The 57,671-nt window shown below is 51.7% G+C and carries 56 protein-coding genes (1 of these 56 running past the window's edge); 30 read left to right on the top strand and 26 right to left on the bottom strand.

Going from position 1 to position 57,671, the window contains the following annotated elements; genetic code table 11:
* From F4Y39_11380 to F4Y39_11350, 7 genes are all read left to right on the top strand, one after another.
* On the top strand, positions 1-68 hold the final stretch of the coding sequence (locus F4Y39_11380; GenBank protein MYC14318.1) for a hypothetical protein. Its footprint begins 211 nt before the window's first position; the window shows 68 of its 279 coding nt (coding positions 212-279); the start codon falls outside the window, past its left edge; it ends in the stop codon at positions 66-68.
* A gap of 65 nt (positions 69-133) precedes the next feature.
* Positions 134-1,195 (top strand): phosphotransferase, encoded by a 1,062-nt coding sequence (locus F4Y39_11375; GenBank protein MYC14317.1) that lies wholly within the window; start codon positions 134-136, stop codon positions 1,193-1,195.
* Between the two features lie 128 nt (positions 1,196-1,323).
* Positions 1,324-2,025, top strand: coding sequence for an SDR family oxidoreductase (locus F4Y39_11370; protein ID MYC14316.1), 702 nt, complete (start codon positions 1,324-1,326; stop codon positions 2,023-2,025).
* A 14-nt stretch (positions 2,026-2,039) separates the two neighbouring features.
* On the top strand, positions 2,040-3,149 hold the full coding sequence (locus F4Y39_11365) for an S-adenosylmethionine:tRNA ribosyltransferase-isomerase (protein MYC14315.1): 1,110 nt from the start codon (positions 2,040-2,042) through the stop codon (positions 3,147-3,149).
* 55 nt (positions 3,150-3,204) lie between these two features.
* Positions 3,205-4,293 carry a VCBS repeat-containing protein gene (locus tag F4Y39_11360; GenBank protein ID MYC14314.1) on the top strand — a complete coding sequence of 363 codons (1,089 nt, stop codon included), beginning with the start codon at positions 3,205-3,207 and terminating at the stop codon, positions 4,291-4,293.
* A 36-nt stretch (positions 4,294-4,329) separates the two neighbouring features.
* Complete coding sequence (locus tag F4Y39_11355; GenBank protein ID MYC14313.1) at positions 4,330-4,650, top strand: NIPSNAP family containing protein; 321 nt, start codon at positions 4,330-4,332, stop codon at positions 4,648-4,650.
* Positions 4,651-5,214, top strand: a complete 564-nt coding sequence (locus tag F4Y39_11350; GenBank protein ID MYC14312.1) for a GNAT family N-acetyltransferase — start codon at positions 4,651-4,653, stop codon at positions 5,212-5,214.
* Between the two features lie 122 nt (positions 5,215-5,336).
* Here F4Y39_11350 and F4Y39_11345 read toward each other — a convergent pair whose 3' ends face one another.
* On the bottom strand, positions 5,337-7,118 hold the full coding sequence (locus F4Y39_11345) for an AAA domain-containing protein (GenBank protein ID MYC14311.1): 1,782 nt from the start codon (positions 7,116-7,118) through the stop codon (positions 5,337-5,339).
* Between the two features lie 253 nt (positions 7,119-7,371).
* On the opposite strand from F4Y39_11345, the gene F4Y39_11340 reads away from it, so the two are divergent.
* From F4Y39_11340 to F4Y39_11280, 13 genes are all read left to right on the top strand, one after another.
* Entirely contained in the window at positions 7,372-7,497 is a 126-nt protein-coding gene (locus F4Y39_11340) for a hypothetical protein (protein ID MYC14310.1), read from the top strand.
* A 305-nt stretch (positions 7,498-7,802) separates the two neighbouring features.
* Complete coding sequence (locus F4Y39_11335; protein MYC14309.1) at positions 7,803-8,129, top strand: hypothetical protein; 327 nt, start codon at positions 7,803-7,805, stop codon at positions 8,127-8,129.
* A gap of 70 nt (positions 8,130-8,199) precedes the next feature.
* Positions 8,200-8,526 (top strand): hypothetical protein, encoded by a 327-nt coding sequence (locus tag F4Y39_11330; protein ID MYC14308.1) that lies wholly within the window; start codon positions 8,200-8,202, stop codon positions 8,524-8,526.
* Positions 8,527-8,634: 108 nt separating this feature from the next.
* Positions 8,635-9,000: a hypothetical protein gene (locus F4Y39_11325; protein MYC14307.1), complete on the top strand. Its 366-nt coding sequence runs from the start codon at positions 8,635-8,637 to the stop codon at positions 8,998-9,000.
* 88 nt (positions 9,001-9,088) lie between these two features.
* Complete coding sequence (locus F4Y39_11320; GenBank protein ID MYC14306.1) at positions 9,089-9,622, top strand: hypothetical protein; 534 nt, start codon at positions 9,089-9,091, stop codon at positions 9,620-9,622.
* 83 nt (positions 9,623-9,705) lie between these two features.
* Positions 9,706-10,422 carry an outer membrane beta-barrel protein gene (locus tag F4Y39_11315; protein MYC14305.1) on the top strand — a complete coding sequence of 239 codons (717 nt, stop codon included), beginning with the start codon at positions 9,706-9,708 and terminating at the stop codon, positions 10,420-10,422.
* A gap of 14 nt (positions 10,423-10,436) precedes the next feature.
* A complete protein-coding gene (locus F4Y39_11310; protein MYC14304.1) occupies positions 10,437-13,658 on the top strand; it encodes a TonB-dependent receptor in 3,222 nt (1,073 codons plus the stop codon).
* Between the two features lie 24 nt (positions 13,659-13,682).
* Positions 13,683-15,992 (top strand): hypothetical protein, encoded by a 2,310-nt coding sequence (locus F4Y39_11305; protein MYC14303.1) that lies wholly within the window; start codon positions 13,683-13,685, stop codon positions 15,990-15,992.
* A 16-nt stretch (positions 15,993-16,008) separates the two neighbouring features.
* On the top strand, positions 16,009-16,950 hold the full coding sequence (locus F4Y39_11300; protein MYC14302.1) for a PorV/PorQ family protein: 942 nt from the start codon (positions 16,009-16,011) through the stop codon (positions 16,948-16,950).
* Between the two features lie 8 nt (positions 16,951-16,958).
* Complete coding sequence (locus F4Y39_11295) at positions 16,959-18,329, top strand: GWxTD domain-containing protein (GenBank protein MYC14301.1); 1,371 nt, start codon at positions 16,959-16,961, stop codon at positions 18,327-18,329.
* Positions 18,330-20,132: 1,803 nt separating this feature from the next.
* Entirely contained in the window at positions 20,133-21,584 is a 1,452-nt protein-coding gene (locus F4Y39_11290) for a hypothetical protein (GenBank protein ID MYC14300.1), read from the top strand.
* A 6-nt stretch (positions 21,585-21,590) separates the two neighbouring features.
* On the top strand, positions 21,591-22,349 hold the full coding sequence (locus tag F4Y39_11285; GenBank protein MYC14299.1) for a cysteine hydrolase: 759 nt from the start codon (positions 21,591-21,593) through the stop codon (positions 22,347-22,349).
* The gene (locus F4Y39_11280; protein ID MYC14298.1) at positions 22,199-23,365 is read left to right on the top strand and encodes a polysaccharide deacetylase family protein; all 1,167 of its coding nucleotides are present in this window, start codon (positions 22,199-22,201) and stop codon (positions 23,363-23,365) included. The genes F4Y39_11285 and F4Y39_11280 overlap by 151 nt, the downstream gene beginning before the upstream one ends.
* 6 nt (positions 23,366-23,371) lie before the next feature.
* Here the strand turns inward: F4Y39_11280 and F4Y39_11275 are convergent, their stop codons facing one another.
* The 3 genes from F4Y39_11275 to F4Y39_11265 all read right to left on the bottom strand — a co-directional run bounded on the left by F4Y39_11275 (position 23,372) and on the right by F4Y39_11265 (position 27,049).
* A complete protein-coding gene (locus tag F4Y39_11275) occupies positions 23,372-24,232 on the bottom strand; it encodes a leucine-rich repeat domain-containing protein (protein ID MYC14297.1) in 861 nt (286 codons plus the stop codon).
* 15 nt (positions 24,233-24,247) lie between these two features.
* The gene (locus F4Y39_11270) at positions 24,248-25,108 is read right to left on the bottom strand and encodes a leucine-rich repeat domain-containing protein (GenBank protein ID MYC14296.1); all 861 of its coding nucleotides are present in this window, start codon (positions 25,106-25,108) and stop codon (positions 24,248-24,250) included.
* A gap of 111 nt (positions 25,109-25,219) precedes the next feature.
* A complete protein-coding gene (locus F4Y39_11265; GenBank protein ID MYC14295.1) occupies positions 25,220-27,049 on the bottom strand; it encodes a UbiD family decarboxylase in 1,830 nt (609 codons plus the stop codon).
* 96 nt (positions 27,050-27,145) lie between these two features.
* On the opposite strand from F4Y39_11265, the gene F4Y39_11260 reads away from it, so the two are divergent.
* The gene (locus F4Y39_11260; GenBank protein ID MYC14294.1) at positions 27,146-28,138 is read left to right on the top strand and encodes a YhdH/YhfP family quinone oxidoreductase; all 993 of its coding nucleotides are present in this window, start codon (positions 27,146-27,148) and stop codon (positions 28,136-28,138) included.
* On the opposite strand, the gene F4Y39_11255 is transcribed toward F4Y39_11260, so the two are convergent.
* The 14 genes from F4Y39_11255 to F4Y39_11190 form a co-directional block, all read right to left on the bottom strand.
* The gene (locus F4Y39_11255) at positions 28,133-28,882 is read right to left on the bottom strand and encodes a sugar phosphate isomerase/epimerase (protein MYC14293.1); all 750 of its coding nucleotides are present in this window, start codon (positions 28,880-28,882) and stop codon (positions 28,133-28,135) included. The genes F4Y39_11260 and F4Y39_11255 overlap by 6 nt on opposite strands.
* A gap of 87 nt (positions 28,883-28,969) precedes the next feature.
* A complete protein-coding gene (locus F4Y39_11250; protein MYC14292.1) occupies positions 28,970-29,350 on the bottom strand; it encodes a hypothetical protein in 381 nt (126 codons plus the stop codon).
* A complete protein-coding gene (locus tag F4Y39_11245) occupies positions 29,347-29,865 on the bottom strand; it encodes a hypothetical protein (GenBank protein MYC14291.1) in 519 nt (172 codons plus the stop codon). Before F4Y39_11245 ends, F4Y39_11250 begins: the two co-directional genes overlap by 4 nt.
* Positions 29,866-30,163: 298 nt before the next feature.
* Positions 30,164-30,874 carry a GNAT family N-acetyltransferase gene (locus F4Y39_11240; GenBank protein MYC14290.1) on the bottom strand — a complete coding sequence of 237 codons (711 nt, stop codon included), beginning with the start codon at positions 30,872-30,874 and terminating at the stop codon, positions 30,164-30,166.
* A 139-nt stretch (positions 30,875-31,013) separates the two neighbouring features.
* Positions 31,014-32,291 (bottom strand): adenylosuccinate synthase, encoded by a 1,278-nt coding sequence (locus tag F4Y39_11235; GenBank protein ID MYC14289.1) that lies wholly within the window; start codon positions 32,289-32,291, stop codon positions 31,014-31,016.
* 15 nt (positions 32,292-32,306) lie between these two features.
* A complete protein-coding gene (locus tag F4Y39_11230; protein MYC14288.1) occupies positions 32,307-33,887 on the bottom strand; it encodes a phosphoglycerate dehydrogenase in 1,581 nt (526 codons plus the stop codon).
* A gap of 6 nt (positions 33,888-33,893) precedes the next feature.
* Positions 33,894-34,994 (bottom strand): D-TA family PLP-dependent enzyme, encoded by a 1,101-nt coding sequence (locus F4Y39_11225; GenBank protein MYC14287.1) that lies wholly within the window; start codon positions 34,992-34,994, stop codon positions 33,894-33,896.
* Positions 34,987-35,574, bottom strand: coding sequence for a YihA family ribosome biogenesis GTP-binding protein (locus F4Y39_11220; protein ID MYC14286.1), 588 nt, complete (start codon positions 35,572-35,574; stop codon positions 34,987-34,989). The genes F4Y39_11225 and F4Y39_11220 overlap by 8 nt, the downstream gene beginning before the upstream one ends.
* Positions 35,575-35,650: 76 nt before the next feature.
* Positions 35,651-36,898: an ATP-dependent Clp protease ATP-binding subunit ClpX gene (gene clpX / locus F4Y39_11215; GenBank protein ID MYC14285.1), complete on the bottom strand. Its 1,248-nt coding sequence runs from the start codon at positions 36,896-36,898 to the stop codon at positions 35,651-35,653.
* 14 nt (positions 36,899-36,912) lie between these two features.
* Positions 36,913-37,527 carry an ATP-dependent Clp protease proteolytic subunit gene (locus tag F4Y39_11210; protein MYC14284.1) on the bottom strand — a complete coding sequence of 205 codons (615 nt, stop codon included), beginning with the start codon at positions 37,525-37,527 and terminating at the stop codon, positions 36,913-36,915.
* 75 nt (positions 37,528-37,602) lie between these two features.
* Complete coding sequence (gene tig, locus F4Y39_11205) at positions 37,603-38,934, bottom strand: trigger factor (protein MYC14283.1); 1,332 nt, start codon at positions 38,932-38,934, stop codon at positions 37,603-37,605.
* Between the two features lie 115 nt (positions 38,935-39,049).
* Complete coding sequence (locus F4Y39_11200; protein ID MYC14282.1) at positions 39,050-39,772, bottom strand: pyridoxine 5'-phosphate synthase; 723 nt, start codon at positions 39,770-39,772, stop codon at positions 39,050-39,052.
* Between the two features lie 12 nt (positions 39,773-39,784).
* Positions 39,785-40,366 (bottom strand): pyridoxamine 5'-phosphate oxidase, encoded by a 582-nt coding sequence (gene pdxH, locus F4Y39_11195; GenBank protein MYC14281.1) that lies wholly within the window; start codon positions 40,364-40,366, stop codon positions 39,785-39,787.
* Positions 40,338-40,871: a GNAT family N-acetyltransferase gene (locus F4Y39_11190; protein ID MYC14280.1), complete on the bottom strand. Its 534-nt coding sequence runs from the start codon at positions 40,869-40,871 to the stop codon at positions 40,338-40,340. The genes pdxH and F4Y39_11190 overlap by 29 nt, the downstream gene beginning before the upstream one ends.
* 31 nt (positions 40,872-40,902) lie before the next feature.
* On the opposite strand from F4Y39_11190, the gene F4Y39_11185 reads away from it, so the two are divergent.
* Positions 40,903-41,541, top strand: a complete 639-nt coding sequence (locus tag F4Y39_11185; protein ID MYC14279.1) for a histidine phosphatase family protein — start codon at positions 40,903-40,905, stop codon at positions 41,539-41,541.
* Between the two features lie 165 nt (positions 41,542-41,706).
* Here F4Y39_11185 and F4Y39_11180 read toward each other — a convergent pair whose 3' ends face one another.
* Together F4Y39_11180 and F4Y39_11175 are read right to left on the bottom strand one after the other, a co-directional pair.
* On the bottom strand, positions 41,707-41,991 hold the full coding sequence (locus F4Y39_11180) for a hypothetical protein (protein ID MYC14278.1): 285 nt from the start codon (positions 41,989-41,991) through the stop codon (positions 41,707-41,709).
* A 177-nt stretch (positions 41,992-42,168) separates the two neighbouring features.
* On the bottom strand, positions 42,169-42,987 hold the full coding sequence (locus tag F4Y39_11175) for a nucleotidyltransferase domain-containing protein (GenBank protein MYC14277.1): 819 nt from the start codon (positions 42,985-42,987) through the stop codon (positions 42,169-42,171).
* A 392-nt stretch (positions 42,988-43,379) separates the two neighbouring features.
* Between F4Y39_11175 and F4Y39_11170 the strand changes: the two genes are divergently transcribed.
* From F4Y39_11170 to F4Y39_11145, 6 genes are all read left to right on the top strand, one after another.
* Positions 43,380-43,718, top strand: a complete 339-nt coding sequence (locus tag F4Y39_11170) for a nucleotidyltransferase domain-containing protein (GenBank protein MYC14276.1) — start codon at positions 43,380-43,382, stop codon at positions 43,716-43,718.
* A gap of 11 nt (positions 43,719-43,729) precedes the next feature.
* On the top strand, positions 43,730-46,318 hold the full coding sequence (locus F4Y39_11165; protein ID MYC14275.1) for a hypothetical protein: 2,589 nt from the start codon (positions 43,730-43,732) through the stop codon (positions 46,316-46,318).
* Positions 46,319-46,405: 87 nt separating this feature from the next.
* Entirely contained in the window at positions 46,406-46,753 is a 348-nt protein-coding gene (locus F4Y39_11160; protein ID MYC14274.1) for a hypothetical protein, read from the top strand.
* Between the two features lie 19 nt (positions 46,754-46,772).
* A complete protein-coding gene (locus tag F4Y39_11155; GenBank protein MYC14273.1) occupies positions 46,773-47,693 on the top strand; it encodes a hypothetical protein in 921 nt (306 codons plus the stop codon).
* Positions 47,694-48,059: 366 nt separating this feature from the next.
* The gene (locus tag F4Y39_11150) at positions 48,060-48,839 is read left to right on the top strand and encodes an RNA polymerase sigma factor (protein MYC14272.1); all 780 of its coding nucleotides are present in this window, start codon (positions 48,060-48,062) and stop codon (positions 48,837-48,839) included.
* A 37-nt stretch (positions 48,840-48,876) separates the two neighbouring features.
* Complete coding sequence (locus tag F4Y39_11145; GenBank protein ID MYC14271.1) at positions 48,877-49,269, top strand: cupin domain-containing protein; 393 nt, start codon at positions 48,877-48,879, stop codon at positions 49,267-49,269.
* A gap of 101 nt (positions 49,270-49,370) precedes the next feature.
* On the opposite strand, the gene F4Y39_11140 is transcribed toward F4Y39_11145, so the two are convergent.
* The 6 genes from F4Y39_11140 to F4Y39_11115 form a co-directional block, all read right to left on the bottom strand.
* Positions 49,371-51,137, bottom strand: coding sequence for a Rieske (2Fe-2S) protein (locus F4Y39_11140; protein ID MYC14270.1), 1,767 nt, complete (start codon positions 51,135-51,137; stop codon positions 49,371-49,373).
* Positions 51,138-51,251: 114 nt separating this feature from the next.
* Positions 51,252-51,683, bottom strand: a complete 432-nt coding sequence (fucU, locus tag F4Y39_11135; GenBank protein ID MYC14269.1) for an L-fucose mutarotase — start codon at positions 51,681-51,683, stop codon at positions 51,252-51,254.
* A gap of 19 nt (positions 51,684-51,702) precedes the next feature.
* Positions 51,703-52,440, bottom strand: a complete 738-nt coding sequence (locus tag F4Y39_11130; protein ID MYC14268.1) for a phytanoyl-CoA dioxygenase family protein — start codon at positions 52,438-52,440, stop codon at positions 51,703-51,705.
* Positions 52,441-52,449: 9 nt separating this feature from the next.
* Positions 52,450-53,637 (bottom strand): mandelate racemase/muconate lactonizing enzyme family protein, encoded by a 1,188-nt coding sequence (locus F4Y39_11125; GenBank protein MYC14267.1) that lies wholly within the window; start codon positions 53,635-53,637, stop codon positions 52,450-52,452.
* Positions 53,638-53,652: 15 nt separating this feature from the next.
* Positions 53,653-54,396: a hypothetical protein gene (locus F4Y39_11120; GenBank protein ID MYC14266.1), complete on the bottom strand. Its 744-nt coding sequence runs from the start codon at positions 54,394-54,396 to the stop codon at positions 53,653-53,655.
* Between the two features lie 15 nt (positions 54,397-54,411).
* Entirely contained in the window at positions 54,412-55,572 is a 1,161-nt protein-coding gene (locus F4Y39_11115; protein MYC14265.1) for a hypothetical protein, read from the bottom strand.
* A 196-nt stretch (positions 55,573-55,768) separates the two neighbouring features.
* Between F4Y39_11115 and F4Y39_11110 the strand changes: the two genes are divergently transcribed.
* Positions 55,769-56,095 (top strand): hypothetical protein, encoded by a 327-nt coding sequence (locus F4Y39_11110; protein ID MYC14264.1) that lies wholly within the window; start codon positions 55,769-55,771, stop codon positions 56,093-56,095.
* Positions 56,096-56,098: 3 nt separating this feature from the next.
* Positions 56,099-57,268: an MFS transporter gene (locus F4Y39_11105; protein ID MYC14263.1), complete on the top strand. Its 1,170-nt coding sequence runs from the start codon at positions 56,099-56,101 to the stop codon at positions 57,266-57,268.
* Positions 57,269-57,671: the final 403 nt, after the last annotated feature.

Here is a 57,671-nt window from a genome sequence, read left to right as displayed (position 1 = left end):
CTAAGGGATGGCATGCAGCATTTGATTTCCAAATCATGCAGGTTCGCATGGAACGCATTATAGCATGATCTCTTGATGAATACAAAATAATCTCTCTTCCTTCAATACGTCCTTATTCCCAGGAAAAGAGCTAATGAAATTATCAGAACCCATCACCGATGTCGAGCAACTGACACCTGCGCTACTAACGGATCGATTTGGTCGCAACGGATTCCTGAAATCGGGTTCGGTCACATCCATAGAAAAGACGGACTCGTTCGGATCATCGTGCGCGGAGTGGGATAGGCTATCGCTGACATTCAGCGATGACTACATGGGTGATGTTCCAAATGCAATTGTGTTAAAGATATATCGAAAGGGATGGTTCGGAGGCGGCGTCATCGAATGGACATTTTACGAGGAACTCGCGCCAAAAACGCCTGATGCGTCTGTCTGTCCCGTTTTTGACTGTGGATTCGATCACAATGAGAAAAACTGTCACTATTTCATGCCAGACCTGTCGGTGACACATAAAGATGGGCCAAAGGAGGCCACCAAACAACTTCACAAAGCCGTAATTGAAGAACTACTCAAATATCACATCCAATGGTGGAATGATCCACGTTTGGACGAGTGGCCATTCATGATGCAAGCCGGTGGCCCACTTAGAATGGCTCAGGCGATATCGGAAGAAGACGTGCGCGATAGCTGCGCCAGCTTTGAAAAAGCCCTGAAGCCGCTGGCACGAGAACTGGGAGACGACCTCAATCCCTCTCACATCGAAATAATGGAGCGCGTGATTCAGGGATATCCCGATATATTCCTGGCGCGTGTCGCAAACGGAAAAAATATCACAATGCTACACGGCGACGCGCATCTGTGGAACCTCTTTTACCCGAAGGATCCATCAAAGGACCGGATCATTCTCTTCGACTGGGAAACCTATAAACGAGGACTTGGAGCTTACGATCTCGCCTACATGCTGATCCACGGGACATCCGAGCGCAAAGCACTCGAACGTCCTCTCATGGATTTCTATTATAGAAAGCTCATAGCTGGTGGCATCAAAAATTACAGCCGAGACCAATTCGAATACGATTATCGGCTATCCGTGCTATCGTGTGTCTTCTGCCCGATCTTATGGAAGCGCGCGTTCTCGGTTCGGAATGCGATGAAAGCGTATAAGGATTGGGATTGCGGTGCGCTGCTCAGATAGACAGGCACTCTCCTGTCCTAAAGAACGGGTATCAAACACGCCCTCTGTGCGATGCAGAGGGCTTTTTTTTGTGATAAATTTTGACCACAACAAACAGATAATCTCTCACCCTTACAGGAGGATTTAACATGTCCACACAAACAGCTCTCATCACTGGCGCATCTCGCGGACTGGGCCTGTCTCTCGCACGCGAACTCGCACAGCAAAACTGGCGACTAATCATCAACGCAAGAGGTGCAGAAGCACTCGAACACGCGCGCAAAGAATTGGCCAAATGGACCGAAGTCATCGCCATTGCCGGAGACGTAACAGACGCCGAACACCGGAAAGCACTGGCGCACGCAGCAAAAGAAATAGGGGGCCTGGACGCCGTAATCAACAACGCGGGCATATTGGGACCGAGTCCCCAGCCCGAACTACTCGATTACCCACTCGATATATTGGCAGACGTCTATCGCGCCAACGCAATCGCGCCCCTGGGTGTGCTCCAGGCAGTTCAACACACATTAAAACCAGACGCCCGCGTAATCAACATCACCAGCGATGCCGCTCGCGAGCCGTATCCCGGCTGGGGCGGATACGGCTCTTCTAAAGCCGCACTTGAACAACTCTCACACGTACTCGCAGCAGAACGTCCCGACTGGCACATCTACTGGGTAGATCCCGGCGACATGCGAACGCAAATGCACCGAGAAGCATTCCCCTTTGAAGACATCAGCGACCGCCCCTTGCCGGAAACGAGTGTACCGGGATTTATCGAACTCCTGAAAGGCAATTACCCCAGTGGACGTTACGCCGCACGTGAGCTACTCACCACCCTCGCAAAATAGAAAGGAGACATCTCATGTCCATAATACCCAACACAGTACTCCCCATCACAATGATGGACTCAAAACTGGACTCTCTAATATTTGACCTGCCATCCAACCTGGAAGCGGGCGAACCGCCCGAAGCACGCGGACTCAGTCGGGACCAGGTTCGGTTGATGGTCTCCTGGCAAAGTGATGATGCGATTGAACACATCGCATTTCGCGACTTGCCCGACGTGCTCCAGGCGGGCGACGTCGTCGTCATCAACACCAGTGGCACGCGCAAAGCATCTCTGCCCATCATTAGACCCGATGGAACAGAACTCAGACTACATCTATCAACGCAACTGCCCGCCGACATGTGGGCAGTTGAAATACGCCAACCCAATGGTATCGCAACGCAGCCTTTTTCCCGCGCACACGCGGGCGAAGTCTTCACATTGCCCGGCAGTGGATCCGCACAACTGCACGCCCCCTATCGCCCCGAACTGCGGCACAATCCCAACGCCGATATTCGTCTGTGGATTGCAACCCTGAACCTGCCCTATGATCTGGACACCTACCTGGACATATACGGCATGCCCATCCGGTATGGCTATGTGCAAAACGACTGGCCCATTGACTATTATCAAACCGTATATGCAACAGAAGTAGGCAGCGCTGAAATGCCATCAGCAGGCAGAGCATTCACACCCAAAATCATCACAAAACTGGTCGCAAAAGGCATACAAATTGCCCCCCTGATCTTACACACCGGCGTGGCGAGCCTGGAAGCCGATGAACCGCCTTATGAGGAATACTACCGCGTACCTGCTGAAACAGCGCAAGTAATCAACAACGCGCGAAAAAATGGCGGACGGATCATCGCCGTTGGCACAACAGTCGTGCGCGCACTCGAAACCGTAGCCGATAAAACCGGCCAGATCTCTCAGGGCGAAGGATGGACATCCCTGATAATCTCACCCGATCACACCATGCGGATTGTAGATAGCTTACTCACCGGAATGCACGAACCGAGTGCCACACATCTATCCATGCTCCAGGCATTGGCGGGATTAGATCACCTGAAACTGACCTATGAAGCCGCACTCAACAAAAATTATTTGTGGCACGAATTCGGCGATCTACATTTGATTTTACCCTGAACACGAGGTATATTGAGCCACTACCGATAAGGAGAACCGTCAAAACGGAGAACAAATGTTCATAATCCACGAAATAGACGACAACATCCGCAGCGCCTATGGCATGACAGTCGCCGATGTCACAGACAACGGACACCTGGACATCGTAGCCGGTTCTATGGGAACCTCGATGATCGCCCTGTACGAAGGACCCCATTTTGAAAAACAAATCATATCAGAAGCGCACCCCGGCACCATTGCACTATCGGTATTCGACGTCACGGGCAACGGTCGAAAAGACGTGATTGCGAGCAGCGGATTTGGGCGAAGACAGCGGATCCCATCGGAGTATCTACACTGGTTTCAAACACCTGAACACGGCAATATATGGACCCAACACTTCATCGACTGGGTACCCTATTCACACCGCATTGCAATGGTAGATATCAACAATCAACCCCTGCTATTTGTCGCAACCCTGCAAGGGCCGGGAAGCCAGATCAACGACTTTGATGCGCCGGGTGAATTGTGGTGTTATCGCATACCACAAGACCCGGTAAATGAACCGTGGGAAAAGCGATTAATCGACGGGCAACTGAGACTCAACCACGGCCTGAGCGTATGCGACGTAGATGGCGATGGCCGCATGGACTTATTGCTCGGCACACGCGACGGCCTGATCTGGTTTGAACCGCCCAAAGGGGATGGATTCGAGGAAAAATGGAACCGGTGGACCATAAGCCCCCGCGAAAGCAGCGAAACCTTTGCCGTAGATATGGATGGCGATGGCATCAATGAAATACTATCCATCGAACCCTGGCACGGCAATGAACTCGTCTGGTACAAAGCGACCGGCGACATCCGAACAGGCGCGTGGGAACGCCACCTGATCAGCGACAAACTCAACCGCGGGCATTCCCTCTGGTGTGGCGATATAGACAGCGACAACGCACTGGAAGTCATCGCCGGATACAACGGACCCGGCACAGCCCTCAACATCTATCGCCCAGAAAATTTAGAAACAGACACCTGGCACATTGAACAAATCGACAACCGCATTGGCATGGGGCAAATGGCAGTCGTAGATCTCACCGGCACCGGCAAATTGGACATCGCCGCAAGCGGCATGTCCACGGGCAATGTGCGGTGGTATGAACAAGTTTGAATCGTCGTCAATTAATCCCAAACAAAGGAGAAAAACATGTTCTTCGAACTACGTCAATATCGCACCCAACCTGGAAAACGCGAAGAATGGGTTAAATTCATGGAGAGTGAAATCATCCCATTTCAAATATCAAAAGGCATGGTAGTTATCGGCAGTTTTGTCGGCGAAGAAGAAGAAGACCTCTACGTGTGGATCCGCCGATTTGAGAGCGAGGAACAAAGAGAGCAACTCTACAAAGCCGTCTATGAAGACCCGTATTGGACTGACACCCTGACCGATCAAGTAGGCGCACTGATCGACCGAGAACGCATTGTAGTAACGCGCCTCAACGCAACACCGAGGTCCGTGATACAATAAATGGACAACTTTGCCCATCACAATATTCACCTGAAAACAGAAAACTTGAAGCTCCGGCCATTTGAAGAAACTGATTTTGATCTCGCGGTACCTTTTTATAGAGATCCCGATTTTCTGAATGCAATGGAGGGAGAGCCGCCCGAAGAACCCGTGACAGGTGACTATCTCAGACGCGTGGGCAAACACATGGCAAAACAGGGCTTCCTATTTGCAATTGAGGAAAAGGCGAGCGGACGAACCATTGGCGAAGTGTGTTTACAGTGGATGAATTTGGAACGGGCAAAAATCGAGGGAGAGAAGGTCATGCGCTTGCCCATTGGGATATGGGACAAATCCCTCTGGGGCAAAGGCTATGGAAAAGAAGTAGTGCGACGCCTGATGGCGTACGCATTTGAGGAATTGGAAATCAATCGATTCTGCGCGATGGATGTACATGCAGACAACGAACGTTCAAAAGCCTTGTGGCAATCGTGTGGATTGACCATCTCAAGAGAAATGGACAACGGAAAGACGCTGGACTTTGAGATCACACGATCGGAATACAGGAGATTAAGTCTTGGCTAATTTCGAATATGAACTTCGTGGACTGCGCGAAAAATATTTTACTGGATTGCGGCTCAAGCAGGCCCCGTAGTGCTTCTATACGGGGACCATGCCGCAATGACAACCAAAACCTACGGGTTTTACTACCAGAAGCTCACAAACCCCGTGAGTTCAACGCGGCGTTTCACGCGCTGGAGTTTGTGTGTTGAGCGGGGATATGTGGAATCGCAAAAAGCGATAAGTGCGTCCAGCAAACCTGTGAGTTCATCTCCTGCGCCGGACAGGCGTGGGAGAATCTTTTGTAAAATCTGATAATCAAAAGCATCTCGGGGCGCGAACGCCGGCGCATTTGAAGGCAGCCCCTCAATCAAATCGAGCGCATACGCCATATAGATGAGAACCTCGTCGCGGATGCGATAGCCAAAATGCAAATCCTCCTCCGCGAGCATCGCGTTAATCTCCTCCAACGGCTCATTCCACGCAACAACCTCATCGCGGTGGCGAACATCTTCCAACTGCCGATAGGGACGATCAATAAGCGCTTGTCCGAGGGCGCGCAGAGCCGTCGAATCAATCTGCACCTCGGGATCATAACCCGACAACCCCAGATCAACACGATCAAAAGCAACCGTATTTGCCCTGTCCAGCACCTTGGGACTAAACGCATAAGTCGTCTCATCCATATTGACCGTACCCGCAACAAACAAATTGGACGGAATGGGCAAACGCGAAAGCACATCTCCCATCTCATCCGTTGACACGACATCGCCACCCTGCGCCAATTCAATCGGATCTGTCGTCCACGCCCCATCGGGCGTGCGCCTCGCTGTCTCCATAACACTCAAAAAATCGGCAAAATAGTGCTCCACGCGGGCGAGATTCATCTCGTCCAAACACACAAAATAGGGACGGTCCGGATCGTCCTGTGCTTCGCACATCGCCTGAAGCAACGCACCCGGGCGAAACACCCCCGTGAGCAAATTTTCAAACCCGAGCAAATCGCGCACATCATTCCAATCCGGGCGCACGGGAATCAGGCGATACCCTCTCGCTCGCCCCTCATCGAGACCATTGATCGCCTCGGCTAAAAGCCGAATCACGGTACTCTTCCCCGTCCCGGATATCCCCGCCAGAATGAGAAACGGTTTGGTCTTCAAACACAGATAGAGATTGAACAACATCCCCGCTTCAATATGGAAATTCTTCAGCGCCGTGAACCGGTAAAGATCGCACAAAAGCTCTGCCTCCACAGGCACAAGCGCATCCCGCACAACACCGGCTTCTGCGGGATCGGGCATATTGTACACAATACTGCTTTTAGAAGTCTGATATCTCGCTCTTGTAAACACCGCATACAGCGCGTAGAGATCCTCCAGCACCGTCTTAATATCCTCAACAAGAGTCGGCACCGCAGCTTCATCCGGCGTAAGAATCGAACCGACAAACAGCGAGCGATCAACCCCCTCGAGCCTGGATGGCGACCAGGGCACGGAACGACCGGGTGACGCCACAATAATATCACCCGCCAAACAGCGATACCCCTTGCGCGGCACCACACCGCGAAACTTCTTGTGGTCGGCAATCGCCTTTTGCATCGCCTCAAATGTCCACCACCCAGAGTAAAAGCCAATAGCGACGGCATTGTGGTGCAAATAAATACCCAGTTGGGGCAATCGGGGAAACGCGCTCTTCTTCAGCTTGCGATCTACAAAATAGAGACACGCGTGATCCCGCGGCCGGTTGGGATTGGAGCGAAAATTCGTCGTCGCATAAACAGGTGAAATAACAGCCGTGAGGTCTGGATGCTGTTTCGTCAGGACGGGTTCAATCTCATCGCGCAGGACTTGCATCCGCCCATGCAGATGCTCAGCACCTATGCGCGTGCCATTACAGGCGAGAAAATCGTTGGGAGAGAAAGAGAACATAAACGTTGTCAGTTGTTAGTTGTTAGTTGTCTGTCGTGCGTACATTCGCACAACAGATGGACGATGTCAAGGATTTTCAATTTTTGGGATAAGCTCACTGTAAAAAACATTTATCACCCCTATGAGTTTAACTTGATTTCAAAAAAAAATAAATTATATTGCGAGTTTGTAACTGTTGGACCATTGTGACGAGCGGACCGGGCTGGGCTGGCATTAGCCCAGATGTTTGCAATTATTGTGATGGTAAGGTGCAATCAGCGGAGGGCATCTCAACCCGGCCGTTGCCATTGGCGCGCTTTTAGCGGGAAGTACAGGCAGCGGTAATCCTATTAAATACATTGTCTTTTGTCTGTCAATGGTGATGGTGAAGAATATGTAACGCTACACAAAATCAATTCTTTATAAAGCGCAGAGAGCAATGCCATTCTCTGCGCTTTGTATTTATACGGGAAATTTTATAGATAGATAAGCGAATTTTTTTACTGAGCGAGTGGGAATTCTCTTGACACTGCTACTTTGTTTACATTTTTTAACATAAGAAATACTACATTCATCAATAAGAAAAAGGGAAATATTTTCACCTTTTTCATGACGGGGATGGTGCATCTTGTAGCATTCCGTCGGTAACCGTTGCGGCTGCGCGATAGCGCAAGCCGTGACACAACCACATTCTGGGAGGTAGAAATGGCAAGCAGAAATATTATTGTCCTGGTCATCATCCTCGCGATTGTGCAGGCCCTGGCGCCCGACGCAATCCCTGGGGGACTTGTGCCGCTCGCGCTGGTGATACTGGGACTACTCTACGCGATAGTGGCGGTTGACGCTGAGGACGCGACGGCCTTCCTGGTCGTTGCGATTGCAGTCGGCGCTGCTGCAGGTGCGGACGTATTGAGCAACATCCCGGGGATAGGTGCCCAACTGGACGCCATCGTCGATCCGATCGCCACCGCCTTGTATGCCGGTGTCATAGCCATACTCGTGGAGAGGGGAATAAACCGCATCAAGAGTTAAAGATGACTGGCGGACCAGCGACCTGCAACCACAGGTCGTGACACACTAACCTATTCTGGGAGGAAGAAATATGGCAAGCAGGATTATTGTTAGCCTGATCGCCGCTCTGGCGATTATTCAGGGCCTGACGCCCGACGCGATCCCTGCGGGACTTGCGTCCCTCGCGCTGGTGATTCTGGGCCTGGCCTACGCGGTGGTAGCGGTCAGCGCTGATGACGAAACAACCTACTTGATCGTTGCGCTTGCGGTCGGCGCTGCTGCAGGTGCGGATGCGTTGAGCGGCATCCCGCAGCTTGGTGCCCACCTGGACGCCATCGTCGATCCAATCAGTACCGCTTTGTATGCCGGCGTCATAACCATACTCGTGAAAGCAATAATAAATCACCTCAAGGGTTAAAGATGACTGGTGGCTCACCTGAGATTGGAAACTTCGCGATAGCGTGGTACACTTTGTAGCCCTTTACGGCTACGTCATAACACAACCAACTTATTCTGGGAGGATGAAATGGTAGTCAGAATTATTGTTGCCCTGATCGTCATTCTGGCGATTATTCAGGGTTTGGCGGCCGGCGCGATTCCTGAAAATATTGTGTCGATCGCGTTGGTGATTCTGGGCCTGGTGTACGGGGGGATGGCGCTTGACGCTGAAGATGCGACATCCTTCCTGGTCGTTGCGCTTGCGGTCGGTGCTGCTGCAGGTGCGGACGTATTGAGCAACATACAGGTAATAGGCGAGAAACTGGACGCCATCGTCGATCCGATCACTATCGCTCTGTATGCCGGCGTCATAACCGTATTCGCAAAGAGGGTATTAAATCGCGTCTTAGCGTCTGGTGATGGCGGCGGTGATGGTGGCGGCGGTGAAGAATAGTTAAAAGTTGCACAGAATTTTAGTTATATTACAAAACGCAGAGAGCAATGCCGTTCTCTGCGTTTTGTACTTCATAACGGGAGATTTTATGGGAATAGATAATCTGCGATCGGCAATGCCCGACTATGCGCGGGACATTCGGTTGAACCTGGGATCGGTCATATCCGCATCGCGTCTCGACCCGGCAATGGCCTGGGGATCGGCACTCACCGCAGCACTGGTATCGAAAAATGAACAGGTGATCCAGAACATCATCGAAGACGCACAGGCTGTTATGGACGAACAACACATAAAAGCCGTGAAATCTGCCGCTGCCATGATGAGCATGACCAATGTATGGTATAAATTCACCGATCTCATTCGAGATAACGACGTAAAAAAACAGCCGCCCAAATTGCGAATGAATGCCGTGCTGACCCACGGCGGTGTCGATCGCGCATTATTCGAAGCGTGGAGCCTCTCGGCAAGTGTGGTAAACGCATGTGGTATTTGCGTCAACGCACACGCATCGCAATTGAACAAACTGGGCATTGACGCACAACAAATCGCAGACATCGCCCGCATTGCCACCGTAATAAAATCAGTGGCTGATACGCTATCCTTCGAAGCATTGTCCAATTGACAATACAACGCTTCGTATTTCTCGAAAGGAGGTCACAATGGACTGATGCTATTGCGTTTCGGAAATCCCTTTAACACAGCAAGCTGAGAAAGGAGTTTTTGTTGAAAAAATTACTCTTGATTTTATGCGTTGCGGCCCTGTTGCCAAACGCGCAGGCAACCGCAGGAGAAGGAGCTTTCGGCGCTGGCGGTTTTTTTGACTTCTACATTCCCCTCTTCAACTTCAAAGACATGTACGACAGCGGTACCAAGTTTGGGGGTACAGCGCACTATATCTATCACAAGCGCAAGATGGTCGAAGTGGAATTTCACCACGCCCGCTTTAACGACGGCAGCCTTGAAACGCGCACCTTCAGCTTCAGCGACGGCAAAGAATACACCAGTCCACAGGCCGAAGCCAACATGACCATCAACAGCATCCACGCCAACTGGCTATTTGCATTGCGGGAACAGGGATTTGGCCAGGGCACAACGACCTATCTCACATTTGGCGCGGGCCTGCACGATTACGCCAGCAAAGTCAGCGGTCTGATCTTTGCCGGTCAAACGCCTTCGGGTGCCGGTGCGCCTCCCGATCCAAACATCCTCTTGGAACCTGTTAATGACACGCGCACAGCTTTCAGTGCCAGCTTTGGCGGCGGGGTTCAAATTGGCCTGGGAGACAAAGCCGCGTTAGATGTGCGCGCGCGCTACAATATCGTGATGGGAGAATTGCGTCCCTTTCTCATTTGGGGCATTGAAAAAACATACCCCTTTAACCTCATCGATATCGGTGCCGGTATCAAATTCAACTTAAATTAAAAGGAGACCCGCGAATGAAACGAATAGCTATGATATGCGTACTTCTGTGTTTTGCCTCTCATCTCTATGCGGGCACCACGGGTAAAATCGCCGGTGTCATCAAAGACGACCAGGGCAATCCGCTTCCCGGCGCCAATGTGATCGTAGAAGGCACGCGACTCGGCGCTGTGGCAGATGCCGATGGCAGCTATTTTATCATCAATATTCTACCGGGACGATACGCGCTCACAGCTTCGCTTATCGGATATACCAATCAAACCCAGAGCGATGTATCGGTCAAAACGGACTTCACCACGCCTCTCAACTTTCAACTCAAAGAAACCACCGTCGAATTGGCCGAACTCACAGTTGTGGCTGAACGCCCACCCGTAGAAAGAGACAAAACCACGAGCAAATACATCATGGGTGGTGATACGATAGATCGGCTATCGACAGCGGCAAGCACCTCAGAACTCATGAGCCTTCAGGCAGGCGTCTCTCTCGACAACAACGAACCCGCCATTCGCGGCAGCTATCAGGGCAACCGGGGCAACTCGGAAACACTCGTCTATGTGGATGGCGTCGTCATGGATGCGGGCACTGCCCGGGGCGATGTTCAATTTGTCGGAGTCAACAGCGACGCCGTACAAGAAATTACCGTCATCACTGGCGGGATGGAAGCCGAATACGGCAATGCCACATCTGGCGCCATTCACATCATCACCCGAGAAGGCGGCAAAAATTTTCACGGCAAAGGCGGCTTCACTTATATTCCACCGGGCAAAAAACACTGGGGTGGCAATGTCTATGACAGCCCCATCCACAAAGGCAGAATGAAATGGGGCGATGCGACCTGGGAAAATGAAACATACACAGATCCCGGTCCAGACCGCCAGATGGGAACGGGCGACGACATCACCCGCCTGGCGCACGAGCGCACGGACTACACGGGCATTCACGGTTATGAAGTCGATGGGTCACTCTCGGGTCCATTGCTGGGAAATGCCTCCTTTTTTGTCACGGCACAGCACGAGGGACAAGCCTCGCATTTTCCCTCTCCCACCAAACGCGGCATCTTCCACCAGGCCGTCTCAACATCTCCACAAACCGCCCGCTGGATCGAATCGCCCTACAACATCAAAGGCACCTACAAACTGGCCTGGGATGTGCAATCCAACATAAAAGTTAAAGTCGGCGGGGTCTATGCACGTCACGAAGCCTATCAGGTCGGCGAGGGGGAAAGCTGGGTACAGGGCGTCAAGCGCACCGTTGGTCGAGAACTCCAGGGCATCGACATCTTTCTTCCCGCAAACGAAGCCGGTGCAGGCATCGCCAACGTCAAACACGACCTGGCATACATATCCCTCACACATACCCTGAGCAACAAAACCTTTTACGAAGCCCGGCTATCCTATTACCGCGACGCCACAGACACAACCAATGTGCCGGGTGTCACCAGCCAATTTGGCGGCGGCATTACAGAACCGCTCAGAAAAGATCAGGACGGGGTATTCACCATTGGCCCCAGACGGGTCTCCATCTGGATCAACGACCACCGCGCCCGCCTCAACTTCAAACTCGATTATTCCAGCCAGATCAACAAGAACCACTTTATCAAAACCGGCATTGATCTGACGCGACACACCTACTGGTGGAACCAGATCAACTGGCCGCAGGCGGGCAAATCGCGCTATCAACTCGCGGGCGTGCCCTACGAAATGGGCGAACCCATTAACCCCATCCAATCCGCCTTTTACCTCCAGGACAAAATGGAATTTGAAGGCATCATCGTCAACCTGGGCATCCGCTACGACAGACACGACCACAACGGCGATTTTTACTCCCCAATTGCCAACAATGCCTGGAGCGGAGCACCTATGACCAACTCCTGGTCTCGGCAGCGCAAATTTATGCCGCGCACCTCTGTATCCACCAAATCAGCCTGGAGTCCTCGCCTGGGCGTTTCGCACCCCATTACGGCCAATGCCATCATTCGATTTTCCTACGGCATCTTTCACCAGATGCCTGGATTCTGGCACCTCTATTCCTACGAATGGCGCGGCGTTGCCCCTCCAGAAGACTTCAACGACAATGGCCAAATCGACGATACCGAATGGCTCAATAAAAACAACCAGCCAGCCACCACGGGCAATCCCCACCTCGATTACAAACGCTCCACCAATTTTGAGGTGGGCACAGACTGGAACTTCTATCAGGACTATGTCCTGAGCTTCACGACTTATCAGCAAAGCGTAGATGGTCAGGTTCGATTCGGCAGAGCCCACTGGCGTGACCCCAGTCGCAAAAGCCAAAGGGGACGCAACACACCTCTGGGCTATGTTTTTACAGACAATCGGGGATTTGAAATGAGCCTCCGAAAGGACTTCAGCCAGAACTTCTCCTTCCAGGTCGCCTACAACCACCAGTGGCAGTCGGGAGGCAACGCGGGAATCAACCGGATCATCTACTTTCCCAACTCGCAATTTATCGCATCAGATCTCTATTTTATCCAGCACACCAAAGACACCAATGGCGACGGCGTAGTAAATGCCAGCGACGATGGATCAGAAGCAAAAGTACCGCTCACACCGCAGCAAATTCAGGACATCGGCGCCGAGGCAGACCGCTATATCCAGACCATCCGAGAGGGCACCAACCCCGACTGGAATCCGTTGACCGACAGCGAAATTCAGGAAGTGGAAAATCTTTCAGGCGTCTTTTACTTCACCCGCAACACCACCTCTGATCGCAGTGCGGGTCGTGGGGGCCGCGCAGAAACCGCTGGTTTTGGCGACCGACGCGGCACCATGAAAATCGCGTTTACGTATGAAACGCCCATGCATTACGGCCCAGCCCTCGGCGGTTTCAGGCTCAATGTGATCAACACCCTGAAAACGGGACGCCGAATCAGCATTCCGCATCCCACACAGGGCAATGTCGAGCGATTTGGACCTATGGAAACCAAGACCCACCTGTCTTTGGAAAAACGCTTCCGCACAGGTCGAACCGAAGCCACCCTGTTTATGAACGTGTACAACTTCTTCAACCAGCGCGACCCGGCCACCGAATATTTCTGGCGCGGTCCCTGGTTTGATCGACACAATCAGGGCCCACAGGCCGAACTCTGGTATCTCTACGGCATGGACATGCCCAAACCCACGGACAAAAACTATATCAACTACGGCGATACCAAAGAATACCACCGCTGGGCCGGTCGGCCTCGAGAGATCAGCATAGGTCTCCAAATTGGATTTTAATTTCATTATCTGAGGAGCAATAACATGTATCCATTAAAACACATCGGATGGATGGGCGTTCTGTGTGTGCTGGTATTTGCATCCGAAATCTGTGCCCAACAACCCGAACTTCAACGCCACCTGACCCGGGGCAAGCTCTGGGCTACCTTTCGCAATACCGGCACCCAGGGCCTGCGCGACGACAGCCGTCTGGGTGCAGATGCCGGCTTAATGTATCCCGGCTGGGGCATTGGCGAACGCGATTTTACCGAATACTGGATCATTGGGCAGGACAACGACCACCGCTATCACACCAGCCAGGGCGAGGGTTTTTGGGTTTTCACCAGAGAAGGGGGATCACACAATGTATCGATCTCCAACCCGCGCTACAATACCGACGACATCTTTGAAATGATCTACGATGCGGCTTCGGGTCCAGAACGCGGTCTGGGCATTGAAACCCGGTCGCCCCTCACGGGCAATACCACGGCCAATTACTGGCCCGGAGCACCTGCACTGGTGGCCGACGAACCCATCGAAATCCACAACTACGATTACGGACGCTACATTCCCAACGACAATGAGGCCGAAGAAATCGTCATCTCCAAATGGACGACAGAACGCGGCCTCACCATTACCCGCAAAGCCAGAGCGTGGAGTTATCCGGACTACGACGACTTTATTATTCTCGAAGTCATCATCGAAAACACCGGAGATAACAACGGAGACGGCACACCCGATGCGGGGTTACCCGTTGATCACAAGGATGTCTATTTCGCCTTTGTGAACAACCTCGCCCCATCGTGGGCCGGACACCGATGGCAGAACCAAACCGTACCGTGGGCGTATTCCGACCCGATCATCCTGGACGACTGGTACAAATACAGCGAAGCGTCCAACTTCGATGGCCTGGCCGATCTCCGTGGCAAGAAAATCTCTTATGTCTATGACAGTGATCTGCTCTCTTCTGCCGGAGACGACACGGGCCAGCCTTTCGATAAAAACAACGCCAAGTCAGCCTATATCAACCGGGGCCAGCTCAACCACGGCGAACTCATGGCTTTCCAGTACATCGGCCTGGCACCCCTCGATTACGATCCCACCGACGGGTTCACCAACGACAACGAGACCTACGTGGCCCCCAAAACAATGGACCAGCCCGCCTTCGTCAACTGGTGGGAGATCTACGGGCGCTTCGATTGGGACACCCCAGATATTACCAACCTGAATAGCGACGAGAATCTCTACAATGAATTCATTGGTTCAGGTAGAGTTCCAGCCGTCCAGGACAATCCCTCCAAAGTCAGCCGCGTAACCTTCGCACACACCTACGGACCTTATGATCTCGCCCCCGGTGAAAAAGCCAAAGTCGTGGTCGCCTGGGTCGCCGGATCGGGTGCCGAATTTGCCGGTCCCGGCGGCAGTCCCATGGATGTTTACGAATGGGCGCGCCAGGGCAACCAGAGCCAGGTCGCCGACGGCGAACGGGCAATGGCCCTCCACCTGGAACGCGCGCAATTTGCCTACGACAACAATTACGACCTGCCAGACGCGCCTCCCGATGTTGCCGTATTTGTAGATAGCGACGAAAACGGGAACAACGCCATCACATGGTCTGACCGGGCTGAAAAGTCCCCTGACCCGGATTATACGGGCGATGAAGCCCTGGATGTGCAGGGCTATCGGGTCTATCGCACCCAAAACAACCACCTGGGACCCTGGGAACTCGTGGCTGATATCCCCAAAGGAACTACCCCATCCAACACGGAATACGCACCCAACACGCCCTGGACATCGCCCACGATCTCCTACGCCGATGGGGGAACCTACACCTATCGAGACGTAGAATCCGTACCCGGTTTCAGGTACTGGTATTCGGTGCGCACCTACGATTCCGGACACAGCGACTGGAACGGCACAGGCCGATCCATTCCATCTTTGGAATCCGGACACAGCGCACCCGAACAGCGCATGAATGTCTCCAGAAGCCCCATCGTGATTGCAACCCCTGAAAAAGACGCGCTATCCGAACAGGTGCGCGTAGTTCCCAATCCCTTTCGGGACGACCCGGGAGATGCCGACCACAGGTATCCACCTGCCAGCAACAATATTCGTTTTGTCAACATACCCCGAAAAGCAAAAATCTCCATCTTTTCAATCTCCGGAGATTTGATCGCCGTCATCAACCACCCACAGCGCACCACCGACCCCGACAGGGGCGAAGCCACCTGGGACCAGCGCACGCGCACATTTTCCGGGCGCGTCGCCGCCGGACGCTACTACTACGTGGTAGAATCTCTGGTTGCTGGCGAAACGGGCAAAAAGCAGACCGGGATGTTTATGATCATCAAATAGTGCAAAGGAGGAACACGTGAAACGCTTACAAACAACACTCGTCCTGGTCTTCACTGCCTTTGCCCTATCGGCAACAGGCGCAGAGGCCGGGCTCAAAAAACTCGGCAATGCCGGATTCACCTTCCTCAAAGTCTCCCAAAGCGCGCGCGCAGTTGCCATGGGCGATGCGTACACCGCAGTGGGCACGGGTATCGATGCCATGTTCTGGAATCCAGCGGGCATCACGCAAATCGACCGCGCCGCTTTTAGCCTGGGATACAACAAGTGGATGGTCAATTCCAAATTTTATTCGGGGGCTTTTGCCTATAACCTGGGCACGCAGACCATAGGCATCACGGTCTTGTCTTTCACACCCGACGAATTTGAAGAAACCACCATTTTCCAGCCCAATGGCACGGGCAATATCATTAAAGACAGCGACTTTGCCATTGGCCTGACTTATGCCATCAAATTCACCGACCGATTGTCATTTGGTGCCCAGGGCCGGTATATTCAAGAGACGCTCTATACCGATGTCAACAGCGGTCTGGATATCTCCATAGGCACGCTCTTTTACACCGGGTTCCGGTCTTTGCGTTTGGCCATGACGCTGAAGAATTTCGGACAGGATATCGTCATCATCGACGATACGGCCTTCCGCCCCCTCATCTACAGCATCGCGGCTTCAATGGAACTCTACGGCAATCTGGGCGATCCAGTTTCGCTTACCGTAGCTGCGGAAAATGCCTTCTTTGTCGATTTTGAAGGCCGCATTCACGCGGGTGCCGAACTCTGGTTGCACAATATTCTCGCACTGCGCGGTGGCTGGAAATTCAATAACGATACCGAGAGTTTTGCACTCGGTTTTGGCCTCAAATACTCGGTCAATGAGCGCCCCTTCACCCTGGACATGGCGTATAGCGACATGGGCGAGTTATTGGATCCCACCTATCGGATAAATATCGGCGGTTCCTTCTGAGTTGCGATATGAAATATATCCTTTTGTCGCTGTGTCTCGCACAGGCTCTCCTCGCGCCAATTTCGGGAGAAGATATTCCCGTCAGGGCGCGAGGCGCCATTCCATTTTGGATCGACAGAGCGGGTTTTGATACGCCAGACAGCCTGAACTACGGCGAACTGTATCTCCAGTGCCCGTGTCAGCACCTCACCTTCAGTGAATTGAACGACCACCAGCGGGCTGACTATCGCGTAGAAGCCACCTTTTTTTCCAAACGCGATAGCATGCCCTTCAAATGGGAAAAACAGATCGTCACAGACGCGGGAACAGACCTGCGCGATCAAATGATTACAGAGGCATTGAGCTTCAGAATTGCGCCCGGCACTTATAGAGTTCACATTCGCCTGAAAGATTTGCAGGCCAATGCCGAAGGCACCTGTGAACTCGCCTTTACAATGCCCGAATTTGACAACGCCGCCCCGACCATAAGCGACATCCAGTTTGCCCATCGTATTGACGCTGCAAACACACAGACCACCAGAAATCTGGTCAAGAACGGGTTCAAAATCGTTCCCAACGCGCGCAGGTCAATCGCAACGACCTTAAACATCTACTTTGAACTCTACGGCCTTGCCACAGGCGAGGGACGCGCTGCAACTTTCGACCTCGCCTATGCCCTCCTGGATACCGCGGGACAGCGGATCAAAAACTTTCCCTCGGCGCGCTACCGCAAACCCGGCGCAACCACAATCAAAACCGAATCCCTTGACCTCCAGGGGGTTACCCCAGGGCAGTATGTACTGAAAATCACTGCCCGCGATAACGGCACGGGCAAAATGACCACGCGCCAGCGGGCTTTTTCTATACAAAAACCCGCACTGGCAACAGACCCCGCCTCCTTAAAACGCTATTACAAACAAATCCGCTACATCGCCACAAAAACCGAACGCGAAACTTATGATACCCTGAGCGCCGCAGAAAAAGTAGAATTTATTCTCACCTTCTGGAAAAAACGCGACCCAACGCCTCTAACACCTGAAAACGAATTTGCCACAGAACATTTCAGGCGCATTCGCTATGCAGACGAACACTTCTCTGCGCGTCCCGGACAAAAGGGATCGGATACCGACCAAGGGCGCATCCACATCAAATACGGCTTGCCGACAGACATCGAGCGCAACCCATTCAGTGCCACGGGCAAAGCCTTTGAAATCTGGACCTACGAACATCTCAACTACTACGAGTTTGTATTTCTGGATCGCCTTGGAGACGGTGTTTATGAAATGATCCACGCCACCATGCCAGGAGAACGCTACAATCCCAACTGGCGAGATCAACAAGCTATCGGCGATCAGACCGACCCGACATCGCTGCCAGCTGAGGCATTTTCTCCGCCATAAGCTGCGAGAAGCTACCAGGACCTATGGCAAAAACGCCAGCCCCACAAAACAGGTCAGAATCCCTGTCCGAGTACCTGACAAGTGGCGTGAGTCTTCGCGCCGTTGTACTGGGTCTCGCGCTCGTTGTTCTGATCAACCTCTGGATACCCTATTCAGAATATATCGTGCGGGCTTCGCGCATGAACCTCAGCCATTTTCCAGTCGCTGTATTCATCCTCTTTCTCCTCATCCGCTACCTGCTCAACCCCCTGCTGTCAACCCTGAACCCCGCCTTCTCTTTAACCCCCTCTGAACAACTGGTCATTATCGCAATGGGGCTTGCAGGCGGCGTGGTACCCGGCTCAGGCGTGCTCGGTTTTCTCCTGGGAACCATTGCCACACCCTATTATTTTGCCACGCCAGAAAACCGCTGGGCTGAATTCTTCCACGCCCACCTCCCCACCTATTTGGTACCGCCCAATACCGGCGGTGCAATGCGCGATTTTTACGAAGGCACGCTGCCCGGCATGCCAATCCCCTGGTCTATATGGGTTGCCCCTCTTTTCTGGTGGCTTGTGTTTATCGTTGCCATTGTCTTCGTCTCGGCCTGTATTGCAGTCATCTTGCGCCGCCAGTGGTCTGAAAATGAACGCCTGACATTTCCCCTATTGAGTCCGGCACTGCATATCGTTTCCTCAGAATCCACACGCGATAAATCCCTTCAATACAGGGGTCTGTACTGGGCGGGATTCGCACTGTCATCCGGCATCCTCTCCTATAATATCCTCCATTTCTTCTTTCCTCTTGTACCCGATATTAAGCTGACACTTCCCTTTTTCTATTTTGCCAAAGGCTATCCTCCCATCTTCCCCCGATTCAATATCTATATCATGGGCTTTGCCTATTTTGCCAACCTCGATGTGCTATTCAGCATGTGGTTCTTCCATCTCCTATTTTACCAAATTCCAGGTGGCCTCTTAAATCGCATCGGATTTGATATGCCCGGCCGCGGCGACCCCTATGGCGCGCTTCACTTTTCCGGCGCGGGCTGGTTGTGTTTTGGCGCACTGTGTTTTTTCGTTTTTTGGGGATTGTACATCTCTCGCCACCACCTCAAAGCCGTCTTCCTCAAAGCCGTAAATCCGCAATACCCCATCGACGACAGCGGGGAACTCATGTCTTACCGCAACGCTATTTTGGGCCTGTTTTTCGGAACGCTTTTTATTATTATCTGGTTATACCAATCCGGCATGGCCTTTTCAGCGATCGCCTTTTACACTGCGGCTACCTTTGTCATTTACATAGGCGTAGCGCGTGTCGTCGCTCAAACCGGCATCCTCTTTGTGCAGGCCCCGATCAGCGCACAGATTTTCACCATTTACTCTCTGGGCGCACACGCCCTTTCAACGCCCACAATGACATCGATCGCCCTCTCCTACGCGCTCACCAACTATATTCGCGGTCTGTTTATGCCCGCGTTGATCCACATTGCCAAATTGTCTGAATGGATAAAAACCGACCATCGCAAACTCCTCAGCGCAGTCTTTTTGGGATTGCTCGTCGGCTGTCTAACATTTATTTTCTATGTAATTCCCCTGAGTTATGAAAGAGGGGCCTTCAATTTCAACGATATTCCCCTCAAATCGGGAACCAACCGAATCTATCCGGTCATCCTCAGCAAAATTGTCAATCCCTTTGGTCCCGACTGGCAAAGAATGGGATTTTTTGGCGGCGGCGCAGCGCTGATGGGACTGCTCACATTCTTGCAATATCGCTTCTCCTGGTGGCCTTTGCATCCCATTGGCCTGACGGTTTGCAGCACCAATGTCGCCCGCAGCAATCAGGTCTCAATTTTTATTATTTGGGCTTTCAAATTGTTTGTACTGCACTTCGGCGGTGTTTCTGCTTACCGCCGTTTTCAGCCCTTCTTCATCGGTTTGCTCACCGGCTATGGCCTGGGGGTCGCGCTGTCGTTCGCGGTCGATGCCCTGTGGTTTTCCGGACAAGGGCATTACGTACACAGGTGGTAACATGTCTATACAAGAACGCGCAAAATACGGTGCCGAAGCATTTGAAGGAATCACGGGCAGCTTGCCCCAACCCTTTCCGCGCACCATGGGTCCAAACTGCCTGACATACCTCCAGGAAGTCGTCTCCTCGGGTCTGCAATGCGACATGATTCGGAGATTTGAAGCCGCTTTCGAAAGCGAAATGGGCATCAAACACTGCATCGGCACACCCGGATGCACCGCAGCCCTCAACATACTTGCAGCCGCACTCAATCTCGAACCCGGCGATGAAATCATCGTATCGCCCATCACCGACTACGGCACGGTCATGGGCCTGCTAAAAGAAAACTACATCCCGGTCTTTCCCGACACCGAACCCGGCACACCGCTCATCAGCGCCCGCACCATCGCACCCTGTATTACCAACCGCACGCGAGCCATTCTCGCCGTCCACATAACCGGCCTCATATGCGACATGGACCCCATCCACGCCCTGGCAAAAAAACACGGCCTGACCGTCATTGAAGACGTATGTCAAGCCGTATTTGGCACGTACAAAGGCCGCCTTGCAGGCACCCTGGGCGATGTCGCCGCCTTCTCATTCGATTCCGAAAAAACACTCGGCTCCGACGTCGGCGGCTGTGTAATTACAAATGACGATAAACTCGCCGAACAAATTCGGTTCGTCGGTCAAAGCAGAGGCGGGCAAATGGTTGAGGGACTGGGGCGCGTACACGCCGTAAATGGATACGCGCTCCGCATAACCCAATCGACCGCCGCCATCACCCTTGCACAACTCGAAATCATCCGGCCGGCCGTTGCGCACATCGACCGCATGATTCGCCTCATCACCGACAAACTCGCCGAAATTCCCGGTATAATCCCGCTATCCATACCAGATTACATGGAAACCTATTCCTGCTGGATGGCCGGATTCAACATCGATCCCAATGCCTTTACATGCGACGCCGAATCCTTTGCCCAGCAAGTCGCCGAAGCAGGACTCACCGGAGCGGGACTCGGCAAATACTATCTCATGCCCGCCGCACTGCCCTTTTTAACGGACAAAGCCGAAAAACACCTCCATCCCTTCTCCAAACCCCCGGCATCCCACACCTACACATACAACGCAAACACCTGTCCCAATGCCCGGGACTTTCTCGACAATTTCATCCGCTGGACCACATTCTGCGAAAAATACCAGCCCGAACACTGCGACCTCGTCGCCCAAATAGTCGCCGCCGTCGCCGACCAGAATCGAGTCTAACACCCCATGTCACACACATACGCCTTGAACGCCCGGTATTATCGCGCCCTGCCCATTGATGCCCCCGGTTACGAATCTGTTCGCCTCGAATTACCCGTTGCAAAAACCGCCCTCATCGGCCTGCACTGCTGGAACATCGGCTGTCCAGATGGTCCGGCAATCGACCCCAACTACTGCGTGGGCATGGGCTGGCCCCAGGCAACCGCCGAAGCCGCACGCATCATGGCCGAAGTCATACGCCCGGCCATGGACATCGCGCGCAAAATCGGAATGCCCGTCTGCCATGTCGAAACCGATTGGATGGCGCATCAATATCCCCACATCCCTTCCCGACGCAAAAAAACATCACAACCGGAGCCCGAAAATCGCGCACAAACCATGCGAAACCGCGCACATGGCCCGAACTACCTCACAAAATCGCCACTTGCAAACATGAAACGGGCCGCCATCGTCTCCCCAATACAAGACGAACCCCTCGTCTTTTACACCGACGTACTCGACACTTACCTCAAAACGCGCGACATCACAACCCTCATCTACACGGGATTTGCAACCAACATGTGCATCCTCGGCGCCGAAGGCGGAGCCAGAGACATGCTCGCCCGCGGTTATCAATGCATCCTCATGCGCGACGGAACAGTCGGCGTGGAAACCCCCAGCACCTATCCCGAAAAATTGGCTACCCGTTACGGCACACACATCTTCGAATGGCAACTGGGATACAGCACCACATTTCGCGATTTCATCCAGGCGTTTTCAGCCTGATACTGGAGAAAAACATGGCCCTCACAATATGCCCCTGGAAATACAATAAAACCTGGGTCTATTCCATCACCTATGACGAAGCCCTTGTTGACCTGCACCAATTCGCAATCCCCATCCACGAAGAATACGGCATCCCGGGACATGTAGAAGTCGTCGTAGGGCAACTGGGCGAAACGCGCAACATAGGCAACTCCAGCTACAATGGCTATCGCCACATGAACGCCGACGAACTCAAAGACCTCCTCGCCCGGGGCTGGGGAATTGGCAATCACTCCTATAGCCATGAACTCATACAGCCCGACATGGTTGACCTGGAAATTGGCCGCGCCAAAGACGTACTCGAAGCCGCCATTGACGCACCCGTCGATCTCTACTGCGCACCCGGCAACAACGCCAACATGTCGGACCACGTCCTCGACGCCTGTCGCAAACACGGCTACCTCGGCGCAATGAGCCTGACTGACGCCCTCAACCGTCCAAACACCCCGCTCTTCTGGATCAACCGCACGGCATTGCACGAACAGTATTACGCCCCATTCTTCAGCGAATACGACCCATTCCGCAACATCCGCCATGCACAAGCGCAAAACGGCTGGATCATCGACTACTGCCATTGCCCATTGGAAAAACCCATCCACCCCAACAAAGACTGCTCGCATCCACAACTCAGAAAAAGATTTGAAACCATCCTCACAGAAGGCGGAGACAAAGTCTGGTGCGCCGTACCCGAAGAAGTACTCTTCTACCACCAGACCAGACGCCACACCCAAATCGAAATACTGTCCGACACGCAAACCCAAAAGCACTACCGCCTTCACCTCAACAACCTGAGCGACCGCGTCACCTGCCGCACGCTCACCCTCTGCGCCGACGTACCCGCCCCCTGGTGTCGCTATCCCAACGTATGGATCGACGGACAACCCCACCTCGCACACCTGACAGAACCGAGAAAATTGCAAATCACGGTCACTGTCACAGACGGCATGGAACTCGTCTTTCAAGACCCGAGTGCCTGAGTGCCCTCAGTTACTGAGTCTCACCCTGACCCCTCTCTCCTGAAGCACCGGAACATGCTTATTAATCGAAACATCGCTCAGGGGATTATCCCTCAAATCGATCAAACTGTTCTCGCCACGCAATCCCGCATTCTCCACCAGAGGCGATAAATCCGAAACATCGCAATCCCGACCATGCACCCTTTTCAGCCTGGGTAAACCCGACAAAGGAGAAAGATCCGAGACCGCATTGTTATTCACAGCCAATCCACCCAACTCGGTCAAACCCGACAGCGGCGAAAGATCCCAGATCAGATTACTACTCAAATCCAGCCACCTCAACTCGGTCAAACCCGACAGCGGCGAGAGATCCGAAACATCATTGGTATAGAGATGCAGCGTTCTCATCCCCGTCAAACCCGACAGCGGCGAAAGATCCGAAATATAGGAATTCCCACTGAGGTCCAGAACTCTCAACTCTGTCAAATTCGACAGCGGCGAAAGATCAGCTATTGTATTGCGAAAAAGGTTCAACTCCGTCAGCTTGACCAAACCCGACAAAGGAGAAAGATCCGAAATACCATTGCTATTGACGCGACCGCCATTCGTCAATACATAGCCGAGATTCAGCACCGTCAGCTCGGTCGCGTACTCAATCCCCGTCAAATCGCGAATTCTTGAATTCGGTGCTTCAAGACGCGTCAACGTCGCCATCTCAGCCGCAGTAATCACCTCTCCCCTCGCCTTATTCAAAGAATCCTCAATCACCGCACGCAGGTAGATATCCGGAATCGTTATACCCTCGCCCTTTTTATGAGCACCTGCATCGCACGCGCCATAAATGGCGAGACAGACACCGAGGATGATCAAAAGATATCGATAAATCATGGGAACTGTCCTCCGTCAATTATCCAGCCTCACCCTGACCCCTCTCTCCCGAAGCGTCGGAATATGCGTGTTCAGTGATGTCTCGCTCAGGGGATTATCCCTCACATCGATAAAATCCTTTTCCCCACGCAATCCCGCGTTCTCCACCAGAGGCGATAAATCCACAATATCGCAATCCCAAATATTCAGCCTCTCCATATAGATCATACCCGACAGATGAGAAATATCCGACACGGCATTGATATTTAGAGCCAACCCCCTCAACTCTGTCAAACTCGCCAGGTCAGAAATATCCCAGATCAGATTATTACTCAAACTCAGCCACCTCAAATTGGTCAAATCCGACAATGGCGAGAGATCCGAAATCTCATTGGTATAGAGATACAGCGTCCTCAGTTTAGTCATACCCGACAGCGGTGAAATATCGGAAATATGAAAATTCGCACTAACATCCAGTTTTTCCAACTCCGTTAAATTCGACAGCGACGAAATATCCCATATCTGATTGCGATGGATATACAACTCCGTCAGCTTGACCAAACCCGACAGTGGCGAAATATCCGAAATCTCATTGCTATTGATCCGGTTGCCATTTATAAATACATCGCCGAGATTCAGCACCGTCAGTTCGGTCGCGTACTCAATCCCCGTCAAATCGCGAACCCTTGAATTCGGTGCTTCAAGACGCGTCAAAGTCGCCATCTCAGCCGCAGTAATCGCTTCCCCTCTCGCCTTGTTCAAAGAATCCTCAATCACCGCACGCAGGTAGATATCCGGAATCGTTATACCCTCCCCCTTCTTATGAGCACCTGAGTCGCATTCGCCATAGCTGGCGAGGCAGACACTGAGAATGATCAAAAGATGCCGGTAGAACATAAGAATTGTCCTCCGTGAAGAGATAGACGAATAGACGAATAGACGAATCCCACCCTGCCACCCAAAGTCAGTGCAAATCCCGATTCGCTGATTCGCTGATTCGTTGATTCGCTATATAACCCCATACAATGGCCCACCCGACGCTCCGAGAGCCTCTACCTTTTTTGTAATATTGGGATCTTCAACAAGCGGGGGCGCGTGGTGGGGCTTGTGGCGCGCATCAACAATCAGCGACCCATTGCAGCCCCAGTGTTTGTATTCAATAAAACTATCAACACCGTAAACATCATGTGAAGGATTGGACCGCGTGAACGCGACCCAGAGAAAATTGTTGAGCGTACGCGAACAAAACGCGCTATCATCGACAATAAGGACAAGCGGCAAACCATCGAGAGACTGAGAAGCAAGCGTCTCGGCAAGGCGGGCTACATCCTTACCCCCCTGATCTGCATCTTTAAAATCGGGACCTTCAACAGCTACAATACCGGGCAGTGCAATCGCGGGATTCTTAAATCCATCAGGCAGAGCCAGATCACCCGGCACCTCTCGCCACAGATCGCGTCTCTTCGCACCTGCTGCGGCGATCACGACTTTGGAACCCTCATTAAACCCTGTACCCGAATAATCCAGCGTATCAATCGTCGTACGCGTTTGAAAGTGAAGATCGCGCCGCCAATCCACCCGCTCGAGAACGTGGATAAAATAAGCACCGATATCGTGCGTATTCAGATGGGGATTATCTTCCCCCGCACAAATAAAGAGATACTTTGCCAGAGAACACGCACCAAAACCGAGCAGTGCATTGGCCAGCGTGAGAATCTCCTGTGGTTGTCGCTCTCGGTAAGGCACATAGCGTTCCGAACCAATGGCAATCAGCAAAGGATGGACACCTGCCGCATCCACAGCATTAATAGACTTGAGACCGGGAATCTCGACGGGAACCATCGGACCGGTAATCTCGTGGATAAGTGCGCCAAATGCCGTATCTTCCTGCGGGGGGCGCCCCACAACAGTAAAGGGATAAATAGCGTCTCTCCGGTGCCAAACATCTTCGACCTGGAGAACGGGAAAATCATGCGCCAGGCTATAATACCCCAGATGATCGCCAAAAGGACCCTCGGGTTTGGTCTCGCCGGGATGAACCACACCAGTAATAACAAAATCTGCCTCAGTAGAAATAACACAGGCATTCCTGCGCGCATAGCGAAACCGACGCCCGGCCAGACCCCCGGCAAAAATAATTTCGGACAAACCCTCGGGCAAAGGCATAACAGCAGAAAACGTATGCGCGGGCGGTCCCCCGATAAAAATACTCACGCGCAAAGGCTCCCCGCGCTTGAGCGCATTGGCATGGTGGATCCCAATATCGCGGCGGATCTGGTAGTGCAGACCAACTTCTTCGTTCTGTATGTATTCATTACCCGAAAGCTGGATGCGATACATCCCCAAATTGGCATTCATAACACCCGGCCGGTCGGGATCCTCAGTATAAACCTGGGGCAAAAGAACAAACGGGCCGCCATCGTCGGGCCAGCACTGAATCTGAGGAAGCTGATCAACAGTCGTACTGTGTTTGAGCACCGCGCCAAAGCGCACCTTTTTCGGCAACGTATTAAATGCAATCCTCGCAATTCCCATTGCGCGCCAGGGCGCGCGAAGAAACGCAACCGGATCGGCCTTGGCCTCGACAAGGCGTTGTACCCATCTCAAAGTTGACCGAAAGAGAAAACGCGAGCGATCGAGCGTACCAAACAGATTGGAAACCGCCGGAAATGGACTATCTTTCACATTCGCATAATAAACAGCCGGACCGTTCGCCTGAAAAACGCGGCGGTGGATCTCCGCCATCTCCAGATAGGGATCCACCTCCTGTTCAATGCGGATGAGATGACCGTTGCGCTCGAGATCGTCAACGCACTGTTTGAGGGACTTGTATCGCATTGTGTTATACTATTGTTTGGGATTGGAGTTGTAACGTGTAATATAGTGTACTGAATACCAATTTAAGAGACAATTCCTAAATTACTGTAAGGAGGGATGTTAATGACATCATTTCGAGCACTCGTCGTACGCGAATCGGAGGGCCAGTTTTTAAGATCCGTAGAAAACCGACAAATAGGTGAATTACCCGAAGGCGAAATACTGATCCGGGTGCGCTACTCCTCGTTAAATTACAAAGATGCCCTATCCGCAACCGGGCATCGCGGCGTAACGCAGGCATATCCGCACACGCCGGGAATAGATGCAGCAGGAGAAATCGCCGAAAGCACTGTCGCCGATTATAAACCTGGCGACACAGTATTGGTCACGGGCTACGACCTGGGCATGAATACCGCGGGCGGATTCGGACAATACATCAGGGTGCCCGCGCATTGGCTGGTCAAACTCCCCGAAGAATTGACCACAAAGGAAAGCATGGGATATGGAACAGCGGGATTTACAGCAGCACTATCAGTCCATCACATCATCGAAACAGGTATAAAGCCAGACCAGGGCGACATCGTAGTAACCGGCGCAACCGGCGGCGTGGGCAGTCTCGCAGTGGCGATATTGGCCAAAAACGGCTTTCGAGTCGTAGCAGCCACGGGAAAAGCATCAGAAACGGACTTCCTGAAAGAACTCGGCGCTTATGAAGTCATAGATCGGCGCACATTGGACGACGACACTGGACGGCCCATCCTATCGGGCCGGTGGGCAGCGGCAATAGATACCGTTGGCGGAAACATCCTGTCAACACTCATCAAAACAACGCAATATCACAGCGTAATAACCTGTTGTGGCTTGGTCGCATCCCCCGAACTACACACCACAGTATATCCATTTATCCTTCGCGGCGTCAAACTAATCGGCATCGACTCCGTCTTATGCCCCATGGACCTCAGACTAAAAATCTGGCAACGTCTCGCCACAGATTGGAAAATCAACACCCTGAACAACATAATCGCAGAATGCGGTTTGGAAGACCTGAATACCCAAATAGATCGCATCCTATCCGGACAAATGCGCGGACGGGTCGTGGTCGGCCTATAAATTCTCAATCACAATCCCCCGACTTCTCTTCAGCGCGTCGAGAGGATCTGGAATATCCGACTTGAGTTCAAGACTCATATTCCCGGCATAATTGACCGAAAGAAGCGCGTCAAATGTAGATCGCAGCACCTCCCGCGTAAGCACCCCATCGCACAGCCCCAGGTGCAGATCCTCCTCCCCATCATTATCATCGAGATGAACATAACCCAGACGATCTCCCGCCAGCGCGATCATATCCGCGGGATCTTCATTCGCCATCTGTGCATGTCCAATATCAAAAAGCAGATACAGATTGGGATGACCAATCTCCTCGAGATAAGTGAGCGTAAACGGCACCGTCGGCAAAAATGTACCCGGAAAGTGTTCAACAGCGAGCTTGACACCAGCATCTTGCGCCTGATCAGCCAGCACACCCAAAGACTCGGCAAACAGGTCGGCATCATCCCCCTGGGGCACCAGGTACGCAGTCGTTGCACCGAGCCGAGCACCGTGTTCAAATGCCCGATTTATATGATCGCGTGCAGATTGTAGATTATCTCCTGCAAGGGACACCCCCTCGGGCATATCGGCAGAAGCGGCAATACACGAAACCGAGAGACCAAGATCTCTGGCCCGTTGTTGAAGATCGGAGGTCTGAAGCCAACCCGGACGGATATCAATATGCGTAAACCCCGCATCGGCAACCTGTTCTAAAGCAAGTTCCTCGGCACAGGTCAGTGCCCATATACATACAGCGAGAGACATGGTGGACTCCTTTGGAAAAATTAAAACCAAACCCCAGGCGAAAATCGTCTGGGGTTTTTGTGTGTAATAAATGGAAGCACCGAACGGTTAGTTATCAGCGGGTTCGGCCACAGAGGCACTCTTTGGTTTGCGGCGCATCTGCATGTAGGTTTCTGCCAGAAGGTCGCGCAATTCCTCGGCAATCTCTGGATGAGGATCGCCAGCAAGTGCTCTGCTTGCCAACTTTTCAGCCCGACGAAACTGGTTGCTATTAAACGCCATCCACCCGGCACTGCGGTGTAACACTGACCAGGTTGGCTCGTCGTGGTCGTCGCGCTCATCCAATTCCTTAATAGCAGCGAGCTCCAATTCCAACGCTTCGGCATAAAGCTGGATAGCCTTTTCCTCATGGCCGCGTGTTCGTTCCAGAATAGCTGTTTCCACGAGGTCCATGGCCTGATTGTGAGGGTTGGTCGTGGTGGCACTCATTTTTTATTTACCTCGGCAAGTGGGCGGCTAAACTCGACCACGACGACATAGGCGGGTAACTGACTATCTATAAAATTAACTCGATCTATTTTCTCGCGCAACCGTCTTTTTACTCCTCCATCGCTACCATTAAGAATACCGGAAACTTCCAGTCTTGCCTTACGCTGAAAGGGGGGTGCATCAGATTCTTCGCCCAGCCAGCGGTCAATGCGCGTACCTATCGCAGCACGCTCGATTGCGGTGTAACCAAGTTCTTGTTTGAGCAGCAAGATCGCAATACCCTCAGCCCCTTTTTCCGTGGCCTCTCGGAGATCTGCCCAAGTCCTGCGGACCTGGTCTGTGACTGGCGACCATTCCAAAATATAGTTATTTGCGATATAACCTCTGACACTAAGCTCGACTCCTCTGGTATGGCCTTGTGATTCCAAACATACACTCGCGCACTGTGCCATCGACCCACCAGATTCTGAAGTAAGGCCGGGCTGCCCGGCACTTAAGTCATTCAAATTCAGCATGTATCATTTCCGTTTCGTCCATGCATGTGTAAATTATATAGAATATCAAGTGAGTGAATTTTATTTTAAAACACACAACAGTTAGACCCCGAGCAAATATCAAGCCAACGTCACAGAATTGAGCGATAATGTTATGGACAGAAGCTCAAGCACCCTCATCATGCTTTTAATATGCTGTATTGCGCCTTAACTTGAATATATGGATCGCCTTTGGAGGCACAGACAAACCGAATGCACCGGGATGCAAAAGGGTACATTTTGAGCCATGAACGGGCGTTCATGTGAAAGATATGTACCGCTACCTCACGCCTCCCAGCCCCTGATTCTTTTCCCTCAGCGACCAAGACTTATCCGGATTGTGATACAACCATTGCTCCATATTTTCCTTAATCCGGGGCCATTCGGTATCCAGCATGGAAAACCACGTCGTATCCCGGTTGCGGTCTTTGACAATCATGTGCTGGCGAAAAAGCCCTTCGTACGTGAATCCCAGGCGGAGCGCGGCAGACCGCGAGCGTTCATTGAGCGCATCGCACTTCCACTCGACGCGGCGATAACCCATACAATCAAACGCCTCGCAAAGCATGAGATACGCCGCCTCGGTATTCGCACACGTATTTTGTGCCTCCGGACCATACCAGATATTCCCAAGCTCCAGCCGACGCGCATCGGGCGCAATATTCAAAAAACTCACCATACCAACTGGCCGATCAGATACTCTATCTCGAACACTCAAAAAGAGCGGATCCCCCGAATCTTCAATCTCCTCAAGCCATTCCTGCATATCCGACACATCTTCAAAAGGCCCATACGCCATATACGTCCACAACTGCTCCACGGGTTCCGTCCCGTGCGAACACGCAAACAACCCGGGCGCATCCCTTTCGGGATTGAGAGGTGACAGCGCAATATACTGCCCCTCATAAACCATTCGTCGAGGAATACGCACTTCAGACACAGACGGAACAAAATCGCCAACAGGAAGAGATGACATCGGTTTTGCCTCCATAAGCTATGGTTGATGTGATATTCTACCTATTTTTTGACAAAACCAAAAAATTTGAGGTTTCTCCAAAACATCGTCCCTCAGACAAAAAAAGCCCATCCTTTTGGATGGGCTTCTCAAATAAGGATCCACACACTCACCATCACATTTCAATAATATCCTCCCGTCTCGGTCCCACGGAAATCCACTTCACCGGAACCTCGAGCCACGCCTCGATATGCTTCACATAACTCTGAGCATTCGTCGGCAAATCCGAAAACTCGCGCACCGAAGAAATATCTGTTCTCCAACCCGGCAACTTTTCCAGCACAGGTGTCGCCCGGTCCAGAAGGGACGGAACCGGAAAAATATCTGTCTTCTCCCCATCGATCTCATAAGCTGTACAAACCGGAATCTCATCGAGATAACCCAGCACATCGAGCAGCGACAACGCAACCGCTGTCGCCCCTTGCATGCGACACCCATAGCGCGTAGCAACAGCATCGAACCAGCCCATCCTGCGGGGCCGTCCTGTCGTCGCACCGTACTCCCCTGCATCGCCACCCCGCTCGCGAAGCTCATCCGCCTCCTCGCCAAAAATTTCAGAAATAAAAGGACCCGCCCCCACGCAAGAAGAATACGCCTTGGCAACAGCGACAACCTGCGTAATCGAATGAGGTGGAATACCCGCCCCAATCGACGCAAAACCCGCCAAAGTAGAAGAAGACGTCGGATAGGGATAAATACCGTGATCCGGATCGCGCAAAGCACCCAACTGCCCCTCCACGAGAATCTTCTTATTCTCCTTCAGCGCATTGTGGAGCAACAACGACGTATCGCAAACATAAGGCGCAACCTGCTCTCCGGCCGCCATCAAATCGGGCACAATTTCCTCCAGAGACATCAGCGGCTTGTGGTACAAATGCTCAAAAAGCACATTCTTCACCTCCAGCGCGCGCGCGACGCGATCGCGCAAGCGGCCCTCATCGTACAAATCGGCAACCTGAACCCCCACCTTCAAATACTTATCCGAATAAAACGGCGCAATACCCGACTTGGTCGAACCGTATTTTCGATCCCCCAACCGCTCCTCCTCGTACACATCCATAAGCAGATGATAGGGAAGCAACACCTGCGCGCGCTCAGAAATACACAGATTTGGCTTCGGCACGCCGCGGGCAATCAGATCATCCACCTCCTCTATAAAAGCCGGAATATTCAACGCAATCCCCGTACCGAGAATATTCGTCGTGTGCGGATAAAACACGCCCGAAGGCAAAAGGTGAAGGGCAAATTTTCCATACTCATTAATAATCGTATGCCCGGCATTATTGCCACCCTGGAAGCGAATAACAAAATCGGAATCCCGAGCCAGAACATCCGTCATCTTGCCCTTGCCTTCATCACCCCAATTTGCACCTACAATTGCTGAAACAGACATTTTTTATCCTTTTTTTTACAACTTCACCTGTTTAACCCAGTTCACAAACTCCTGAGACACAATATCGGCCAGCACCTCATCCTGCACCGGCGTATCGATATTAAAAACCATAATCGCCTCGCCGCCCTGGCTCCTGCGCCCCAGCGCCATATCGGAAATATTGATCCCATTTACCGCAAACAAATTGCCCATATGCCCCACCACACCGGGCACATCACGATTGCCCAAAACAATCATATTCCCCTCGAGCTTTGCCTTCACCTCAATATCATCTATGCGAACCAACCGCAAATCCCGGCGCCCAAAAACCGTCGCCGAAATCGATGTCGTCTCTTCCGAAGTCTCGACATCTATCGTAATCAAATTGCTATAATCCGCGTGACTGCTCTTGGACTCTTCGACCCGAATGCTGCGCGCCTTAGCCCACAAAGGCGCGTTGACCAGCGTCACCGGCTCCTCAGCCTGATATTCAAAAATACCTTTCAAAACCGCAGCCGTAAGCGGCGCCGTAGCGTATTCCTGAATCACACCCTGATATCGATTAACCACCCTGTGCAAATGCCCGCCCATAAGTTGCGCGTGCAGCGACCCCACCTTTTCTGCCAGCGACAAATAGGGACTGATCGCATCGAGATACTCGGGATCAATCGGCGGCAAATTGATACCACTTTGAACGGGCTTACCCTGCAGTGCATCGCGCAAATCCATGGCAATCTGCCGCGCCACATTTTCCTGCGCCTCAAATGTCGAAGCCCCCAGATGCGGCGTAGAAACCACCTCTGGCCTTTTAATCAGCGGATGATCAACCGCAGGCGGCTCTTCGCCAAACACATCCAATGCAGCCCCTGCGACCTTACCCGCTTCAATCGCCCTGACAAGTGCCTTCTCATCCACAAGCTCACCCCGGGCGCAATTAATAATACGCACCCCATCTTTGCACCTTGCAAGCGCCGATTCAGAAATGAGATGATGGGTCTGATTCGTAAACGCTGCGTGCAACGTAATATAATCCGACCTGGCAAAAATCTCATCGTAAGAAGCCTGCTGTATATGCAACTGCCGCGCCAGATCATCCGACAAAAAAGGATCGGCACCCAACAACGTCATACCAAACGCATGCGCGCGTCGCGCCACCTGCTGACCGACGCGCCCCACGCCAATAATGCCCAAAGTCTTGCCGTATAATTCAACACCCGTATATTTGCCGCGCTCCCATTCGCCAGCTTTAAGCGATGCCGTCGCCTGGGGGATATTGCGAGACAGCGCCATCATCATAGCCATCGCGTACTCAGCGGCAGAAATCGTATTGCCGCCCGGTGCATTCATCACCACAATCCCCCGCTCAGTCGCGGCATTCACATCGATATTATCCACACCAGCACCCGCCCGACCAATCGCGCGAAGATTCACACCCGCCTCAATCACCCGTTGCGTAACCCGCGTTGCACTGCGCACAATCAGCCCGGCATAATCGCCGATAATCTCACACAAGGCATCTTCAGACAGACCCGTATTCAAATCGACTTCTACATCTGAAGAAACGAAAACATTCTGCCAGCCATCGGCCAGAGAATCGGCGATCAGAACCTTTTCCATTTTCACTCAATGCCCTCTCGCATCCACGGCCCATGTCTCTACAAACATCCCGTCTTCATCAATCACACACACCTCATCCCACAAATTCACGGTCGTACACACATGGCGCGGCACCAGATAAAATTGATCGCCCACACGCGGTCTCGGTGTGCCCTCCGGCAATTGCAACAACTGGTGTTCCTCATTGCGCCGCACAAACGCAATCTCATCTGACAACCCCAACGCGCGAAAATGGGGCACAGGCGTATCGGGCGCAACCGACTTGCTGCCCGCGTCCAATGTAACGAGGTCTGCGCGAGTCGTACTGATCACACTGGACAAAATTAGTGCTGCCCATTCAAAGGGACTCTCCAGCTTATCACCATATCCGGTATCCCAAAAAATCCACGTACCGGGCGAGACCTCATCCACCCCATCCACCCGTTGCGTATGCTCAAAACCCGGCGACCCCGAAGCCACCAATTTCTCAACCTCAATCCCAGACTGCTCTATCAGACACCGGGTCTCAACAGCCCGCTCAATCGACTCAAACGCCGTCTTTTGACGCATATCCGCATCGAAATCACCCACATGCCCATCATACACATGCAAACCCACAAAACACAACCCCGACGACTGTGCAATCTGCTGTGCCAGAGCCAGCGAAGGCGCGCCGGGCAATGCACCCGTGCGATCCATCCCCGTATTGACATCCACCATAACACCCAGACTCACACCCGCCGATGTGCAGGCATCGGACAACGCCTGAATCGCATCCCCATCATCCGCAATAACTTTCAAATCGACATCGGGATACAACCGCTTCAAATCCACCACGCGCCCAATATTTGCCCCCACGATATGATAAGAAATCAACACATCGGTCGCACCAATCGCAGCGAGCATCGCCGCCTCTTTGGGCGTTGCACACTTAAACTTATCAATCCCCTCATCCATCTCCATACGCGCAATCTGCGACATCTTATGCGTCTTAATATGCGGACGCAAACGCGCATACCCGCCCATCATATCTCCAATCGCGCGAATATTATGCGCCACCGCCGCCTTGTAAACCAACAGCGCAGGCGTGGGAATCTCCTCGGCATTCTTTACCCGATAGTCAAACATTCATCACCTCTCCAATCCACCGCCAAACCGCATCCTTACCGCGACCCGTCGTCGCGGAAAACGGCACAAGGTCAAAATCGCCGTGCAAAGCGAGCATCCGACGGGTTTGATCCAATCGACTTTTGAGCTTATGACCCGACAACTTATCCGCTTTCGTAGCAACCACCACAAACGGCTTGTTGCCGTGTACCAGCCAGTCAATCATCTGCAAATCATCTCGGCTCGGATCGTGCCTCGCATCGATCAACAGAACAAAACCCCTGATTGAAGGCCGATCCTGCACATACCCCTCAATCAGCTTTCCCCACGCCTGACGCTCTTCCCAACTGCGCTTTGCATAGCCATAACCGGGCAAATCGACAAAATAATACGCGTGATTTACGCGGTAAAAATTCAGCGTCCGCGTCTTGCCGGGCGCGCTACTCGTCTTCGCCAAATTTTTCCGATTGAACAGCCGATTGAGCAACGACGACTTGCCCACATTGGAACGCCCCGCAAATGCAATCTCGGCCATCCCATCGCGAGGCAACTGCCTCAAAAAGCCAACACTCGTAACAAATTCGACAGAATGGAATTGCATGACCGCCCTTTCACACAAACGAAAACCGGGGTCCAATTCGGCCCCGGTTCCCCATCTGTGGGAAATATCTATCTTTTTAAGCGCTTTTTTGTGTGGATTCGAGAACTTCCATACGCGGCTTGTTGCGATTTTGAACCATATCGAGGGTCACTGTGATCTCGGTCAGGTCCTCATTGGAGGGTATATCGTACATCAAATCCGTCATAACAGTCTCGAGAACCGACCGCAACCCGCGCGCGCCTGTACCCTTTTCCTGTGTAATGCGCACAACCTCGCGCAGCGCGTCATCCTCAAAAGTCAGCTCAACCCCATCGAGTTCGAACAACTTTTGATATTGCTTGGTAATCGCATTTTGCGGTTCCGTCAAAATCTGCAACAGTGCAGCCTCATCCAACTCACTCAACGCACACATCACGGGCATCCGCCCAACCAGTTCTGGAATCAAACCGTATTTGATCAAATCTTCTGGCTCGGCATGCTGGAAAATCTCACCGGTACTTTGCTCATCCAAATCGTTCGAATCAGCTCCAAAACCAATGGTCTTCTTGCCGATGCGGGTGCTAATAACGCTTTCCAAACCATCAAATGCACCGCCACAGATAAACAGAATATTTTTGGTATTGAGCTGAATCAGAGGTTGTTCGGGATGCTTGCGCCCCCCCTTGGGCGGAATACTCGCCACCGTACCTTCCAGAATCTTCAACAACGCTTGCTGAACACCTTCCCCAGACACATCGCGCGTAATAGATGGATTGGCCGACTTTCGAGAAATTTTATCGACCTCGTCCAAATACAAAATACCCATCTCTGCCTGCGCCACATCGTAATCCGCCGCCTGAAGTAGGCGCACCAGAATATTCTCAACATCTTCGCCAACATATCCTGCTTCGGTCAAAATAGTGGCATCGGCAATCGAAAATGGAACCTGCAAAATGCGCGCCAGCGTTTGTGCCAAAAGCGTCTTGCCAGTACCCGTGGGTCCCATAAGCAAAATATTGCTCTTATCGAGTTCGACATCATCCGCAGACTGATTGGACCGAATGCGCTTGTAGTGATTATACACCGCAACCGAAAGAACGCGCTTGGCGCGCTCCTGGCCAATTACATAATCGTCGAGACGCGTCTTAATTTCCTGCGGCTTGGGCAACCCTTTGTGAAGCGTCACGGGCTTTTTGAGATCGTCCTCTCGCAAAACCTCATTGCACAGCTTGATACACTCACTGCAAATATTCACGCTCGGGCCGGTGACGATCTTATCGACCTGATCGGCACTCTTGCCACAAAAAGAACAGCGAATTTCTGCTCTGGATGTCCGTCGTTTCATAACGCCCTACTTCCTCATGACAAAGCTTCGTCGATATCGGGGGTGGAACTCTCGGGACTGAGCACTTCGTCAATCAGGCCATATTCCTTTGACTCATCAGCCGACATAAAGAAATCGCGGTCTGCATCCCTTTCTATGCGCTCAATAGGCTGACCCGTACATTCGGATAAAATGGCGTTCAAACGGTCGCGATATTGCAAAATCTCTTCGGCGTGTCGTTCGATATCCGAAGCCTGACCGCCTGCACCGCCAATGGGTTGATGCAGCAAAATGCGCGAATTTGGCAATGCGCGGCGATGCCCCTTCGTGCCCCCTGCAAGAAGCACGGCACCCAGTGAAAAAGCCTGACCCACACAAAGCGTTTCAACATCATTGGGCACGTATTGCATCGTATCGTAAATAGCCAAACCCGCCGTAATACTGCCGCCGGGAGAATTGATATACAGCCGAATCGGCTTCTCGGGCGTTTCAGATGTGCAAAACAACATCTGGGCAATCACCAGATTGGCAATCGTATCGTTGATCGGCGTACCAATAAAAATAATATTATCGCGCAACAGCCGCGAAAAAATGTCATAAGCGCGCTCGCCACGCCCTGTTTGTTCAAGAACTGTAGGAACCAGAGCCATATTTAATTTTAAATCCCATGTTTAAATGTAAAATCCGTCTATGAACTGGCCTGAACCAGTTGTACCCCGCTCCGTCTATTCAACTTCCTCAACATCTTCGACATCTGCATTATCGATGAGAAAATCAAACGTCTTCTGCGTTTTAATCTCCGACTCAATCTGATCGAGCTGTTCGGTTCGGCTCAAAATCTGACGCAAACGCGGCCCTTCAATATTGTGCCGTTGCGACATCTCTTCGAGATGCTTGTCCAGATCGTCATCCGTCACCTCGATATTTTCCTGATCGGCAACAGCATCCAGCAACAAAAAGCGTTTGACACCGCGCTCGGCTTGATCGCGCCCTTCCTCGCGAAGCGCATCTTCGTCAATCCCTTGATCGTGACCCGCTTGCTCCTGCTTGTATGACTCAATCATACCATTGAGATAATTCTCGACCATGCTATCGGGAACCTCAAAAGGATTCTCCTCGATCAGCGCATCCATCAAATTTTCCTCAACGCGCTGGCGAATCATCTGCTCGTACTGCGTCTGCATCTCATTGCGGATCTGCGTCTTGAGTTCGTCCAACGTCTCCACGCCGCCGACATCCTGAGCCAACTCGTCATCCAACTCGGGCAACTCGCGCTCGCGTATTTCTTTCGCCGTCACGCGAAACATCACGGTTTCTTCTTTCGGTCCTTCGTCGTGATCCTCATGATCGGGCTCATCGTGATCGCAATCCTCGTGATCGGGCTCATCCTGAACGGGCCGCGTAATTTTAACCTCACGGGCCTCACCAGCCGAAATACCCATCAATTGCTCTGCCAAATCAGTCGGCTTGCCGTCTTCCGTCTTAAACAATCGAATTGATTGATCTTCTGACCCGTGATCGGGCACGGGACTGCCGCCATCATCGAGTTCTTCGACATCGGCAAAAACCACATCGTCGAGATCGGCAGCGCGCTCCACGACCTGCTCGGTCGCTCTCTCCTCTTGCATATACCGCAACCGGCCTTCAACATGCTCGTCTTCAACCGCAAACACGGGCCGCGTCACCTTCAGCTCCTTATAGGTCTCCACGGTTATCTCTGGACGGACATCGACAGAAGCCTTGAACACCAGAGGTTGTCCCTCTTCAAAATTGATATCGTCAATACTCGCCTGGGAAACGGGTTGAATACCTTCGGCTTCACTCGCCTCCCGGTAAAACTCCTCGACCATCTCCTGTACAACCTCACCCTGGATGGCCGGCCCAAATTGCCGTTTGACAACACTCAGGGGAATTTTACCCTTGCGAAACCCCGGCAAATTAAGGGTCTTGCTATATTTCCTGTAAGCGTCATTGAGACGCTTATCCACATCCTCAGCCGGAGCCTCAATCTCCAATGTTCGACGCCACGTCCCCGACTCGGTCACCTGCACATTCATCGCGTTGGATAATCCTTTCTTTATAATACTTCACTCACTAACGGGACCAACGTGCAATAATAAACAAATGAAATCGCTTTGTCAATGGCGTTGGGGATGATGTTAGCCTCTCACCTCACCCATACCCCAACACCTTCAAATACGCCTTCACCGTATTCTCCAACCCCATAAAAACAGTATCTGCGATCAGCGCGTGACCAATAGACACTTCGAGAATCCCGGGAATCGTCACAAACTCCCCCAAATTATCGAGATTGAGATCGTGCCCTGCATTAACCCCCAGCCCGGCATCCTGTGCAGCGCGCGCCGAAGCCGCGTACTGTCGAAAAACAGGTCCCACATCGCCTCCGTCATAAGCAGAAGCGTAAGACTCCGTATAAAGTTCAACGCGATCCGCACCCAGAGCCTTTGCCAGAACCATATCCTCTGGCACCGGATCCATAAACAGAGAAACCCGAATACCCAGACCTTTCAACTCCGCAATAATCGGCACAAGCCGCTCGCCATCTCGTCTCAAATCCCAACCGTGATCGGACGTGCTCTGATCGGGTTCATCGGGCACCAGCGTACACTGATCTGGCACCACATCCCGCACCATATCCATAAAATCGGGAAAGGGATTGCCCTCAATATTGTACTCCACCCCCAAAATCATTTCTTTCAACTCATAAACATCCGTCCTGCGAATATGTCGCTCATCGGGCCGGGGATGCACCGTAATCCCATGCGCCCCCGCATCAATACACACCTGCGCCGCCTTTGTCACACTGGGAAAAGTAAGCGGCCGGCTATTCCGCAACAGCGCCACCCGATTCAAATTCACACTGAGTTTGGTCATTCCCATCCTCCTCTACGGTGCCAGCAAAGCGCGCTTCCACGCACCATCACCTTGCCGAACATACAAAAACCGATCGTGCAACCGATCATCCCTATTCACCCAAAATTCAAACTGATCGGGAACCACCCGATAGCCCCCCCAAAAATCCGGCAACGGCACATCCTCTCCCGGATATTTACGATCCAATTCTGCCACGCGACCTTCCAAAAATGCCCGATCGGGAATCGCCTCGCTTTGTGGAGACGCCCACGCACTCAAGCGACTACCTCGAGGACGCGAATCAAAATACGCCCTGGACACCTCGTCCGAAACAGCCTCAACCCGTCCCTCAATACGCACCTGCCTGACCAGCGACTTCCAGTGAAACAGCAAAGCGGCTCTGGGATTCTCCGCCAACTCATCGGCCTTGCGACTCTCCAGATTCGTAAAAAACACAAACCCCTCTTGATCGCACTGCTTCACCAGCACCATACGTACCGAAGGCTTTCCATCGCGCGTCGCCGTCGCCAGAGCCACAGCCTCGGGCAGAGTCGGCTCCGAAGCCCTCGCCTCTTCAAACCACATATCAAACTGAACAAAAGGATCTGGATTCATATTTTTTCCTGAGTGACTTAATCAAATAAACGCGCGTCTCTCGCCAGTTACTCTGCCCGCCATTGGCATCAGTATAAACACCCCGGGCCAAATACGGTTCCCATCCCGCATCTTTGTACCCGCGGCGAGCGTACAAATTGAGCGCAGGATGATTCTTCACGTAAACGCACAGACCAATATTCTCATAGCCCCGCTGAAAAGTAATCCGCTCACACACATCTAACAACCGCGAAGCAATACCCCTTCGCCGATAATCTGGATGCACAAAAAGCGACGACACCTCGGGCCATGGTCGCACCTGCGGCGGCACGCCAGCAGCATCGCCACCTTCCCAATTGAGCAACACCTGAGCCACCGGCAAATTGCCCCGCCATGCCACAAAAAAAAGGAGCCTGCCGGATTCCTGTAGCATAAACCGCCGCCGTTGCGTTTCTTTACGGGAAAACGGCAAATACCGAAGCCGAGACACCTCAGACGATTTAAGAGACCGAATATCAATATCCATAAAAGTAAATTATACCGAACACCGCCCCAATATGCAAGACACCACGACGTACAATTTTCGCTCGCTCGGTCTAAGTCATATAACACATAACCGGAGTACTTTCATGAACCACCTCATCTTAATCAAACACGCTTTGCCTCAAATCGACGAGGCAAAATCCGCCCCAGACTGGCAACTATCGGACAGCGGACGCGCAAGTTGCACCCCTCTCGCCGAAGCGTTGCGCCCCTACAAACCAGACCTCCTCATCACAAGCGAAGAACCCAAAGCACATCAAACAGGACAACTCGTCGCCGACATCCTCCAAATCCCCTATACATCAGCACCCGACCTTCACGAACACGACCGCAAAGGCGTCCCCTTTATCCCTCAAAAAACATGGCACACCACCGTAAAAACCTTCTTTGCACACCCCAACGACCTGATCTTTGGCAATGAAACCGCACATCAGGCTCGCCTGCGATTCACCCGAGCCGTTGAAAAAGCCGTAAAAACACACCCTCACAAAACCATCGCCATCGCCACCCACGGCACCGTCATCTCTTTATTCACTGCCCAAAAAACCCGGACAAACGGCTTCGACCTCTGGCAACAATTGAACCTCCCCTCTTATGTGGTATTCGACCTGCCGGATTACAACTTGAACGCCATTGTAGCAGAAATATTCTGAGGGTCAAAATCTGACCGTCAAAATCTGACCGTCAAAACCAAACCGTCAGAGGGTCTGATAAATTAAAGCCGCTTCTTAAACTGGGAAGCGGCTTTTTTATTTATAACTCCTGCTGAATATGCAGGACATTGCACCTACTTTTTGTTGCGCGTTTTTTCAAACAGATCACTCCGCGAATGACTCCTCGCCCCTTTTCTTCTGTTTCCGCCTTATCTCTGCGATATCTTCGTCTGTCAGCCGTTCACTGTCTGTTACGATAGTCTGTTCGATGAGTTCCAGTTTCAATTCCCGGTTAGTCAGCCACTCCCAGCGACCGACATTTGCCGGATGGGGATGCGGATACACATCATCAGGATCAATCTCATCTGAAACAACATAGAGATAACCTGGCGTGGCGCCGTTATGCTTCAGCCTGAGCTTGTCAGATAGAGACTCACCTTCGTCAGACAAAGAGACAAGAGAAGGACGGTGAGAGAACGCCTTCGCCACAGTTCTGTATTGTGTGATCGAACTCCCGATACGAAGTTTCGTCAGCTTTTGCTGAGAGCCATGGTACCATGTAAGACTGTAGTCGCAATCTGGCATCAGTAACCCCAAACTTTTCAAAAAAGCAAGCGGACGGCCACACTATATTTCGCCAATCATATCCTTGACCCTACATATACCATACTCGCTTATCTTCCAGGTCAATCCAAGTCGTGAACCGATTTCTCTGCGCTGCTCCTCATGTAGTTCCGCCAGGTTATAGTAAGCCTTCTTGAGTGAATTTCGTGTTGGCTGAGGGAATAGAGTCGCAAATCGGCGAGTCAGGTGCGATGGCATCCGCTGCTCGAACTGCCTGGGCGTGAATTTGTGTTCTCCCTGTAGATATGCATGCCATTTCTCCACGATGTTGCGTAGATCGGCAAACGACCAGGCTGCGGAATAGTACTCACCACGCTTCGTGTGCAAAACAACATACACAAGCCAGGCCCAGAGACGTTCGTCTTCATGGATTAACAGTTCTTCATTGGGAGTCGGCCTGTTCTCGCGGCGTACCTTATCATTCGAAACTTGACACCATTCTTCAAGCCTGTCTGACTTCGTCCAGATAAGTTGAAAGGGCCCTCCCTTCCAACCTGGCAAGTCCTCCTCTATGTACAGATTGATGTCTGCCTTGACGCACGGCTCGAAAAGATAAATAACGAAATACTCCTTGATGTGATCTGCATCAAATCGGTGGAACCACGGTTCGGTCGCCCAATTCCACCTTTTAGACCAGACAGCATTTCGGATTTTCTGGGAATCAAGAACAACCCCTAAATCAAGGTCGGATTGCTCGTCCATTTCCCCGGTAGCTTGACTTCCGCTGACGAAGAGGCCAATGACTCCGTCTATGTTCCGAAAGTGTCGCAAAAGACTGTCAAAAACGCGTCTGTGCTCAGGGAGATTGACGGTATCGAGCATCAGGAGAATCCTTTGCCAGTATTGTGTGGCTGTCCGCTAACTACGTTATTCACACACCAGTTCAGTTATACCATCAATATACAGGCACTACGCGAAAGTGTGCAAATGCGTTTTCGGACGAGGAATTTGTGAATAGGCTCGGGGTAGGATCACGCTTTTGGCTTTCCGCATTGAGACATTTTGAAGGGATTGAATTTTGCATATAATTATCGTTATACGCAAAAACGCCATTGCAAGTCCCTGTTTTTTCAAGTAAATTGCAAATAGGCATTTATCATTATATTCAAAAAATGGAGAGGGATAATTCACCCGGTTCGACAGCGCGTTTATGGAGACACGACGCAATGAAGAGAACATTGACCATTGACTACGGAAAAGTAGGAAATGCTTAGATGAATGCGAAAGAACAAAAAATAACAGAATCGCTTTTGGATGAGATCGCAAACAAAATTGTCGAACACTTTCATCCAGATCAGATTATCCTCTTTGGCTCTCATGCTTATGGCGATCCAAAGACCGATAGCGATTTAGATTTGCTCGTCATCATGGATACAGATTTGCGTCCGACAGCGCGAAGTGCTGCCGTTGCTCGCATTTGTCGTCCAAAATACTTTGCGATGGATATTGTCGTGCGTACACCTGAAGAAATTCAAACCCATCTGCAAAACTTTGATCCCTTTCTCGAGGAAATTTTCAAACTTGGACGCACCCTCTACAAATCCGCCGGGTGATATACAAGCGTATGAAACCACATAAAGAACCATCCCCTCCATTGCTCACACTTGGCCTCGTCAGTCTGTTGAGCTTCCTGATCTTACTTTTTCCGCAGCCTCTTTCCTCACAGATGAGCAGCTTTTCCCTCTCCATGGACCTGAATGAATCTGAAGGCAATCAAGCTATCCACGCGCGCGCAGTACCATCCAACCAAGTCGTCTTCATTCAGATTTTTGGCACAGATATTCAGAATGCCATCGGGGTTTTTGCGCGCTTTGAATACAACACCACCCAGATTATTTACGAGGGATTTGATGCAGGCGATGTATTGCCCAATGCTCAGGCTCTTATACAACAAGGATCTGGCTCTGTCGAAATCAACATTGCGTCTCTGGGCGGAACTGCAACGAGTAACAGCGGTCTGATCGGCACAATGCGTTTTCGCACCACAGATATGTTCTCGTCCACACGGATTCGGTTGGTACGCGCTGAACTCAGTCGGGGCGGACAATTCGAGACAGTAACCCTATCCCTCAGCGTTGCTTTACAGATCTTTATGCCGCCCTCTCCCGACTTTGATGAAAGTGGCGTTGTTGATTTTCGCGACTTCGTGTTATTAGCAGGCGCGTTTGGGTCAAATCAAAACGAAGACAAGTACGAAAACCGGCTCGATCTGGACAGCGACGGATCAATTGGGTTTTCAGATTTTCTCGAATTTGCGAGCCATTTTGGACAAGCAGTGTTACCCCCTCCTCAATTAATCTTACCAGTTTGTGACCGCACCGCGCAAATGCGCGATGCGATTGTGGCAGCCACACCTGTAAGCACCTGTGGCAATGTAACGGATGCACATCTCGTTGCGATAGATTCTCTCGGTGTGGTTGGGACAAGCCTCTCAGAACTGCAAGCCGACGATTTTTCTGGACTAACCGCGCTGACAAAGCTCAACCTTCAAGAGAACGAACTAACCAGCCTGCCAGATGGCATCTCTGAAGACCTGCCCGCACTGACATGGCTCAACCTGAGTAACAACCACTTCACGACAATCCCACCCCAATTGTTCACCCTCTCCAATCTCACTTACCTGAATCTTGAAAACAATGAATTGAGTGGTAAGATCCCAGAAGGATTGAGCAACCTGACCAATCTTGCGGAACTATATCTCAACGATAACGCATCCCTGACAGGTACGCTTCCTCAAAACTTGACAGAACTGACAATGTTAGAGAAACTTCTCTTTCAAGACACGGAGCTATGCGCACCGCTTAATGCAGTCTTTCAGACTTGGCTTCAGGGCATTACAGAAACCAATGGCTCGAATTGCGGGAATCCGGGGACTTATGAGAGATCCTTATTGGTGGCTCTGTACAATGCGACGGACGGAGATAACTGGACGAACAAAACCAATTGGCTAAGTGATAGAGACCTTTCCACCTGGCATGGCGTCAGCGTCTCTAATGGTTGGGTAACAAGCCTGGACCTGAGGGATAATAATCTGATGGGTACGATTCCAAAAGAATTGGGCAACTTGACCAACCTCAGGTATCTAAATTTTTACGCCAATCAGTTGAGTGGTGAAATTCCTGTGGAATTGGGTAACCTGTCCAAGCTCAAAAGCCTGGATTTCTGGGGCAATGAATTGAGTGGAGAGATTCCCGTGGAATTAGGTAACCTCTCCAATCTTGAGTACCTACGTCTTTCGGAAAATAAACTGAGTGGGAAGATACCTGTGGAATTGGGCAACTCGTCTAATCTTGAGTACCTGAGTCTTGGGTACAATGAATTGAGCGGTGAGATTCCCGTGGAATTAGGCAACCTGACAAATCTTGAGCATCTGGAACTTGGGGCCAATCCGTTGGGTGGTGAGATACCAAAAGAATTGGCCAATCTGACCAACCTCACGTACCTGCGTCTTTCGTCCAATGAATTGAGTGGTTCGATTCCCGTGGAATTAGGCAACCTGTCTAATCTTGAGCACCTGGATTTTCGCTACAATGAATTGAGTGGTGAGATACCAAAAGAATTAGGCAACCTATCCAATCTCATCCATCTGGATTTTCGGGGCAATGCATTGAGTGGTTCAATTCCCGTGGCATTAGGTAACCCCTCCAATCTCACTTATCTGCGTCTTGAGGACAATCAATTGAGCGGCTCGGTTCCCGTGGCATTGGGTAATCTCTCCAATCTTGAGTACCTATATCTTGGGGACAATACGTTGAGTGGTTCGATTCCTGTGGCATTAGGCAACCTGATTAATCTTACGAAACTGCGTTTTGAGGACAATAAGCTGAGCGGTGCGATTCCCGTAGAATTGGGCAACCTGATTAATCTCACTATCCTGCGTTTTGAAGGCAATGCATTAAGTGGTGAGATTCCAGAGGAATTGGGCGACCTATCTAATCTTACGAAACTACGTCTCGACAATAACGCATTCTTGGCAGGTGCGCTTCCTCAGAGCTTGACAGGACTGACGAAATTAGAGCAACTTTTCTTTGAAAATACGGGACTCTGTGCGCCACTTGATGCAGCCTTTCAGGCGTGGCTTCAGAGCATTGCAGAAACCAATGGCTCGAATTGCGCGAGTTCGTCAATACTCGGACAGATCATAAACCGTTAAATGCATCTGTTCTACCAGTCGTATCCACCTGATCAAATTCTGCAAACAATGTCTGCAGAATCAGAATCCATACAGGAGGATTAAACTATGATACTGAATACATCAGCAGTAGAGATTGATGAAAGTAGTATATCTATAAGCAAGATAGACAATAATGTTACTGCCAAAGGATCACTACAGAACCACCACGCTGAAAAGGTTAAAGTCATATTTTCCATTGTCGTATTCTTAGCGGATGTGCGTATAGCCGATAAAGGTGACAGAAATTTTTCTTTTGGCAGAAACGATATCCTTCATGAATTTTACCTCTCAGAAGAACTTGATGCACAAGAGCACAAACCATTTGAATCTATCCCCTTTGAAATTACTGAATCGGACGCCGACAACGCCATGCTTGCGTATTACACCACAGTGCTTTCGGTCTCTGAGTTATGATTGGAACGAAGGGTTTCGCATGATACGAACGCAATGGTTACTCTTAATCTATACTGCAATCTCTCTAAACAGTATCTTTGCAGAAGAACACGCGAAGAACGCACCATCCTCCCTAACCTCTCAGTTGGCGATTCCCGATTCCTCTCAAATTCAGGTGATAGAGACAATCGATGGATCGACAAATATCGGACGCATTGTAGAGATTGGTGATGAAGTGATCGCATTTAAGACAGACCTGGGCATTATCCAAATTCCCATTTCAAAGATCAAACACATTGAAACAGTGTCTGCCGAGTTAATACGAAAGGGTGAGTTCTGGTTCCCAAATCCCAATATAACACGCCTATTCTTTGCACCTACGGCGCGTATGCTGAAACAGGGCAAAGGTTATTTTTCTGATTATTATATTTTTTTTCCGGGCTTTGCTTATGGGATCACAGATCGCTTTACTCTGGGCGGCGGACTTTCCATCTTTCCCACCGTTGATATGAATGATCAATTATTCTTTATTACACCAAAATTCGGATTAGTACAGGAAAAGACCTTCTCTTTTGCCATGGGCGCACTTCTCGTGCGTATTCCCAATTATGAGGATGAGGACATTCAAGAAGATGACCCTGAAGTTGCGGGCATATTGTATGGTGTAACAACATTTGGGAAACCCGATGCCAGCCTGACTGCGGGACTCGGTTATGGTTTTGTGGAGGGAGATCTCGCAGATCGCCCCATGGTAATGATCGGGGGAGAGAAGCGCTTGACGCGACGGACGGCATTTGTCACAGAAAACTGGATCTTTCCCGGCATAGACGAACCCTTGATCTCTTATGGAATAAGATTTTTTGGCAAACGATTAAGCGTAGATCTGGGACTGATCAATACAATAGGAGAAGGCACAATCTTTCCCGGTATTCCGTATATTGATTTTGTCGTCCAGTTTTGATTACGCACTTTTTACCGTACCTCGTGACGTACAACCTTCACCTATCCGGTCTAATATACAGGCTGGGACGGCACGAGGGACGGCCCCTACGATGACATTATGATCGTCCGCTGACCGCCGCCCCGCCTCATTTTTCAAAAAATAATTTTTTTGTATGGTACAGATTTTTTCTTGCACAAAAAAACAGAACGGGCTATATTTTCCAATCCAAAAAACAAAAGCCCTCTGTTTATAGGAGATAACTACCTGAAATTACATATCTTTAGGTAAAATCAAATGGTCTATTCACACTGCCATTATCCCTCCAGGAGGCGGCGATTATGCCCTGGAGGCTAAAATTTTGCCAACCCCTGAGTGGGGTTTTTGGTGCCTATACCCTACGTGCCCGACATCAAGCTAAATTCGATGTCGGGTTTTTTGTTGCCCTCCGGGGACCACCCCAGACACCCATCGGTGCAGAACACAGTAGATGATCAAAAAAACAACATGACCTCACGACACAAGAGGAGTATAATGGCACCGAACGAAGAACAGACAATGGTACTCAAAGCGCGGATGGGTGACGGGATCGCATTTGGCAAACTGTACAAAGCAAACGTAGCCCGAATTTATGCAATCGTAGCCAGCCACACAAAAAACAAGGACGACATCGAAGACCTGGTTCAAATCGCATTTATAAAAGCATACCAGGGACTCAATCGCTTTCGCGGTGACGCGGCATTCTCAACCTGGTTGACCCGCATAGCCATGAACGTATGCCTCTCGCACTGCGAAACGCAATCTGTTCGGCGCAAATGGGCAACCTATTTTCACACGCCAGAAGGCATGCAAAAAATCGCCCCATCCTGCACACAAGACCCGGAAACCACCCTGCACGCGCGAGAATGCCAACACCTGGTCCGCAGGAGCATACAAACACTGCCACAACAATATCGCGAAGCCATGCGCCTGCGTTATATCGAGGACTATTCTTATGCCGAAATCGAAAAAGCAATGCAAGTACCCATAGGCACAGTAAAAACCTGGCTGTACCGCGGAAGAGTCCTGCTTCGGAAAACCATTGAAGAGAACGAATCAACGAACCCCACCCAACCACCCAACGGGCGGGCACAGGGGCACCGCCCCTACATTGATGAACTGGCCTGAACCAGTTGTACACCATTCCGCTTTCAGGAGACCACCTATGATCGAATTTGCTACAAAACACCTGCCCCAAAAATCCGACGTCACCGCACCCGATGGATCCGATGTCCGCATACTCCTCGAACTCAAAAATGGCGGCATGGCCCACTTTGAACTCCCCCCGGGAAAAATATCCATCGCCGTCGCCCACCGCACCGTCGAAGAAATCTGGTACATCATCAGCGGACAGGGCGAAATGTGGCGCAAACAGGGCAACCGCGAAGAAATCGCCTCCCTCGCCCCCGGCGTAACCCTCACCATACCGCAAGGCACCCACTTCCAATTCCGCGCCCACAACAGCGAACCCCTGTGCGCCATCGCCATCACCATGCCCCCGTGGCCGGATCCTGATGAAGCCTATCGCGTACAGGGAAAATGGAAACCGAGGACATAAAAAAAGCCTGCACCACTGCTGGTACAGGCTTTTGAAATACCCATCTGTGTGATCTGGAATCATCTATCCCGCCACGGGCGGGCACGAGACCCGCCCCTACTTCAAACCTCCTCATCCGGATCCTCAGCCGAAAGATCCTCTCCCCTGTGCAGTCGAAGTGCCAAATTCGCCGTCTGTCCCAACGCACGCGCCGTTGGTGCATGCGCTGCCAGATACCGCGCCGCACCCACCAGCGTAATCCGTGCGCGTTCCTCATCAAGCTCCTCTGCCTGGCTAAACGCCGACTCCAGCATCTGAAACGAATGAAACTCGGCATCTTCTCGCAGCAACACATGGCCCAACCGCTCGCACAAAGCACCGCGCGGATGACCCAGCGACAAATACCGATACGCAATTCGCCCCGCCTCATCCACCTGAGCCTGAGTATCGAGCAAATCCACAAAAGAATCTAGCAACTCATCCGCATCCTCCGGCAACTGCTGGGTCGCGCGCTGATCCTGGGGCAAACGGGCTGCCGGCTTATTAAACCACCGATCAAAATACAGCGCCATCGCACCGTGGAAAATCCCCCGCGCCAGATCCAGGGACGGCGCGCGCTTTGCACATTGATGCAGCGCATTGGCCGCCGAATGCGTATGCAGCACAGCGATCCAATCGGCAAACTCATTCTTAATGTGAAACCGCGCAATCCGCAAAGCCGCTGCATAAGTCAGCGTCTGTGTCAACTGCGTCAGCGTCGCCCCACCGGCAAATGCCGCCTTCAACCCATCCACAATCGCGTGCGGATCATCACCTGACAAAACCTCCGTCAAAGCATCCGCATCATCCCACGTCTTCCCCTCACCCTCGCGAACCAGATCCTCAAGCTCATCAAACGCGTCGCGTAACAACGCCACCAGATCAACGGGACTGCGCCACCGGTTCAACTCCTCACTCCGCTGTGAACCCGAAAGCACCCCCACCAGCGACGGCAAAATCTCATCGGCCTTGTCCCAACCAATGCGCTCGAGCACCTCAAAACCCTTATTGATAAAATCCAGCACATGCCCGCCATCGCGATAAAAGTGATCCGTCGCTGCCGTCACCAGCATATCGCACATCTCCGAAGGCGTTGCCCCCATCTGGATCGCCGTCAACAAAGCGCGTTCCGCACCATCGGCATTTCGCACCTCAATCAGATAGCGGAACCACTCCTTAATCCGCGCCAGCGTCAACTCCTCCGTCTCCAGAGGCGTAAAAACAATCCGTGGCGCTGCATTACTCGTCTCGCTCGCCACATGCAACAACCCCTGATACAGCGCCAGAACCTGATCCTCGGGTGCCAGCTTCGGCACCACATTGGCCATACACGTCAAAATCGTCAACCCCGGACCCCACCCCTGACGCCGCCTCAGCGCACCATACCGCGCGCCAATCTCTGCTATATCATCGCCATCGACCCGCTGGCCCCGAAGCGCGATCACCGACTTGGCAATCACCAGATTGATATTCTGCTCCAAACTCTCGCTCAACCGCCGCTTCCAATGACCCACCGGATCGGGATGCGTCGCATGCACATTCACATAAATCTCACCATCCTGCACATCCACCGGATAACTCCGAACATCATCGGCAAACGGATCAAACGTACACCCGCTGACCAGATCAAACCGCGCGTGATGCCAGTGGCAAATAATCAACCCATTGTGAATCGACCCCTCACTCAGCGGATACCCCATATGCGGGCACCGGTTATCCACCGCCCGGATCTCGCCGTCCGACTTTGCCAGCGCAATCGCATGGCCCTCCACATTCACAGCCATAATCCCACCCTCGGGAATATCTTCCACACGCGCACAGGGCACATAATCAAGTGTCGTCACAGCCATGGTATGCCTCCTTTTGATTGGAATGAACTAATCTCACCCCAAAAATACGCCATCCAAAATCCCAAAACACCGTCCCCAGGGACAAAAACAACCTGTCCTTTTGGACAGGTCATCCTACACCGGCGTCACACCCTTCTTCAAAATAACATTGCCGTATTTTGCCGTCTCCCCAGTCATAACAACCGCAAAAGCATCTCTCGCCTGTTCGTAAAACGCAAAACGCTCAACGCGCGCAATAGGGGGCGTATCTGGCCATACCCTGTCAATAACAGCCCGGTAAGACGCCTCAACCGCGGGATCGAGCGCATCGCCCGGCACCGCATCCATCATAAAAACCGGACTATCCACATACGTATCCAGCACAAACAGGGGCAAAATCGCCTCGAGCAACGCCGCAACCCCCAGACCATCTGCCCGCAGCGTATTGGCATTCACCGAATGCCCGGGAAAATGCGCATCTGCCAGAACAATCTCATCTCCGTGTCCCATGCGATAAATCGTAGCCAACAACTCGGGACTGAACAATGGGGATATACCAACGAGCATATTGATCTCCTGTTTCCAACTACCTGAAATGCGCATCCGCTGCGTGGGCTGATCTAAGCCCCTTGCTCATCCGCATCAATTGCCTTTGTCTCTCCGTAAGCCCGTCAAACCACTCGGGCGGAAAACCATCGTGGGGATCCACCTGGAACATACACATCCGTTTGCGATAATGACCGAACAGCGCATGGCGATTCGTCGTCCCCGTATTCGCGCCGCCCGCATGCCATATTTGACCGTTAATAACAATAACACTACCCGCAGATCCCTCGGGCTGCGCGATATGCTTGACAGACACATCCTCTGGCGGGACAACCAACCCACTCTTATGCGAACCCGGCACCACGCGCGTACCGCCATTTACCGGCGAAAAATCATCCAGCATCCAGATCGTATTCATCATAACTGGCGAACTAAAATTCAGCATCTCCAGCGGAATATCACTGTGCAAACCCTGGTCCGGGTCCCCCGGGCGCACAATGCGGGCATTGAGACTCCCCAGAATAAGCGACCTCTCGAGATAGTGCTCGAGTAACGGCAGAATCCGCGGATGATCAATAGTCTTGTGAAAAACGCGATCCATCACCGGCAAATTGGCGACATGCCGAGCGGTTCCCCGATTTCTGGCCTCCGTGCCAAATTCCTTCTCACAGCGCATAAGCGCCTCGCGCATCTCACCAGCTTCCTCAGTCGTCAAAACATCTTCAACAACCGTAAAGCCATACACATCGAGTTCAAACAAGTGTTGTTGATTATTCATATTGTCCTCCTACCAATTCGCATTTCCCTTATCCCAGGGATGTGCTTTGAGCACCTCTTCAACCATCTCAATACCCCATCCCGGACCTGAGGGAATCGTCAAATATCCATTCTCAATATGCGGCACATTCGTCACCATATCCTCTCGCCAGGGCACATCGTCAACATCGATCTCCATAATACGCACATTCGGCAAAACCGCGCACAGACTCGCACTGATACATGTCGAAAGATGGCTGTAATAATTGTGCGGCGCAACATTGAATTGATACGCCTCGGCCAAATCCCCTACCTTCTTCGACTGGGCAAACCCATTCCACGGCACATCGATCATAAACACATCCGCAGACCGCGCCTGGAAATAAGGAATAAACTCGCGCATATAAAACAAATTTTCACCCGTACAAATTTTAGTACTCGTCGCATCCTTAATCTGCCGAATCGCATCAGGCTCGTACATATCGATCTCCAGCCACAGCAAATCAAATTGTTCCAGCACCTGGGCAATGCGCATACACGACTCGGGTTTGAAATTAAAATTCAGATCCAGATTAATATCGACATCCGGACCCACAGCATCTCGAAACGTACCAATAAGCGTCTCAATATGCCGGAGAATCTGCCGCGAAACCACGCCATCCGTCGTCCCTGGTTCGCCGCCAAAACCCCCAAAATACACACTGGCAGGATTCCCCGGTACCACGATATTCGTCTTCAACGCCGTGTATCCCCTTTCCACAACCTCCCGTCCCAGCGCGGCAATATCGTCCATCGTGCGAAGCGGTGGCGTATTGAGCAAATCGCTATTGCGAGCACGCGAAGTACCGCAATGCGACCAATAAACGCGAACCTGCTCGCGCGTTGGACCTCCAAAAAGCTCCACAACAGAAATACCGAGCGCACGCGCCTTAATATCAATAAGCGCGAGCTCAACACCCGCAATCGCCTTTGCCGCAATACCCCCCGGACTTTGCCGCGTCCCCCGCAACATATCCCAAAAACGCATCTCATAAGCGCGCGGATCCTTGCCGATGAGCAAAGGCGTCAAATCGCGCACCGTCCCCGTAACCCCATACGGACTGCGGCCATCGCTACACTCCCCCCAGCCGCTAATACCCTCATCGGTATCCACCCGAACAAATATCCACGGGCGCCAACCCGCATCCACAATAAATGTCTCAATATTAGTAATCTTCATACAATTGGTTCCTCATTATAACGGCGGTTGTGTAACGCGATTAAACCCCATCGTATCCTCGCCGTGAATAACCGGAAGCGTGTGATCTTCGGAATCGTACCTGAGAACATGCACAATCGGAGGAATCGCGCGCACAGCCAGACCAATGCGACGCAAATCCGAGAAATTGGCTTTCGAATGATGCAACGTACGCTCATTAAACAAAATAAACTCACCGGGCTGCATCTCGAGATCGACCAGTTGCTCCGGATCGTAATACCCCGCATCGGCCATCTCCTGAAACTGCACATCGGGCGTGGCTTTAACATGGGGAATAATTTTGCGATGTGACCCGGGAATAAGCTGCAAATTCCCATTCTCCTTAGTCGAAGCATCTACCGCAATCCACGCCGAAACAATAATCGGCGGCTCGAGCGGCCAATAATTGAAATCCTGATGCCAGGGAATCGCCTTCGTACCCTTGTACTTGATAAAAAAATTCGTGCGCCACAACAACAAATCCGCCCCGTACAGAGCCACCATCCGATTGAGAATCTCGGGATGCGTTGACAAATCGTAAACCACCCGACTATCCAGATGCCGGTTGTGAATGCGATTCTTACCATTCGGCGGATCTGTCTCCAGCACCTCTTCAATCGCCGGTCGAAGATCCGCCATCTCCGCCTCAGAACACAGCGAATACGGACCGAGATATCCCCGCGTGCGAAAACGCAGCATCTCCTCTTCCGTCAGTACCGCAGGTGCTTCAGCTATAGCCATCTCATATCTCCTTTATTACACAATATCCCCAACCTCAATCCGATACATCTGCCGTCCATTGCCCATATGAGGCGAATCAATCACCACAAACTGCCCATCGGGACTAAAGCGCGGATGCAAATCACAGCGCCACTCGCCCGTATAAGGCTCCGGCGACGGGAAAACACCCAGATCGACGCGCTTGCCAGTCGCAACGTGATAAAGATACGGAACTTGATTCCGATGCCCCTGTGACGGATACGTATCGTTGAGAATCCACTCATTCCCCGGCAAATACGTACAGTGACCATTAACCGTCATAACCCCATCGCCAATCACCTCTGGCTCCACATCGGTCAGATCCCGATAGAGATAAAACTTATTCCCGTGCGACGGGTGATATGCCCACCCGAGAATCGTCTCTGCATCGCGCCAGATAAAATGCGACATCTTGCCGTAATCATCAACCACATGCAAATTTGACCCATCGGCACTTGCCGTCATCATCCGCGTATCAAAGCCTCCCTCGCCAAATCGCCAACGGTGCAAAAAAATGAACCGCGACCCATCCGTATTAAACAACAAATGATTAAAATAGTGCCGCGCCCCGGAAATATCGCCATGCGGATACGGAATCGCAGCAACCTCGGCAATCGCAACAACAAGCCTTGACTCACCCGTCTCCAGATCCACAGAATAAACACCCACATCATCCGGCGCGCGCACATCGCGATTGGGATCGGGAATCCCCGCATACCCATACCCGGGCCGCATGTGATTGATCCGGCGAAAATCCGCCCCAATCGCGGTCTTCCCATCGGGTGAAATCGCATAAATCGCGTGCGGAAGAGTCCGAACAGCCCCCGTTTTCACATTGTAAATCCGCGAAACAAACGCATCCCCCTCGCGATCATTAAAAATAACCTCCGTATCCGAATCGGGAATCCACTGCAACATACACCCCTGTTGCCAGCACCACGCCCGCGTGCGCCCAAACTCAGACCACGTATCCCCATCCTCCATATCAATAATCCCCAGCCCGATCGTATCATCCGCAAAGGGCGACCGGTGTTCAAAATCCACCGCCATACCGAGCGCGTACCGGCCTGAAGGATCTATTTGCCACTTATCGTAATAACCAAACCAGTGGAACTCAGGTCCCCGGGTAATTGGACGAATAGGGGGATAATCAGACATGTAATAATCCTTATATAATAATGGGCCGTTCCAGTCCCTAAATTATGTCCCCATTTCTATTCCCGCAACCCTAAGAAACAGTGCTGAACTTAGCCTATGGTGAAATAGTCGATAGACCATTGACTTTTTGCTGTGATAGCATATCTTGTTTATATGACTCCGCCCCCTCTCTCCAAAGAGAAACAGGAGATCTATGATGGCCGAAACATCCGAATCTCAAGCGACCACATCTGACGATAATACCCATTGGGGCATTGCGTATCTACGCGAAGACCTGCAAGACATGCGCCTGCAGATGCGCGAAGACAGCAAAGAGTTGCGCCTGCAGATGGTCGAAACAAATAAGCGCATTGACGAGACAAATAAACGCATTGACGAGACCAACCAGTCCCTGGGACAGCGCATTGGCGAGACGAATAAGCGCATTGATGACACGAATAAAATCCTTGAATCCCGTTTCATCTGGATCATTACCACCATGGTCGCAATAACGGGCATTCTCATCGCCGTGATCAAACTGTAAGACCTGCCCTTGTCCTCAAATAGTAATAACAGTCGTTTTCAGACCCGCGACGTAATCACCCTCTCCGGCGGGCATGCAGTACACGACACATACAGCGGATTCTTACCCCCCTTACTCCCCATCTTCATACAAACCCTATCCCTATCCAAAACCGAAGCCAGCTTGTTAATGGTCGTCAGGCAGGCACCCTCGGTATTTCAACCCATCATCGGACATCAGGCAGACCGCCTGAACTTGCGATCTCTCGTAATCCTGGGACCTGCAATAACGGGCATCGCCATGAGCCTGCTCGGCATAGCGCAAGGTTACCTCGCCCTTGTCGTCCTATTATTAATCACGGGATTTAGCTCCGCAGCTTTTCACGCCGTTGGACCCGCAATGGCAGGAACGCTCTCGGGATCCAACCTGGGACGCGGAATGGGCATCTGGATGTTATGCGGTGAACTCGGTCGCACCCTGGGACCTATATTAATCGTAAGCGTCATCGGCCTGTGGGGAATCGCCGGAATGACCTATCTGATACCCGCAGGCGTCGTGGCCTCACTGATACTCTTATTGCGGATGAGAAGCGTCGCCAGCCGCGTCATATCCGCATATAAAGCACTAACCTGGCAGGCCGCCTTAAAACGCATGGCACCGGTCATGATACCCCTATCGGGCATTGTCTTTGTCCGCGCATTTATGATGGCCTCCCTGACCGCATTCCTCCCCACCTTTTTGACCGAAGAAGGCGCCAGCTTATGGCTATCGGGCGCATCTCTCTCCGTCCTGGAGGGCGCGGGCATTGGCGGCGCGCTAATCGGCGGATGGGTAAGTGACCGCTGGGGACGCAAACAAATCCTCGGCTTCTCCATGATCGCAACTCCCCTCCTCCTATTTGTCTTTCTCGAAACCCAGGGCTGGGCCTTATTTCCCATCTTAATCATCCTGGGCTTTGTCGCCCTCTCCACCGGTCCTGTGGTCATGGCAATGGTACAGGAAAGCTGCCCAGAAAACCGGGCTTTTGCCAACGGGCTTTACATGGGCGCGGGATTCGTGCTTCGCGGCGTGGCAATGTTGCTCCTCGGCATCATGGCAGATGCATACAGCCTGCGCCGGGCTTTTGAAATCAGCGCGATCTTGATGTTGCTCGGAGTAGTGCTGGTCTTTCGAATACCGGGTAGAAGCACATGATTGAAGGGTGTGCATAATTCATTTGTTGTGGTATAACGACGTATAGAGTTTTTTCTATATATTTCCTTTTCATGCCTTCGGCGACTTACTTTTTTTCTGCAGCAAAAAAAAGTAAGCAAAAAATGCCGCTCTCAAACGCCGAGGGGCTGGCACAGCGTAAATCGTTTTAGTAACACGACGCCATGCAGTGGCCTTCGCAGTTGAGAGGCCATAAAGATATCCAATGCGAGACGGACTCACACGCTGTGCATGATGGTTTTGGCTTATCACTTTTCTCATAGCGTATGGTTGCGTCTATTTATTTTTTTACACTTCCCATCTCCTACTTCACACTTCCTACTTCACACTTCCCCCAAGTGTTCATTTTCGGACACTACTGTATCAAAATCGGACACTTTCCAAT

The sequence above is a fragment of the Gemmatimonadota bacterium genome, assembly GCA_009838845.1.
GTDB lineage: Bacteria > Latescibacterota > UBA2968 > UBA2968 > UBA2968 > VXRD01.
The sequence above is the reverse complement of the archived record's forward strand: the minus strand, read 5'-3'. Positions and strand labels throughout refer to the sequence as shown.

What these genes read in the sequence shown, in the direction of transcription:
- F4Y39_11375 (MYC14317.1), top strand. Translation starts at nt 134, where the DNA reads ATGAAATTATCAGAACCCATCACCGATGTCGAGCAACTGACACCTGCG.
- F4Y39_11370 (MYC14316.1), top strand. Translation starts at nt 1,324, where the DNA reads ATGTCCACACAAACAGCTCTCATCACTGGCGCATCTCGCGGACTGGGC.
- F4Y39_11365 (MYC14315.1), top strand. Translation starts at nt 2,040, where the DNA reads ATGTCCATAATACCCAACACAGTACTCCCCATCACAATGATGGACTCA.
- F4Y39_11360 (MYC14314.1), top strand. Translation starts at nt 3,205, where the DNA reads ATGTTCATAATCCACGAAATAGACGACAACATCCGCAGCGCCTATGGC.
- F4Y39_11355 (MYC14313.1), top strand. Translation starts at nt 4,330, where the DNA reads ATGTTCTTCGAACTACGTCAATATCGCACCCAACCTGGAAAACGCGAA.
- F4Y39_11350 (MYC14312.1), top strand. Translation starts at nt 4,651, where the DNA reads ATGGACAACTTTGCCCATCACAATATTCACCTGAAAACAGAAAACTTG.
- F4Y39_11345 (MYC14311.1), bottom strand. Translation starts at nt 7,118, where the DNA reads ATGTTCTCTTTCTCTCCCAACGATTTTCTCGCCTGTAATGGCACGCGC.
- F4Y39_11335 (MYC14309.1), top strand. Translation starts at nt 7,803, where the DNA reads ATGGCAAGCAGAAATATTATTGTCCTGGTCATCATCCTCGCGATTGTG.
- F4Y39_11330 (MYC14308.1), top strand. Translation starts at nt 8,200, where the DNA reads ATGGCAAGCAGGATTATTGTTAGCCTGATCGCCGCTCTGGCGATTATT.
- F4Y39_11325 (MYC14307.1), top strand. Translation starts at nt 8,635, where the DNA reads ATGGTAGTCAGAATTATTGTTGCCCTGATCGTCATTCTGGCGATTATT.
- F4Y39_11320 (MYC14306.1), top strand. Translation starts at nt 9,089, where the DNA reads ATGGGAATAGATAATCTGCGATCGGCAATGCCCGACTATGCGCGGGAC.
- F4Y39_11310 (MYC14304.1), top strand. Translation starts at nt 10,437, where the DNA reads ATGAAACGAATAGCTATGATATGCGTACTTCTGTGTTTTGCCTCTCAT.
- F4Y39_11305 (MYC14303.1), top strand. Translation starts at nt 13,683, where the DNA reads ATGTATCCATTAAAACACATCGGATGGATGGGCGTTCTGTGTGTGCTG.
- F4Y39_11295 (MYC14301.1), top strand. Translation starts at nt 16,959, where the DNA reads ATGAAATATATCCTTTTGTCGCTGTGTCTCGCACAGGCTCTCCTCGCG.
- F4Y39_11290 (MYC14300.1), top strand. Translation starts at nt 20,133, where the DNA reads ATGTCGCCCGCAGCAATCAGGTCTCAATTTTTATTATTTGGGCTTTCA.
- F4Y39_11285 (MYC14299.1), top strand. Translation starts at nt 21,591, where the DNA reads ATGTCACACACATACGCCTTGAACGCCCGGTATTATCGCGCCCTGCCC.
- F4Y39_11280 (MYC14298.1), top strand. Translation starts at nt 22,199, where the DNA reads ATGCATCCTCATGCGCGACGGAACAGTCGGCGTGGAAACCCCCAGCAC.
- F4Y39_11275 (MYC14297.1), bottom strand. Translation starts at nt 24,232, where the DNA reads ATGATTTATCGATATCTTTTGATCATCCTCGGTGTCTGTCTCGCCATT.
- F4Y39_11270 (MYC14296.1), bottom strand. Translation starts at nt 25,108, where the DNA reads ATGTTCTACCGGCATCTTTTGATCATTCTCAGTGTCTGCCTCGCCAGC.
- F4Y39_11265 (MYC14295.1), bottom strand. Translation starts at nt 27,049, where the DNA reads ATGCGATACAAGTCCCTCAAACAGTGCGTTGACGATCTCGAGCGCAAC.
- F4Y39_11260 (MYC14294.1), top strand. Translation starts at nt 27,146, where the DNA reads ATGTTAATGACATCATTTCGAGCACTCGTCGTACGCGAATCGGAGGGC.
- F4Y39_11255 (MYC14293.1), bottom strand. Translation starts at nt 28,882, where the DNA reads ATGTCTCTCGCTGTATGTATATGGGCACTGACCTGTGCCGAGGAACTT.
- F4Y39_11250 (MYC14292.1), bottom strand. Translation starts at nt 29,350, where the DNA reads ATGAGTGCCACCACGACCAACCCTCACAATCAGGCCATGGACCTCGTG.
- F4Y39_11245 (MYC14291.1), bottom strand. Translation starts at nt 29,865, where the DNA reads ATGCTGAATTTGAATGACTTAAGTGCCGGGCAGCCCGGCCTTACTTCA.
- F4Y39_11240 (MYC14290.1), bottom strand. Translation starts at nt 30,874, where the DNA reads ATGGAGGCAAAACCGATGTCATCTCTTCCTGTTGGCGATTTTGTTCCG.
- F4Y39_11235 (MYC14289.1), bottom strand. Translation starts at nt 32,291, where the DNA reads ATGTCTGTTTCAGCAATTGTAGGTGCAAATTGGGGTGATGAAGGCAAG.
- F4Y39_11230 (MYC14288.1), bottom strand. Translation starts at nt 33,887, where the DNA reads ATGGAAAAGGTTCTGATCGCCGATTCTCTGGCCGATGGCTGGCAGAAT.
- F4Y39_11225 (MYC14287.1), bottom strand. Translation starts at nt 34,994, where the DNA reads ATGTTTGACTATCGGGTAAAGAATGCCGAGGAGATTCCCACGCCTGCG.
- F4Y39_11220 (MYC14286.1), bottom strand. Translation starts at nt 35,574, where the DNA reads ATGCAATTCCATTCTGTCGAATTTGTTACGAGTGTTGGCTTTTTGAGG.
- clpX (MYC14285.1), bottom strand. Translation starts at nt 36,898, where the DNA reads ATGAAACGACGGACATCCAGAGCAGAAATTCGCTGTTCTTTTTGTGGC.
- F4Y39_11210 (MYC14284.1), bottom strand. Translation starts at nt 37,527, where the DNA reads ATGGCTCTGGTTCCTACAGTTCTTGAACAAACAGGGCGTGGCGAGCGC.
- tig (MYC14283.1), bottom strand. Translation starts at nt 38,934, where the DNA reads ATGAATGTGCAGGTGACCGAGTCGGGGACGTGGCGTCGAACATTGGAG.
- F4Y39_11200 (MYC14282.1), bottom strand. Translation starts at nt 39,772, where the DNA reads ATGACCAAACTCAGTGTGAATTTGAATCGGGTGGCGCTGTTGCGGAAT.
- pdxH (MYC14281.1), bottom strand. Translation starts at nt 40,366, where the DNA reads ATGAATCCAGATCCTTTTGTTCAGTTTGATATGTGGTTTGAAGAGGCG.
- F4Y39_11190 (MYC14280.1), bottom strand. Translation starts at nt 40,871, where the DNA reads ATGGATATTGATATTCGGTCTCTTAAATCGTCTGAGGTGTCTCGGCTT.
- F4Y39_11185 (MYC14279.1), top strand. Translation starts at nt 40,903, where the DNA reads ATGCAAGACACCACGACGTACAATTTTCGCTCGCTCGGTCTAAGTCAT.
- F4Y39_11175 (MYC14277.1), bottom strand. Translation starts at nt 42,987, where the DNA reads ATGCTCGATACCGTCAATCTCCCTGAGCACAGACGCGTTTTTGACAGT.
- F4Y39_11170 (MYC14276.1), top strand. Translation starts at nt 43,380, where the DNA reads ATGAATGCGAAAGAACAAAAAATAACAGAATCGCTTTTGGATGAGATC.
- F4Y39_11165 (MYC14275.1), top strand. Translation starts at nt 43,730, where the DNA reads ATGAAACCACATAAAGAACCATCCCCTCCATTGCTCACACTTGGCCTC.
- F4Y39_11160 (MYC14274.1), top strand. Translation starts at nt 46,406, where the DNA reads ATGATACTGAATACATCAGCAGTAGAGATTGATGAAAGTAGTATATCT.
- F4Y39_11155 (MYC14273.1), top strand. Translation starts at nt 46,773, where the DNA reads ATGATACGAACGCAATGGTTACTCTTAATCTATACTGCAATCTCTCTA.
- F4Y39_11145 (MYC14271.1), top strand. Translation starts at nt 48,877, where the DNA reads ATGATCGAATTTGCTACAAAACACCTGCCCCAAAAATCCGACGTCACC.
- F4Y39_11140 (MYC14270.1), bottom strand. Translation starts at nt 51,137, where the DNA reads ATGGCTGTGACGACACTTGATTATGTGCCCTGTGCGCGTGTGGAAGAT.
- fucU (MYC14269.1), bottom strand. Translation starts at nt 51,683, where the DNA reads ATGCTCGTTGGTATATCCCCATTGTTCAGTCCCGAGTTGTTGGCTACG.
- F4Y39_11130 (MYC14268.1), bottom strand. Translation starts at nt 52,440, where the DNA reads ATGAATAATCAACAACACTTGTTTGAACTCGATGTGTATGGCTTTACG.
- F4Y39_11125 (MYC14267.1), bottom strand. Translation starts at nt 53,637, where the DNA reads ATGAAGATTACTAATATTGAGACATTTATTGTGGATGCGGGTTGGCGC.
- F4Y39_11120 (MYC14266.1), bottom strand. Translation starts at nt 54,396, where the DNA reads ATGGCTATAGCTGAAGCACCTGCGGTACTGACGGAAGAGGAGATGCTG.
- F4Y39_11115 (MYC14265.1), bottom strand. Translation starts at nt 55,572, where the DNA reads ATGTCTGATTATCCCCCTATTCGTCCAATTACCCGGGGACCTGAGTTC.
- F4Y39_11110 (MYC14264.1), top strand. Translation starts at nt 55,769, where the DNA reads ATGGCCGAAACATCCGAATCTCAAGCGACCACATCTGACGATAATACC.